Source organism: Yinghuangia seranimata, assembly GCF_029953285.1.
In the GTDB taxonomy this organism is placed as follows: Bacteria; Actinomycetota; Actinomycetes; order Streptomycetales; family Streptomycetaceae; genus Yinghuangia; species Yinghuangia seranimata.
In genome coordinates, this window is sequence record NZ_JASAOI010000031.1 from 115,343 (window position 1) to 155,813 (window position 40,471).

The 40,471-nt window shown below is 72.0% G+C and carries 34 protein-coding genes; 25 read left to right on the forward strand and 9 right to left on the reverse strand.

Features of this window, described 5'->3' with window-relative positions; all coding sequences use genetic code 11:
• Positions 1–244: 244 nt before the first annotated feature.
• Positions 245–1,285 (reverse strand): septation protein SepH, encoded by a 1,041-nt coding sequence (sepH, locus tag QI554_RS21375; protein ID WP_281471770.1) that lies wholly within the window; start codon positions 1,283–1,285, stop codon positions 245–247.
• A gap of 455 nt (positions 1,286–1,740) precedes the next feature.
• Here sepH and QI554_RS21380 point away from each other — a divergent pair, with 455 nt between their 5' ends.
• Entirely contained in the window at positions 1,741–2,604 is an 864-nt protein-coding gene (locus tag QI554_RS21380) for a hypothetical protein (RefSeq protein WP_281471771.1), read from the forward strand.
• Positions 2,605–2,634: 30 nt separating this feature from the next.
• Here QI554_RS21380 and QI554_RS21385 read toward each other — a convergent pair whose 3' ends face one another.
• A complete protein-coding gene (locus QI554_RS21385) occupies positions 2,635–3,945 on the reverse strand; it encodes a D-arabinono-1,4-lactone oxidase (protein ID WP_281471772.1) in 1,311 nt (436 codons plus the stop codon).
• A 150-nt stretch (positions 3,946–4,095) separates the two neighbouring features.
• On the opposite strand from QI554_RS21385, the gene QI554_RS21390 reads away from it, so the two are divergent.
• Together QI554_RS21390 and QI554_RS21395 are read left to right on the forward strand one after the other, a co-directional pair.
• Positions 4,096–5,220, forward strand: a complete 1,125-nt coding sequence (locus QI554_RS21390; RefSeq protein ID WP_281471773.1) for a ferrochelatase — start codon at positions 4,096–4,098, stop codon at positions 5,218–5,220.
• Positions 5,221–5,262: 42 nt separating this feature from the next.
• On the forward strand, positions 5,263–6,066 hold the full coding sequence (locus QI554_RS21395; RefSeq protein WP_281471774.1) for an inositol monophosphatase family protein: 804 nt from the start codon (positions 5,263–5,265) through the stop codon (positions 6,064–6,066).
• A gap of 188 nt (positions 6,067–6,254) precedes the next feature.
• On the opposite strand, the gene QI554_RS21400 is transcribed toward QI554_RS21395, so the two are convergent.
• Entirely contained in the window at positions 6,255–6,428 is a 174-nt protein-coding gene (locus QI554_RS21400) for a hypothetical protein (RefSeq protein WP_281471775.1), read from the reverse strand.
• Between the two features lie 305 nt (positions 6,429–6,733).
• Between QI554_RS21400 and QI554_RS21405 the strand changes: the two genes are divergently transcribed.
• The 3 genes from QI554_RS21405 (at position 6,734) to QI554_RS21415 (ending at position 9,975) form a co-directional block, all read left to right on the forward strand.
• Positions 6,734–7,399, forward strand: a complete 666-nt coding sequence (locus QI554_RS21405; protein WP_281471776.1) for a response regulator transcription factor — start codon at positions 6,734–6,736, stop codon at positions 7,397–7,399.
• A gap of 176 nt (positions 7,400–7,575) precedes the next feature.
• Complete coding sequence (locus QI554_RS21410; protein WP_281471777.1) at positions 7,576–8,763, forward strand: sensor histidine kinase; 1,188 nt, start codon at positions 7,576–7,578, stop codon at positions 8,761–8,763.
• A 261-nt stretch (positions 8,764–9,024) separates the two neighbouring features.
• Positions 9,025–9,975 carry an acyl-ACP desaturase gene (locus tag QI554_RS21415; RefSeq protein ID WP_281471778.1) on the forward strand — a complete coding sequence of 317 codons (951 nt, stop codon included), beginning with the start codon at positions 9,025–9,027 and terminating at the stop codon, positions 9,973–9,975.
• Positions 9,976–10,041: 66 nt separating this feature from the next.
• Here the strand turns inward: QI554_RS21415 and QI554_RS21420 are convergent, their stop codons facing one another.
• Both QI554_RS21420 and QI554_RS21425 read right to left on the reverse strand, forming a co-directional pair.
• Complete coding sequence (locus QI554_RS21420) at positions 10,042–11,265, reverse strand: ABC transporter permease (protein ID WP_281471779.1); 1,224 nt, start codon at positions 11,263–11,265, stop codon at positions 10,042–10,044.
• Positions 11,262–12,209: an ABC transporter ATP-binding protein gene (locus QI554_RS21425; RefSeq protein ID WP_281471780.1), complete on the reverse strand. Its 948-nt coding sequence runs from the start codon at positions 12,207–12,209 to the stop codon at positions 11,262–11,264. The genes QI554_RS21420 and QI554_RS21425 overlap by 4 nt, the downstream gene beginning before the upstream one ends.
• A 480-nt stretch (positions 12,210–12,689) precedes the next feature.
• Here QI554_RS21425 and QI554_RS21430 point away from each other — a divergent pair, with 480 nt between their 5' ends.
• The gene (locus tag QI554_RS21430) at positions 12,690–12,986 is read left to right on the forward strand and encodes a DUF4193 domain-containing protein (RefSeq protein ID WP_281471781.1); all 297 of its coding nucleotides are present in this window, start codon (positions 12,690–12,692) and stop codon (positions 12,984–12,986) included.
• Positions 12,987–13,314: 328 nt separating this feature from the next.
• On the opposite strand, the gene QI554_RS21435 is transcribed toward QI554_RS21430, so the two are convergent.
• Entirely contained in the window at positions 13,315–13,785 is a 471-nt protein-coding gene (locus tag QI554_RS21435) for a DUF3093 domain-containing protein (protein ID WP_281471782.1), read from the reverse strand.
• A 109-nt stretch (positions 13,786–13,894) separates the two neighbouring features.
• The gene (locus QI554_RS21440) at positions 13,895–14,785 is read right to left on the reverse strand and encodes an SDR family oxidoreductase (protein ID WP_281471783.1); all 891 of its coding nucleotides are present in this window, start codon (positions 14,783–14,785) and stop codon (positions 13,895–13,897) included.
• A 213-nt stretch (positions 14,786–14,998) separates the two neighbouring features.
• Between QI554_RS21440 and QI554_RS21445 the strand changes: the two genes are divergently transcribed.
• From QI554_RS21445 to QI554_RS21500, 12 genes are all read left to right on the forward strand, one after another.
• Positions 14,999–15,580 carry a PaaI family thioesterase gene (locus QI554_RS21445; protein ID WP_281471784.1) on the forward strand — a complete coding sequence of 194 codons (582 nt, stop codon included), beginning with the start codon at positions 14,999–15,001 and terminating at the stop codon, positions 15,578–15,580.
• Positions 15,577–16,101 (forward strand): dUTP diphosphatase, encoded by a 525-nt coding sequence (gene dut, locus QI554_RS21450; protein WP_281471785.1) that lies wholly within the window; start codon positions 15,577–15,579, stop codon positions 16,099–16,101. The genes QI554_RS21445 and dut overlap by 4 nt, the downstream gene beginning before the upstream one ends.
• Position 16,102: 1 nt before the next feature.
• A complete protein-coding gene (locus QI554_RS21455) occupies positions 16,103–16,894 on the forward strand; it encodes a DUF3710 domain-containing protein (protein ID WP_281471786.1) in 792 nt (263 codons plus the stop codon).
• 341 nt (positions 16,895–17,235) lie between these two features.
• The gene (gene kdpF / locus QI554_RS21460) at positions 17,236–17,325 is read left to right on the forward strand and encodes a K(+)-transporting ATPase subunit F (protein ID WP_281471787.1); all 90 of its coding nucleotides are present in this window, start codon (positions 17,236–17,238) and stop codon (positions 17,323–17,325) included.
• On the forward strand, positions 17,325–18,989 hold the full coding sequence (kdpA, locus tag QI554_RS21465; RefSeq protein WP_281471788.1) for a potassium-transporting ATPase subunit KdpA: 1,665 nt from the start codon (positions 17,325–17,327) through the stop codon (positions 18,987–18,989). Before kdpF ends, kdpA begins: the two co-directional genes overlap by 1 nt.
• Positions 18,990–18,991: 2 nt before the next feature.
• Positions 18,992–21,121, forward strand: a complete 2,130-nt coding sequence (gene kdpB, locus QI554_RS21470) for a potassium-transporting ATPase subunit KdpB (protein ID WP_281471789.1) — start codon at positions 18,992–18,994, stop codon at positions 21,119–21,121.
• A gap of 5 nt (positions 21,122–21,126) precedes the next feature.
• Positions 21,127–21,756 carry a potassium-transporting ATPase subunit KdpC gene (gene kdpC, locus QI554_RS21475; RefSeq protein ID WP_281471790.1) on the forward strand — a complete coding sequence of 210 codons (630 nt, stop codon included), beginning with the start codon at positions 21,127–21,129 and terminating at the stop codon, positions 21,754–21,756.
• 73 nt (positions 21,757–21,829) lie between these two features.
• Complete coding sequence (locus QI554_RS21480) at positions 21,830–24,370, forward strand: DUF4118 domain-containing protein (protein ID WP_281471791.1); 2,541 nt, start codon at positions 21,830–21,832, stop codon at positions 24,368–24,370.
• A gap of 73 nt (positions 24,371–24,443) precedes the next feature.
• Positions 24,444–25,118 (forward strand): response regulator, encoded by a 675-nt coding sequence (locus QI554_RS21485; RefSeq protein WP_281471792.1) that lies wholly within the window; start codon positions 24,444–24,446, stop codon positions 25,116–25,118.
• A 96-nt stretch (positions 25,119–25,214) separates the two neighbouring features.
• Positions 25,215–25,616 carry an OB-fold nucleic acid binding domain-containing protein gene (locus tag QI554_RS21490; protein ID WP_281471793.1) on the forward strand — a complete coding sequence of 134 codons (402 nt, stop codon included), beginning with the start codon at positions 25,215–25,217 and terminating at the stop codon, positions 25,614–25,616.
• Positions 25,617–25,618: 2 nt separating this feature from the next.
• Positions 25,619–26,416, forward strand: a complete 798-nt coding sequence (locus tag QI554_RS21495; protein ID WP_281471794.1) for a DUF3159 domain-containing protein — start codon at positions 25,619–25,621, stop codon at positions 26,414–26,416.
• 145 nt (positions 26,417–26,561) lie between these two features.
• Positions 26,562–27,935 carry an NsdA family TPR-like regulatory protein gene (locus tag QI554_RS21500; RefSeq protein WP_281471795.1) on the forward strand — a complete coding sequence of 458 codons (1,374 nt, stop codon included), beginning with the start codon at positions 26,562–26,564 and terminating at the stop codon, positions 27,933–27,935.
• A 139-nt stretch (positions 27,936–28,074) separates the two neighbouring features.
• On the opposite strand, the gene QI554_RS21505 is transcribed toward QI554_RS21500, so the two are convergent.
• Positions 28,075–28,731, reverse strand: coding sequence for a potassium channel family protein (locus QI554_RS21505; protein WP_281471796.1), 657 nt, complete (start codon positions 28,729–28,731; stop codon positions 28,075–28,077).
• Positions 28,731–29,393 carry a potassium channel family protein gene (locus QI554_RS21510; RefSeq protein WP_281471797.1) on the reverse strand — a complete coding sequence of 221 codons (663 nt, stop codon included), beginning with the start codon at positions 29,391–29,393 and terminating at the stop codon, positions 28,731–28,733. The genes QI554_RS21505 and QI554_RS21510 overlap by 1 nt, the downstream gene beginning before the upstream one ends.
• A 169-nt stretch (positions 29,394–29,562) precedes the next feature.
• Between QI554_RS21510 and QI554_RS21515 the strand changes: the two genes are divergently transcribed.
• From QI554_RS21515 to QI554_RS21540, 6 genes are all read left to right on the forward strand, one after another.
• Entirely contained in the window at positions 29,563–31,575 is a 2,013-nt protein-coding gene (locus QI554_RS21515) for an APC family permease (RefSeq protein ID WP_281471798.1), read from the forward strand.
• Between the two features lie 277 nt (positions 31,576–31,852).
• Complete coding sequence (locus QI554_RS21520; RefSeq protein WP_281471810.1) at positions 31,853–33,172, forward strand: class I SAM-dependent RNA methyltransferase; 1,320 nt, start codon at positions 31,853–31,855, stop codon at positions 33,170–33,172.
• 1,004 nt (positions 33,173–34,176) lie between these two features.
• Positions 34,177–34,815, forward strand: a complete 639-nt coding sequence (locus tag QI554_RS21525; RefSeq protein ID WP_281471799.1) for a hypothetical protein — start codon at positions 34,177–34,179, stop codon at positions 34,813–34,815.
• Between the two features lie 175 nt (positions 34,816–34,990).
• Complete coding sequence (locus QI554_RS21530) at positions 34,991–36,628, forward strand: 3' terminal RNA ribose 2'-O-methyltransferase Hen1 (protein WP_281471800.1); 1,638 nt, start codon at positions 34,991–34,993, stop codon at positions 36,626–36,628.
• Entirely contained in the window at positions 36,625–39,207 is a 2,583-nt protein-coding gene (locus QI554_RS21535; protein ID WP_281471801.1) for a polynucleotide kinase-phosphatase, read from the forward strand. The genes QI554_RS21530 and QI554_RS21535 overlap by 4 nt, the downstream gene beginning before the upstream one ends.
• Positions 39,208–39,579: 372 nt before the next feature.
• Positions 39,580–40,471 (forward strand): APC family permease (locus QI554_RS21540; RefSeq protein ID WP_281471802.1); only part of this gene is annotated, 892 nt, incomplete at its 3' end.

Genomic DNA, 40,471 nt, shown 5'->3' on the forward strand with positions numbered 1-40,471 from the left:
ATCGCCAGAGCGACACAGAGCACCGTTGCGGACACAGTAGGCCCCGCATGTTACGTGGGGAAGCGATCAGGGATTTTTGCGGCGTGCCCCCGGACGTCGGCTGACGGGCCGCGATAAATCCGGCGATGTCCGCCGATCAGGTCGGGACGGCAGTCCGCCTGACGCCCGGTCAGATCACCTCGGACCCCGGACACACGTGTGGGGTGGCGCACCGCGCCACCCCACCAGGTCTCACGGACAGCCGCTACTCGCGCTTCTTGCGGCGGCTGCCGAACACGATCTCGTCCCAGCTCGGCACCGTCGCGCGCCGGCCGGGGCGCACGCCGTCGGCCTCCGCCTGCCGGTCGGTGGCGCCGATCAGGCGGTCGCGGTGCGGGCCCACGACGCGCGGCACGAGCACGTTCTCGTACGCCGAACCCGCCGACGGGGCGGCACCGGCGGCGGCCGCCGCGGCGGGCGGGGCCTCCGGCTCGTCGTCGTCGTCCGGCACCGGGGCCGGACGGGGCCGCTCGCCGCCGATCGCCGGTACGTCGATGCGCATCGGCTCGCGCGGGCCGGCGCCGGCCGACTCGCCGCGCAGCCCGGGCACCGCGTCCAGCAGGCTGGTGATCGCGTCGTCCCCGGTGTTGCGGGGGAGCGAGGCCAGCCGCGGGCGGAACGGGAACGGGGTTTCGGGTGCGCCGGTGTGCTCGCCGACGAGCGAACGCGCCTCGTCGTCGTTCGTGGTGACGAGGCGGCGGGGCGGGTCGAAGCTCCAACTGGCCGAGTGCATCTCGCCTTCGGCGCGGTAGAGCAGCAGGATCTCCCAGCTGCCGTCGTCGCGCCGCCACGAGTCCCACTGCACCGAGTCGGACTCGGCGCCGCGCAGGTGAAGGCGCTCGGTGACGATCTCGCCGAGCAGCGGTCCGGCGGACTCGCCCTGGCGGCGGATGGGGGTCTTGCGGGCGCGCTCGGCCATGAAGGCGCGCTCGGCGAGCACGGGTCCTTCGAAGCGGCGGACACGGTCCACGGGGATGCCGGCCAGTTGCGCGACCTCTTCGGCTGTCGCGCCTGCCCTTATACGCGCCTGGATGTCACGCGGCCGGAGCTGGCTCTCGACCTCGATCTCGATCTGGCCGAGCCGGGCCCGGTCGCCGCGCACGGCGGCGCGCAGGCGCTCGTCGATGGCAAGGCTGAACTCGGTACCGTCGGCAGCCTTCAGCACCAGCCGTGTGCCGTCGTTGCTGACGGCCACGACACGCAGTTCGGGCATGGGGACCTCCCGGGTGGTGCCTGCCGACGTCACCTGCGTCGATGCTCCCGTTACGAGTGTGACTTGCCCAGTGGCGGCGTGCCACAACCTGACCGATTTGTCCCGGCGTGTCGGATATTCGTACCGATCACACCGTTATGTCGTGGTTGCTCCCTGAGTGGCGGTTCCAGAGGAATCAGCCGCTGGAGTGCGGTATCTGATTTGCGGGTGTCCGATCACGTACGATCGGTCGCTTCCCCCCTCCACGCAGGTCATTCCGGAACCTCGCGTGAACAGTACTCCATTTGGGGGCGCGGCCGGGCCGCACCGCGCCGTAACGACGCGTCCACATCCGGGCGAAATATTTCGGCCGCCCCCGGTGAGCTTCCTCACAAGATCGCCGGAAACGGAACCCGCGAGGTGGTGCCGGTGGTCTGAGACAGCAGAAGAGTCCTGGCAAGTCGTGATTCACCCCCTTTGCGCCGGGACCGGCGCGAACGAGGAGTGTGATGCACGACAGGCCCGACCAACCCGGCACCGCCGAACGGGAACGCCAGCGCAGGCGCGTCGATCTGAACGGTACTCAGGTGGCGGCCAGCGCGCTCGCGGCGGTCTCGTCGGCGTTCCTGCTGTCCACCCTCGGCGTCGCCGGCACGGTGATCGGCGCGGCCATCGCGAGCGTCGTGGCGACCGTCGGAAGTGCGGTGTACGTACACGTGTTCAGGCGCACGGGAGACCAACTCCGCGACGCGCGCGCCTACATCGCGACACCGTCGAACGCGGTGTCGAACGCGCCGCTGCCGCCCGACCTGGAGAAGACCCGTGTGCTGCCTGTGTTCGACCCGAACACCTATGGCACCCAAGCCCCGTCGGCGCCGACCGCCGAACCGGCCCGTGGCAGAACGTGGTTGGTCCGCTCGGCCGTCGCCGCGCTGGCCGTGTTCGCCATCGCCATGACCGCGATCACCGTCGTCGAGGTGGGCACCGGGCGGTCGTTCGCGAGCCTGTTCGGGAACGGCAACGACCGGCCGTCCATCACCCAGATCGGCGGAGGAGGCGGCTCCGGGCACCAGCAGCAGGACGACGGCACGCGCGAGAACAAGACGCCGCGGGAAGGCTCCACGCCCTCGCAGGGCGAGGACAAGCCGACGTCCAGCGGCACGCCAACGTCGCCGACCCGGGGCCCCGACCCCACGGGCAGCGCGAGCCCGCCGCCGCCCACCAGCGCGCCGCCGACGTCGGCGCCTCCGACGTCGCCGACCACCTCCCCGCCGACGAGCAGCGCGCCGCCGACGGGGCAGGCCGACTCCCCGTCCACCGGCGGCCGCCAGAGCGGACAGCCGGACGCGCCGGACGGGGCGCGGAACGGCTGAGACCACCGCCTGACGGCCGCCTCGCGGCCGTCAGGCGCCCAGCACCCGCCGCAGGTAGTCGTTGCCGAACCGGCGGTCCGGGTCGACCCGGTCGCGCAGCGCGGTGAACTCCTTGAAGTGCGGGTAGACCTCGGCGAAGTACTCGGCGTCGCGCGTGTGCAGCTTGCCCCAGTGCGGCCGCCCCTGATGCGCCGTCATGATCTTCTCGACGGCGGTGAAGTACCGCTCGTGCGGAGTGCCGCGGAACATGTGCACCGCGATGTACGCGCTGTCGCGCCCGCTCGCGGTCGACAGCCACATGTCGTCCGACGGCGCGATGCGCACCTCCACGGGGAACGACACCTTCTCGTCCCCGTTGTTGACCAGCTGGTGCACCTCGCGCAGCGCGGACGTGAGCGCCTCGCGCGGAAGCGCGTACTCCATCTCCACGAACCGCACCCGGCGCGGGCTGGTGAACACCTTGAACGACGTGTCGGTGTAGCTGCGCGCCGACAGCGCCTTGCTGGAGATCCGTGCGATGGTGGGAATCGCCTTGGGCGCGGCCTTGCCGACCTTGCAGGCGAGCCCGAACACGCCGTTCGACAGCAGCTCGTCGTCCAGCAGGAAGCGGGCACGGGACAGCGGCTTGGCGGGTCCCGCGCTGCGGTTGTTGCGCTTCACATTGCAGTTGTCGGTGTGCGGGAACCAGTAGAACTCGAAGTGCTCGTTGTCCGTGGACAGTTCGTCGAAGCGCGAGAGCACCTCGTCGAGGCCCATCGGCTCCTCGTGCGCCTCCAGCAGGAACGAGGGCTCCACCGCGAACGTGAGCGCGGTGACGATGCCCAGCGAGCCGAGGCCGACCCGCGCGCCGGCGAACAGCTCGGCGTTCTCGTCCGCGGAGCAGGTGACGATCTCGCCGTCCGCGAGCACGATCTCCATCCCGCGGATCTGGCCGGACAGCGCGCCCGACGCGCGGCCCGTCCCGTGCGTGCCGGTGCCGGTCGCGCCAGCGAGGCTCTGCACGGCGATGTCGCCCATGTTGGTGAGCGCGAGCCCGCGCTGCGCGAGCATCGTGTTGAAGTCTTCCAGGCGGGTCCCGGAGGCGACGGTCACGGTGCCGGCCTCGGCGTCCACCGCCTGTATGCCGGTCAGCCCCTCGGGCCGCACCAGCACACCGTCGGTGACCGCGACCGAGGTGAACGAGTGGCCGGCGCCTACGGCCTTCACCCGCAGCCCGTCCTCGGCCGCGCGGCGTACCAGCGCGGAAACCTCTTCGGCGGAACGGGGTGTGACCACACGCCGGGGCCGGGCGGACTGGTTGCCGGCCCAGTTCTTCCAGGACGTGGGGGTGGACGTGCTCACGAGGTCCTCCAAGGGGCGGAGGCGGACCGGTGCCGGGGGCCTCCTGCATGGGATGCCCGGACATTACCCGTCGGTCACCTGGCACGGGAAGACCCGTTCCGACCGAGTGGTGGGCGGATCTGCGGCGGGAGCAGTGGGAGGATCGGACCCATGCACGACGCGCACGCCACCTCCGCGGACCCGGCGCCCTTCGACGCGCTGCTCCTGCTGTCCTTCGGCGGCCCCGAGGGGCCCGACGAGGTCATCCCGTTCCTGGAGAACGTCACCCGCGGGCGCGGCGTCCCGCCCGAGCGGCTGGCGGAAGCGGGCGCGCACTACACGCTGTTCGGGGGCGTGAGCCCGATCAACGCGCAGAACCGCGAGCTGATCGCCGCGATCGAGAAGGAGTTCGCCGCGCACGGGCCGGCGCTGCCCGTGTACTGGGGCAACCGCAACTGGCGGCCCTACCTCGACGACACCCTTCGCCGGATGACCGAGGACGGGGTGCGCCGCGCGGCCGTCCTGGTGACCAGCGCATATGCGTCCTACTCCGGCTGCGGGCAGTACCACGAGAACCTGATCGCCGCGCGGGCGAAGGCCGGCCCGCAGGCGCCGCGGCTGGACAAGCTGCGCCACTACTTCAACCACCCCGGCTTCGTGGAGCCCCTGGTCGACCACACGCTTGAGGCGCTGGCGCGGCTGCCCGAGGCCGTGCGCGAGGGCGCGCGCCTGGTGATGACGACGCACTCGGTGCCCACGGTGACGGCCGCGACCTCCGGGCCCGGCGGGAACGCCTATGTGACGCAGCACCAGGAGACCGCCCGCCTGGTCGCCGAGGGCGTCGCCGAGGCGCTCGGCCGTGAGCATGCGTGGGACCTCGTCTTCCAGAGCCGCAGCGGCCCGCCCCAGGTGCCGTGGCTGGAGCCCGACGTCAACGACCACCTGGCGGCCTTGCACGCGGACGGTGTCCCGGCCGCGGTCCTGGTGCCGATCGGGTTCCTGTCCGACCACATGGAGGTCGTCTACGACCTCGACACCGAGGCCGCCCGCACCGCCGCCGACCTGGGCCTGCCCGTCACCCGCGCGGCGACCACCGGGGCCGACCCGCGGTTCGCCGCCGCCGTCCGCGAACTGCTGCTCGAGCGTGCCGCCGCGCTCCGCGGCGGGACGCCGGCCCGCTGCGCGCTCGGCGCCCTCGGCGCGAGCCACGACGTCTGCCCGGTCGGCTGCTGCCCCGATCCGCGCGGTACGGGCGACGGGCGCCGCGGCGAGGCGCTGCTGGACGCCCCTCGCTGACACGGCCGCGCGGGCCGCCCGGCCTGCTGACAGGATGGCCGGGTGACCACCAAGCACCTGGAAGCGGAAACCGCGGACCTGCTCGAGCTCGCGCTGTCGGCCGCCCGTGTCGCGGGCGGCATGCTGCTCGTCGACCGGCCCGCCGACCTGGGGGTCGCCGCGACCAAGAGCAGCCCCACCGACGTCGTCACCGAGATGGACACGGCCGCCGAGAAGCTCATCGTCGACTTCCTGCGCGCCCGCCGCCCGCACGACGGGTTCCTCGGCGAGGAGGGCGCGGGCGAGGCCGGGGAGAGCGGGATCCGCTGGGTCGTCGACCCGATCGACGGCACCGTGAACTACCTGTACGGGCTGCCGGCCTGGTGCGTGTCCATCGCCGCGGAGGACGCCGACGGCGCGATCGTCGGTGTCGTCGAAGTCCCCACGCAGCGCGAGACGTTCCACGCGGTGCGCGGCGGCGGGGCGTTCCGCAACGGGGTCGCGGTGCGCGCCAACACGGGCATCCCCATGGACCGCGCGCTGGTGGCCACCGGCTTCGGGTACACGGTGGAGCGCCGTACGCGGCAGGCGGAAGTGGTGCGGCAGCTGCTGCCGGCGGTGCGTGACATCCGCCGCTACGGCTCGGCCGCGATCGACCTGTGCGCGCTGGCGTGCGGCCGGGTGGACGCCTACTACGAGCGGGGCCTCAACCCGTGGGACGTGGCCGCGGGCGGGCTGATCGCCGCCGAGGCGGGTGCCTCGGTCGGCGTGCTGCGGGTCGAGGACGACGGGTCGAACCTCGTGGTCGGCGCGGCCTCGCCGCTGTACGAGGAGCTCGCCGCGACGCTCGAACAACTCGGCGCCTGACTGACCGCCGCGGCGGCCCCTCGTATCGCGGTGGCGGGGTGGTCCCGCAAACAACAACCCCCCGGCCGACGCCCGGTCGCGTCCGCCGGGGGAGCGGCACCCCCGTGGTCCTGCTGTCGGTTCCTGTGCGCATCCTGTGCGCGTGCGCGCAGCGGTGTGCGCGGGCTGTGCTTCGTGCCCGGGTCGGGTCAGGCGCTCTCGGGCAGCACCTGCACGCCGTGGTCCGAGGCCATCCGCACCAGGTCCTGAAGCTCCTCCTGCTGAACTTCGACCAGGAAGTCGTCGCCGTTGTCGAAGGCCTGTTTCAAGGCCTGTTCCGTCTCTCGTATCCGACGCAGCACATCGGCGGTGAACTCGTCCATGTGGGGCCCCAAGTGACTCGAATGGTCGCCGGTTTGGGTTGTCCTACCCCTGGTCCCACGCCCCGAAAACCGCCGGAGCGTGTGCAGGTGTGAGCCTCGTCGCACTCCGCTGCGGGGCGAATCCGAAGGGTGCGGCATATCGGGCGGCGGGTGCGCTTACCGACGCTTTACCGGGCCCCGGGGGAAGATGGAGGCACCGTCGGCGCCGCCCCTCGAGGCACGGCGAACGCCCGGCCGCGGGCGGCGGCCGACGGTCCAAACTCGGTAAAAAAGTCGAATCAGTAAAAAGTCGAAAGGGACACGCGGTGCGGGTTCTGGTGGTCGAGGACGAGCAGCTCCTTGCCGACGCGGTGGCGACCGGCCTGCGTCGTGAGGCCATGGCCGTCGACGTCGTGTACGACGGCGAGGCCGCGCTGGAGCGCGTCGCCGTCAACGACTACGACGTCGTGGTGCTCGACCGCGACCTGCCGCTCGTGCACGGGGACGACGTGTGCCGTGCGGTGATCGACACCGGCCTGCCGACCCGGATCCTGATGCTGACCGCGTCCGGCGACGTCAGCGACCGCGTCGAGGGCCTGGAGCTGGGCGCCGACGACTACCTGCCGAAGCCGTTCGCGTTCAGCGAGCTGACCGCCCGGGTCCGCGCGCTGGGCCGACGCGCCGTGACGGCGCTGCCGCCGGTCCTGGAGCGGGCCGGCATCAGGCTCGACCCGAACCGCCGCGAGGTGGTGCGCGACGGCCTGCCGATCCACCTCTCGCCGAAGGAGTTCGCGGTGCTCGAGGTGCTGATGCGCGCCGACGGCTCCGTCGTCTCGGCCGAACAAATGCTCGAAAAGGCGTGGGACGAGAACACCGACCCGTTCACGAACGTCGTCCGCGTCACCGTCATGACGCTGCGCCGCAAGCTCGGCGAGCCCGCGGTGATCATGACGGTGCCCGGCGCCGGGTACCGCATCGGCGACGCCGCGTGAACGACAAACCGCACGCAGCACCCCGGCCCTCCACCGGGTCCGCCCCCCAGCGCCCGCAGCACCCGCCCCGCCCCACCCGCCCGCCGCGACCCGGCGCGCCGCCCAAGCCCACCCGGGCCCCGTCGGCGCGTCGCCTGGTGCTGGGCGCCGACCCGGGCACGGGCTACTCGTCGCGGATGAGCTACGCGCCGGACTGGCTGCGCCCGTCGATCCGCATGCGGCTGACCGCGCTGTACGGCGGCATGTTCCTGATCGCCGGCGTGCTGCTGCTGGGCAGCGTGTACCTGCTGGTCGGCCGGCAGCTCGCCGACCAGCAGCCGCCGCGCATCGAGTTCAAGAGCGACGTGGTCATCCGCAACGCCGCCGGCGACCAGATCTCGCCGGACGCGTTCCAGCAGATGCTCCAGCAGCAGCAGGTCAGCAACCGCGACCTGGTGCTGCACTCGCTGCTGCAGCAATCGCTGCTCGCGCTCATGCTGCTGTCCGTCATCGCCTTCGGCTTCGGCTACCTGATGGCCGGGCGCGTGCTGAGCCCGCTCGGGCGCATCACGGCGGCCGCGCGTGCGGTCGCGGGCACCGGCGGCTCGGGGCTGCACCGGCGCATCGACCTGGACGGTCCGGACGACGAGCTGAAGGAACTCGCCGACACGTTCGACGAGATGCTGGAGCGCCTGGACCGCGCGTTCGATTCACAACGCAAGTTCGTCGCCAACGCGTCGCATGAGCTACGCACCCCGCTGGCGATCAACCGCACGCTCCTGGAGGTCGCGCTCGGCGACCCCCAAGTGTCACCGGACCTCCGCGAGCTCGGCGACAAGCTGCTGGCCACCAACGAGCGCAGCGAGCGGCTCATCGAGGGCCTGCTGCTGCTCGCCCGCAGCGAGAACGAACTGACCGACCGCAAGCCGGTCGACCTGGCCGAGGTCGCGGGGCGCACGATGGAGCAGCTGACCGGCGAGGCGGGCGAGCGCGGTGTCCAGCTGCGCGGCGACTTCGGTGACGCCACGGTGTCCGGCAACCTCGTGCTGCTGGAGCGGGTCACACTGAACCTCGCGCAGAACGCGGTGCGCTACAACGTGCCCGACGGCTGGGTGGAGATGTCGACGTCCACCGTGGACGGCACCGCGCTGCTCACCGTGGCCAACAGCGGCCCGGTGATCCCGCCGGACAACGTCGAGGCGTTGTTCGAGCCGTTCCGCAGGATGCGCGGGGACCGCACCGAGAGCGACAAGGGCGTCGGCCTGGGGTTGTCGATCGTGCGGTCGGTCGTGCGCGCGCACGGCGGCTGGATCGAGGCGGAGCCGCGCCCCGAGGGCGGCCTGATCGTGCGGATCGGCTTCACCGGCGAGACCGCGGCGGCCTGAGCCGGGCCGTACCCGTCCGACGGCCGGTGCGAAAAAATCATTGGCCACGTAATACGACGTACCTGTAGTGCACGGTTGCCCGCACCGCCCTCGACAACCTACGGTGTCGTAAGTTACGACATCGTAGGAACGCGTTGCGCCCCCATGCCGGACGGCGTGCGGCCGACGCAGCCCTGTGCCCGAGCACCCTGTGCCCGAGTTGTCGAAAGCCGCTGCGTCCCCTTGCTGCGCTTGTCGCCGTACCCACGCTTGGAGTCCCCCGTGACCTTGACCGCGCCCGAACCGACCGGGATCGCCCTGCTGCAGGAGCTCGAGCAGGTCGTCGCCGTCGAACTCGACCGGCACCTGGCCGTCGCCAAGGAGTGGTTCCCGCACGAGTACGTGCCGTGGTCCCGCGGCCGGGACTTCGACGGCGTGATGGGCGGCGAGGCGTGGCGCCCCGAGGAGTCCGGGCTCACGGACGTCGGCCGGATCTCGCTGACGCTGAACCTGCTCACCGAGGACAACCTGCCGAGCTACCACTTCGAGATCGCCAACATGTTCGGCCGGGACGGCGCGTGGGGCACCTGGGTGCACCGCTGGACCGCCGAGGAGGGCCGGCACGGCATCGCGATCCGCGACTACCTGATGGCCACGCGTGCGGTCGACCCGGTGGCGCTCGAGCGCTCGCGCATGGAGCACATGGAGGCGGGCTACCAGGGCGACCACATGGACAACCCGCTCCACGTCGTCGCCTATGTGACGTTCCAGGAGCTGGCCACCCGCGTCTCGCACCGGAACTCCGGCAAGGAGTGCGGCGACCCGCTGGCCGAGCAGCTGCTCGCCAAGATCGCGACCGATGAGAACCTGCACATGATCTTCTACCGCAACCTGCTGAAGGCGGCGTTCGAGCTGGCGCCCGACCAGGCGATGCGCGCGGTGACCGACATGGTGACGGGCTTCCGCATGCCGGGCCACGGCATGTCCGGCTTCGAGCGGGCGTCCCTGAAGATCGCCGTGGGCGGCGTCTACAACCTGCGCATCCACAACGACGACGTCCTGCAGCCGGTGCTCCGCAACCTCAAGGTGATGGAGCGCACCGACTTCGGCCCGGAGGGCGAGCAGGCCCGCGAGGAGCTCGCGGTGTTCCTGGAGCTGCTGGGCGAGAAGGCCGCGCAGTTCGACGAGCGGCTCGCGGCGCGCCAGGCCCGCGTGGCGGCGCGGCGCGGCTGACCCGCGACGACCCGGAGGGCCCCCTCCCGCCGTGCGGCGGGAGGGGGCCCTCCGGGTCGTCGCGGGTCAGGAGCGGGTGCCCCAGGCGTCCTTGAGGGACACCTTGCCGCCGGTACGGAGCACGGCACCCTCGTACATGCGCGCGGCGGCGCCCACGAGGCCGAACAGGGCCAGTACCGACAGGGCCGCGGCGAGCAGGTTCTGCCACACCGCCAGGTCCCCGCCGGCGGTCTGGATGGGCTGCAGCATGGCCGAGAACGGCGGGATGTAGGCCAGCACGCGCGCGAACGTGTTGTCGGACTGGCCGAGCGAGATCGCGATGAAGAAGGACGAGATCAGCACCGTCGTCATCGGCGTGATGACGTTCTGCAGGTCCTCCATGCGCGACACGCGTGAGGCGGCCGCCGCGAACATGCACGCGTAGATGGCGTAGCCCAGCACGAACCACGCGACGACCAGCACCGCCGGGTACACCATGGCGGCGGTCAGGTCGATCGTGCCGACCGCGCTGGCCGCGGTCAGGCCGACCGTGGCGGTCAGCGCCATCTGCAGCAGGCCCAGCAGCCCGATCCCGATGATCTTGCCGGTGAGCAGCGCGCGGGCCGGGACGGTCGCCATCAGGATCTCGACGATGCGGCTGGACTTCTCCTCCACGACGCCGTTGGCGACCCACATGCAGAAGAGCATGAGCATGCCGTAGAGCATGATCGTGCCGAGTACGGCGATGCCCTTGCGCGCCTCGCGTTCGTCGGCGTCCGGGTCCAGCGTCTGCTTGGCCAGCGGCTGGAACTCCAGCGCCTTGTCGACGGCGGCGACGTCGAAGCCCTGCGCGGCGAGCCGGTTGCCGCGCTCGACGCTCGCGTAGGCGCTCTGCAGCACAGCGGCGAGCTTGTCGGGCAGCTCGCGGTTGACGGTGATGCGGCCGTCGCCGACCAGCGCGTCCGCGTCGCCGTCCTTGACCGCCTTCCGCGCCGCGTCCGCGTCCGGGAACGTCGCCACGGTCAGGTCGACGTCCAGGAGCCGCGCCTGGGCCGTCGCGGCGTTCCCCAGCTGGGCCTGCTGCGGCCCGGAGAACGCCACCTTGTACTCGCCGTCCCCGCCGCGGCCGACGGCCGCGGGAATGGCGACGGCGGCCAGCAGGATGGCCAGCATCACGCCGACCGACATCAGGAACCCGCGGTCGCGGATCCGCTCGGTGAACTCGCGGCGCGCGACCAGCCGCACCGCGTGCCAGAAGCGCGCCCGCGACTCGGCGGCGGGGGCCGTCCGCGTGGTGGGTGCGGTGCTCACGCGTGGGCCTCCAGGTGCGCGTACGGCGAGTCCGCCGTGGGGGCGGGGGCGGTCGCGGTGACCGCCTCCCGGAACAGCTCGGCCAGGGACGGGTCCACGGGCGCGAACGCGCGCACCCGGCCGGCGGCGCGGGCCGCGTCCAGGAGCGTCTGTTCGCTGACGCCCGTGCCGAGCTCGACCAGCGTGCCGGCCGCGTCCCGGGACAGCACCGTGACGCCGGGCAGGGCCGCCGCCCAGTCCTCGTCCGCGGGGGCGTCGACCGCCACGCGGTACCGCACCGCGCGGTGGTCGCCGCGCAGCTCGCGCACCGTGCCGACGGCGTGCATGCCGCCGTCCTTGATGATCCCGACCGCGTCGCACAGGCGCTCGACCAGGTCGAGCTGGTGGCTGGAGAACACCACCGAGACGCCTTGCTCCACGCGGCTGCGCAGCGCCTGCGCCATCACGTCGACACCCACCGGGTCGAGGCCGGAGAACGGCTCGTCGAGCACCAGGAGCTCCGGGTCGTGCACCAGGGCCGCGGCCAGCTGGACGCGCTGCTGGTTGCCCAGCGAGAGCGTCTCCAGGCGGTCTCCGGGCGCGCCCGAGACCCCGAGGGTGCGCAGCCAGTGCGCGGCGGAGCGGCGGGCGTCGGAGCGCGCCATGCCGTGCAGCTCGGCGAAGTAGGCCAGCTGGTCCTGGATGCGCATTTTGGCGTACAGGCCGCGCTCCTCGGGCATGTAGCCCCAGCGCCGGCGCACGGCGGCGTCCGCGGGGCGGCCCTGCCAGCGCACCTCGCCGGAGTCGCTCGCAAGGACGCCGAGCGCGATGCGCATCGTGGTCGTCTTCCCGGCCCCGTTGGTGCCTACGAAGCCGAACATCTGCCCGGGCGCGACGGAGAACGACAGGTCGCGCAAAACGACCTTCTCCCCGAAGCGTTTCCCGAGCCCCACTAGGTCGAGCACCTTTGGCCTTCCCCTATTGCCGTCGAAACGGCGCCATTGTGCCCAGACCACAGGCGCCTCTGGTTCATCCCCAGGGCGGAGCTCCAGCTCATCCCCGAGGGAGCCGGTACGGCTCGTTCAGAGACGGTCGCGCATTGTTGTGACCAGTCACGCATGGACTTCCGGGACGCGGTCACCCCTGAAGGAGGTACGCTCCCGGACGGCATCGGGGCCCACAGTGGGTACTTGTTCACCAAGCGCGTAGACCGTCACGATTCCTCCTGGTTGCCTGCGTGCATGGAGAGTTACAGTGGGCCACCCATCCAACCAAGTCACCTCTTCGGGGGTTCGGTTGGGTGTCGATTGAGTAACAAGCCTTGCTATGAGGCAGAATCTGCGCCTCAGGTCGGGCACAACTCCGGCCCCTGATGCGTTACGTGCGCTGAAGGCAGCGTCCACGGGACGCATCGGCAACAGATCCACCCGGAGGGGGAGAGGTATATGGCGACTGACTACGACACTCCACGCAAGACTGACGACGACGTCAACGAAGACAGCATCGAGGAACTCAAGGCCCGGCGCGTCGACAAGTCCGCCAGCGCGGTCGACGTCGACGAGTTCGACCAGGCCGAGGGCCTGGAGCTGCCCGGCGCGGACCTCTCGAACGAAGAGCTGTCCGTTCGGGTGCTCCCGCGGCAGGCGGACGAGTTCACCTGCTCGCGCTGCTTCCTGGTGCACCACCGCAGCCAGCTGGTCTCCGAGAAGGACGGCCAGGCGATCTGCCGCGACTGCGCCTGACGGCGTCCGATCCCCGGGCCCCTGGCCGCTCCAGGCGGCCCGCCAGGATCGATCATCGGCAAGCGGAACCCTGCGCACGCGACCGGGTCCTGGCAGGAGCGGACCGCCCCTGCCGATGATCGAAACGGGCCTACAGAAGGCAAGGAACCACCGCACCACCCGGCACGGGCCTCGACGGCACCGCCGGGGAAAGAGCCTCCGGGCCGCAGACACGGAACGTCCGCCGCACCACCGGCGGGCGTTCTTCGCGTCCGTGCTCTTCACGCGCCGTCCGCGCGCGGCTCACGCGCCGCGCGCGCCGGCGAACGAGGGGCGACGGGCGGGCCGGTCAGCCTGCGTCGGGCTGCGCTGAACGGTGCTTCCGCACGGCGTCCAGCACCTCGACGAACCGCGCCGGGTTGCGGGTCGACAGGTACAGGTAGGGCGTCGGGTCCTCAGGATCGGTCACCTCGACCCGTGCCGCCGTCGGCACGTAGCTGCGCAGCAGCATGAACGCCCGCGGGTCGGCGCGCTCCATGCGCAGCGCACGCGCCTCCTCCTGGTCCAGCGCGGTCGCCTCGCCGAGCGCGGACAGCGGGACGCGGGCCTTGCCCGCCAGCAGCTCGTCGCCGGTCACCCGGATCCGCGGCGCGCCGTACGCGTTGACCCCGACCCCGATCAGGACCGCCGCGACCAGCACCGCGACACCCGCCGCCGCCGGGCCGACGGGCAGGAAGATGATCCCGCCGATGAGGCCGCCCAGCACGGCGAAACCCCACCACGCCGTCGGTGCCGAGAGCCGCTCGTTGTACGCCTGCATGGGACCACCCTGTCATCTCGGGGGGACGGCGCCGTACCAGGGGTACGGCGGCCCGGCCCGGTCAGCCGCCCGCGCGCGGCTGACCTGCGGCACCGTCCCGCCGGCGGGTTCAGCGGCCCTGGCGCCGGGTCGCCGCCTCCAGGAGGCGCATGACGCGGTCGGGCGGAGTGCGCAGGCCCGTCGCCACGCCCTTGACGTAGTCGGACACGACGCGCGGCGCCAGGGCGTCCAGGAGGGCGCCCGCGCGGGCGTCCGAGCCCACCAGGTAGCGCGGCCGCGGGCGGGGCGTCAGCAGCGCGTGGCGGACCGCCTGGGCGACCGGTGCGGGGTCGGGCAGGGACTCCGCGCGGCGCAGCATCTCGTCGGCGAGCTCGTAGGAGTCGGAGTAGGCGGAGTGCTTGCGCGGCGGCAGGTTGCCCACGCTGCGCTCCCAGATGTCGGTGCCGAAGCTGCCCGGCTCGATCAGCACCACCTTCACGCCGAACTGCGCGACCTCGATCCGCAGCGCGTCGGTGACCGCGCCGAGGCCCTGCTTGCTGGCGCAGTACCAGCCGAGGAAGGGCGACGAGACGCGCCCGGAGATCGAGGAGATGTTCACGATCCGGCCGCTGCGCCGCTGGCGCATCTGCGGCAGCACGAGGCGCGCGATGCGGGCGGGCGCGACGAGGTTGGTCTCCAGCTGGTGCCGGATCTGCTCGTCCTCGACGTCCTCGACCGCGCCGGGCTGGGCCACACCGGCGTTGTTGACGACGGCCCACGGGCCGCCGCCGGTCATCGTCGCGATCTCGGTGAACGCGCGCACCGTCGAGTTCTCGTCGCACACGTCCAGGAGCACCGTGCGGACGCCCAGGCCGTCGCGCTCCGCGGCCTCGCGCAGCAGCTGCGCCTTGTCCTCGGTGCGGGCGGTCCCGATGACGTCGAGGCCCGCCCGGGCGAGCTCCAGGGCGGTGGCGAGGCCGATTCCGCTCGTCGCGCCGGTCACGACCACGCTCTTGGTCATGTGCTTCCTTCCGTCCCGCCCATGCGTCCGCCCCCACAGCCCAGGACGACCGTAGTGCGCACGGGTGTGCGGCCACCAACCCCCACCGGCGGCCTTTCCCCGTGTGAAATGAGAGACAGCAGGCGCGAAGCGCCTTCGAATATGGGTGGTGGGGGGCGACGGGTGGGCAGCCCGCACACGGTCCCACCGCGAAAAGGCAGTAATCTCCCCCGGGTGAGTCGACCTTCTTCCCTGAGCCCGTCCCCGGGCACCAGCGTGCCGGGGCCGCACCCCAGCGCGCCGCCGCCCGGCACCGAGCTCGGCGAGCACTATGACGGCTGCTTCGGGTGCGGCGAGGAGCTGGAGAACGGCCTCAAGCTGCGCACCCGCGTGGGCGAGGGCGTCAGCGTGGACACCGAGTTCGTGGTCGGCACGGGCCACCAGGGCGCCCCGGGGCTGGCCCACGGCGGCCTGCTGTCGTGCGCGTTCGACGAGGCGCTCGGCGCACTGGGCTACCTGCTGCACACACCGGCGGTCACCGCCCGCCTGGAGACCGACTTCCGCATGCCGGTGCCGGTCGGCTCGACGCTGTACATCCACGCGTGGTGCACGGGCGTCGACGGCCGGAAGATCTACGCGAAGGCCGTCGGCCGGCTGGACGCGCCGGACGGGCCGGTCGCGGTCGAGGCCGCCTCGCTGTTCATCGCGGTCGGCTTCGAGCACTTCGTGTCCAACGGCCGCGCCGAGGACGTCGAGCGTGCGATGGCCAACCCGGACGTCATCAAGGCGGCGCGCGCCTTCGAGGTCAACCCGTGAGCGCCGCGGCGGAGCCGGTCGACATCCTGGTCCGCCGCCTGGACCCGGACCTGCCGCTTCCGGGGTACGCCCACCCGGGCGACGCGGGCGCCGACCTGGTGACCGCGGTCGACGCCGAGCTGGGCCCCGGCGAGCGCGTCGTGCTGCCCACCGGCGTTGCCATCGCGTTGCCGGACGGCTACGCGGCGTTCGTCCACCCGAGGTCCGGACTCGCGGCACGCTGCGGAGTGTCGCTCGTGAACGCCCCGGGCACGATCGATGCGGGATACCGTGGCGAGATCAGGGTCATCGTGGTCAACCACGATCCACGCGAGAGCGTCGCGTTTCGCCGCGGTGACCGCATCGCCCAGCTCGTTGTGCAACGAGTGGAACGGGCGAGGTTCCACGAGGTCGGCGTCCTGCCGGGATCGGACCGGGCCGAGGGCGGCTTCGGGTCGACCGGCGGCCACGCCGCCGTCGTGGCTGAGCCAACCGGTACCGACACAGTGAAAGACTCGGCTTCCGACAGGGAAGGACTCTGACGTGTTCCGACGTCGCCGACGCAACGAAGAAGCCGACCAGTCCGTCGAGGAGCTCGACGACCTCGCCGAGCTCGACGAGGACGAGCCGGCCGACGAGCTGGAAGACGACGAGGCGCTGCGCCGCCCACTGCCGCCCGCCCCGCGCCCTGACGGGCCGTGGGACGAGAGCGAGCTCGACGACCCCCACGAGGGCCGTATCGACCTGGGCGGTCTGCTGGTGCCCGCCACGGAGGGCATGGAGCTGCGGGTCGAGGTCGCCAACGACCTCATCATCGCGGCCACCGTGATCCTCGAGGACAGTGCCGTACAGGTGCAGGCGTTCGCGGCGCCGCGCTCCGAGGGCATCTGGCACGAGATCCGCGCGGAGATCGCGTCGGGCATCACCCAGCAGGGCGGTGTCGTCGACGAGCTCGACGGCGGGCTCGGCTGGGAGCTGCGGGCGCAGGTGCCCGTGCAGCTGCCGGACGGCACGCAGGGCGCGCAGCTGGTGCGCTTTGTGGGCTGCGACGGCCCGCGCTGGTTCCTGCGCGGCGTCATCTCCGGCCGGGCCGCGGTGGACCCGGACACCGGCGCGGAGCTGGAGCGGATCTTCCGCGACACCGTGGTAGTGCGCGGCGCGGAGCCGATGGCGCCGCGCGACCCGATCCTGCTGCGGCTGCCCGACAACGCCCAGATCGACCCGGCGAGCGGTGTCGCCCCCGGTGGGGACGACGCCGGCGAGCAGGGCAGGAACCAGTACGGCGGGGACCTGAACCCGTTCCAGCGGGGCCCGGAGATCACCGAGGTCCGCTGACCGCCGCATAGGGCTGTACGAGGGCCCGGATCCATCCGTCGCGATGGGTCCGGGCCCTTTCGCGTGCCCGGGGCTCCGGGGTCCGCCGGGGAGTCGCCGCGGGGCGGCGGTGTCAGGGGCGCGTCAAGAACGCGTGAGGCCGCGTCAACGCGGCGCTAGCACTTCGCTGAATGCCCTTTTTGGGGTGATTTGCAGGGTGTTGGGGCTGCTATCAATGAGCCGCACACCGTCCCCAAACACCCTGAACGAGGAGCGGCAGCGATGGCTGATCTGGCCTTCGTACTCACGACGATCGCGTTCTTCGCGCTGGTCGTCGCCATCGCCAAGGGGGTGGCGAAGCTGTGAACGCGGACAGCGTGGTCGGCCTCGTCGTCGCCGTCACCCTGCTGGGCTACCTGGTGCTCGCCCTCATATTCCCCGAGAGGTTCTAGTGAGTCCCACCGTCGCGGGGATCCTCCAGCTCTCCCTGCTGGTCGCCCTGCTCGCCGCGGTCCACCGGCCGTTCGGCGACTACATGGCCAAGGTCTACTCCTCGGAGAAGCACACGCGTCCCGAGCGCTGGATCTACAAGGCCGTCGGCGCCGACCCCGACTCCGGACAGCGCTGGGGCATCTACCTGCGCAGCGTGCTGGCCTTCTCGATGTTCTCGCTGCTCGGGCTGTACGCGCTGCTGCGCCTGCAGGACAAGCTGCCGTGGAGCCTCGGGTTCGCGCCGATGAAGGCCGACCAGGCGTTCAACACCGCGGCGTCGTTCACGGCGAACACCAACTGGCAGTCGTATTCCGGCGAGCAGGCCGTCGGGCACTTCGTGCAGATGGCCGGCCTGACCGTGCAGAACTTCGTGTCCGCGGCGGTCGGCATGGCCGTCGCCGTCGCGCTGGTCCGCGGCTTCGTCCGCGTCCGGTCGGGCGAGATCGGCAACTTCTGGGTCGACCTGGTCCGTGGTTGCGTCCGCATCCTGCTGCCCATCGCGGTCGTCGGCACCATCGTCCTGGTCGCGTCCGGCACCATCCAGAACCTCGCCGACCCACACACCGTGACCACGCTGAGCGGCGGGCACCAGACCGTCACCGGCGGCCCGGTGGCGTCGCAGGAGGTCGTCAAGGAGCTCGGCACCAACGGCGGCGGCTTCTACAACGCCAACTCCGCCCACCCGTTCGAGAACCCGAACGCCTTCACCAACCTGGTCGAGATCTTCCTGATCCTGGTCATCCCGTTCTCGCTGCCGCGCACCTTCGGCACGCTGGTCGGCTCGGCCAAGCAGGGCTACGCGATCCTCGCCGCGATGTTCACCATCTGGTTCGTCTTCGTGGTCCTGATGACCTGGACCGAGATGCACCACAACGGCACCGCGCTGGAGATCGCCGGCGGTGCGACGGAGGGCAAGGAGCAACGCATCGGCGTCCCGGGCTCGTCGCTCTTCGCGGTGTCCACCACGATGACGTCGACCGGCGCGGTCAACTCGTTCCACTCCTCGTTCACGGGCCTCGGCGGCGGCATCACGATGCTCGGGATGATGCTCGGCGAGATCACGCCCGGCGGGGTGGGCTCGGGCCTCTACGGCATGCTCGTCATGGCGATCCTCGCGGTGTTCGTCGCGGGCCTCATGGTTGGCCGCACGCCCGAGTACCTGGGCAAGAAGATCGGCGCCGGCGAGATGAAGCTCGTCGCGATGTACATCCTGGTCGTCCCCGCGACGATCCTGACGATGACCGGCGTCGCGCTCGCCCTTCCGGGCGAACGGGCGAGCATCCTCAACTCCGACTCGCCGCACGGCCTGTCCGAGGTGCTGTACGCGTACACCTCAGGCGCCAACAACAACGGCTCCGCGTTCGCCGGCCTGAGCGCCAACACGGAGTACTACAACGTCACCATCGGCCTGGCGATGCTGATCGGCCGCTTCGTGACCATCGCCCTCGTGCTCGCGCTCGCAGGCCGCCTGGCCGAACAGCGCCAGGTGCCCGAGACCGTCGGCACGCTCAAGACCCACAAGCCGCTGTTCGTCGGAACGCTGGTCGGCGTCGTCGTGATCGTCACCGGCCTCACCTTCTTCCCGGCGCTCGCGCTCGGCCCGCTCGCGGAGGGGCTCGCATAACCATGTCCACCACCGTTCAGACCCCTCAGACCACCGCACAGGCTCCCGAGCAGCCGCCCGCACCCGGCCGGGTCGCGGCGGGCCTGTTCGAGCCGCGCCAGCTGCTCAAATCCCTCCCGGACGCGCTCAGGAAGCTCGACCCGCGCGTGATGGCGAAGTCGCCGGTCATGTTCGTCGTCGAGATCGGCTCGGTCCTGACCACGATCATGGCGGTCAAGGACCCCAGCACGTTCGCGTGGATCACCACGGTCTGGCTGTGGCTGACCGTCATCTTCGCCAACCTGGCGGAAGCCGTCGCGGAGGGCCGCGGCAAGGCGCAGGCCGACACGCTGCGCAAGGCCAAGACCGACACCGTCGCGCGACGTCTCGTGGGCGGCACGTCGGGCCGCGAGGAGCGCGTGCCCGGTACCGACCTCAAGGTCGGCGACCTGGTCGTCTGCGAGGCCGGCGACATCATCCCCGGTGACGGCGACGTCGTCGAAGGCGTCGCGAGCGTCGACGAGTCGGCGATCACGGGCGAATCGGCGCCGGTCATCCGCGAGTCGGGCGGCGACCGCTCGGCGGTCACCGGCGGCACGAAGGTGCTGTCCGACCGGATCGTCGTGAAGATCACCACCAAGCCCGGCGAGACCTTCATCGACCGGATGATCGCGCTCGTCGAGGGCGCCGCGCGGCAGAAGACGCCGAACGAGATCGCGCTCAACATCCTGCTGGCGTCGCTGACGATCATCTTCCTGTTCGCGGTCGTGACGCTGCAGCCGCTGGCGATCTACTCGCACGCCGAGCAGTCGATCATCGTCCTGATCGCCCTGCTGGTCTGCCTCATCCCCACGACGATCGGCGCGCTTCTGTCGGCGATCGGCATCGCGGGCATGGACCGGCTGGTGCAGCGCAACGTGCTCGCCATGTCGGGCCGCGCGGTGGAGGCGGCGGGTGACGTGAGCACGCTGCTGCTGGACAAGACGGGCACCATCACGCTCGGCAACCGGCAGGCCGCCGAGTTCGTCGCCTTGGACGGCGTCACGCAGGCCGAACTGGCCGACGCGGCACAGCTGTCGTCGCTCGCGGACGAGACCCCCGAGGGCCGCTCCATCGTGGTGCTCGCGAAGACCGCGTACGGCCTGCGCGAGCGGGACGAGGGCGAGCTGGGACACGCCGAGTTCGTACCGTTTACCGCGCAGACCCGGATGTCCGGCGTCGACGTCACCAACGCCGGCGTCGTCCGCCGGGTCCGCAAGGGCGCCGCCTCTGCCGTCAACGCTTGGGTGGCCGAGCGGGGCGGCAGCGTCCCGCGGCGGTCCGGCGAGCTGGTCGACGGCATCTCGGCGGCGGGTGGCACCCCGCTGCTGGTCGCCGTCGAGGACGCCGCGGGCGCCCGCGTCCTGGGGGTCATCCACCTGAAGGACGTCGTCAAGGAGGGCATGCGGGAGCGGTTCGACGAGCTGCGCCGCATGGGCATCAAGACGGTCATGATCACCGGCGACAACCCGCTGACCGCCAAGGCGATCGCGGACGAGGCCGGCGTGGACGACTTCCTCGCGGAGGCCACTCCCGAGGACAAGATGGCCCTCATCAAGCGCGAGCAGGCCGGCGGCAAGCTCGTCGCGATGACCGGCGACGGCACCAACGACGCCCCCGCGCTCGCCCAGGCGGACGTGGGCGTGGCGATGAACACCGGCACTTCCGCCGCGAAGGAAGCCGGGAACATGGTCGACCTCGACTCGAACCCGACCAAGCTCATCGAGATCGTCGAGATCGGCAAGCAGCTGCTCATCACGCGCGGCGCGCTCACGACGTTCTCCATCGCCAACGACGTCGCGAAGTACTTCGCGATCATCCCCGCGATGTTCGCGGTGGCCGGCGGCCCGGCGGGCCTGGCCCCGCTGGACAAGCTGAACATCATGCACCTGGCGACGCCCGAGTCGGCGATCATCTCGGCGGTCGTGTTCAACGCCCTGATCATCGTCGCGCTCATCCCGCTCGCCCTGCGCGGTGTCCGCTACCGGCCGCTGTCCGCCGACAAGATGCTGGCGCGGAACCTGGGCATCTACGGTCTCGGCGGCCTGGTCGCGCCGTTCGTCGGGATCAAGCTCATCGACCTGCTCGTCTCGCTCATCCCCGGAATCGGTTGATCACCATGGCCACCAACGCAAGCACCCGAATCCGCGTGTTCCTCGCGGGCCTGCGCGCCCTGCTGGTGCTCACGGTCGTCCTGGGCGTCGCGTACCCGCTCGCCATGACCGGGATCGCCCAGGTCGCGTTCAGCGACCAGGCCAACGGCTCCAAGGTGAAAGTCGACGGCAAGGAGGTCGGCTCCAGCCTGCTGGGCCAGAGCTTCGACATCGTCGGCCCGGACGGCAAGAGCACCGGGCAGCCCGACCCCAAGTGGTTCCAGCCGCGGCCGTCGGCCGGCAACTACGACCCGCTCGCTTCTGGGGCGTCCAACTACGGCCCGGAGAACGCCGACTTCATCCAGCTGGTGAAGGACCGCAAGGCGCAGGTCGCGGCGTTCAACGGGGTGCCCGAGGACAAGGTGCCCGCCGACGCCGTCACCGCGTCCGGCTCCGGCCTGGACCCGCACATCTCCAAGGCGTACGCGCTCATCCAGGTGGACCGCGTCGCCAAGGAGCGCGGCCTCGACCCGGCCAAGGTGAAGAAGCTCGTCGAGGACCACGTCGACGGCCGCGTCATCGGGATCCTCGGCGACGAGCGCGTCAACGTCCTGGAGCTGAACATCGCCCTGCAGAAGCTCGCGGCGACGAAGTGACACCGGCCCGGGCCCACCCGCACGGGTGGGCCCGGGCGGACCGTTTGTGCTGATGGGGACCACAATGGACGGCATGGGACGCGGAAAGCTACGCATCTACCTGGGTGCCGCACCCGGCGTCGGCAAGACCTTCGCGATGCTGGGCGAGGGCCAGCGCCGCCGGTCGCGCGGCGCGGACGTGGTCGTGGGGCTCATCGAGTGCCACGGGCGCCCGCGCACCGAGGAGATGCTCGACGGCCTGGAGGTCGTCCCGCGCCAGTACGTCGAGCACCGCGGCTCGACGTTCACCGAGATGGACGTGGACGCCGTCATCGCGCGGCGCCCGAAGATCGCGCTGATCGACGAGCTCGCGCACACCAACGTGCCGGGCTCGCGCAACGCCAAGCGCTGGCAGGACATCGACGAGATCCTCGACGCAGGGATCGACGTCATCTCCACCGTCAACATCCAGCACCTCGAGTCGCTCAACGACGTCGTTGAGTCCATCACGGGCGTCCCGCAGCGCGAGACCGTGCCGGACGCGGTGGTGCGCCGCGCGTCGCAGATCGAGCTGGTCGACATGTCGCCGGAGGCGCTGCGCCGCCGCATGGCGCACGGCAACGTGTACGCGCCCGAGAAGGTCGACGCCGCGCTGTCGAACTACTTCCGGGTCGGCAACCTGACCGCGCTGCGCGAACTCGCCCTGCTGTGGGTCGCCGACCGCGTCGACGAGTACCTGCAGCTGTACCGCGCCGAGCACGACATCGACGCCACCTGGCCGGCGCGCGAGCGCATCGTGGTCGGCCTGACCGGCGGCCCGGAGGGCGGCACTCTCATCCGGCGCGCGGCGCGCATCGCGACGCGCGGCTCCGGCGGAGAGCTGCTCGCGGTGTACGTGTCCAAGAGCGACGGCCTCACCGGCGCGTCCCCGCAGGCGCTCGCCCAGCAGCGGGCACTCGTCGAGTCGCTGGGCGGCAGCTTCCACTCGGTCATCGGCGAGGACGTGCCGACGGCGCTGCTGGACTTCTCCCGCGGCGTCAACGCGACCCAGATCGTGCTGGGCGGCAGCCGCCGCAAGCCGTGGCAGTACATCCTCGGCCCCGGAGTCGGTGCGACCGTCGCCGCGCGTTCCGGCGACATAGACGTGCACATCGTGACGCACGAGCACGTGGGTGTCGGCCGCACCGTGAAGGTGCCGCGCTCCGGGCTCGGCCGGAAGCGCCTGATGGTCTCGTGGCTCGTCGCGCTGATCGGGCCGGTGCTGCTCACGGTGATCATGGTGGACAACCGCGAGCATCTGGCGCTGCCCACCGAGATGCTGCTCTATCTGCTGCTGACCGTCGGGTCGGCGCTGCTGGGCGGGTTGTGGGCGTCGACACTCACCGCGGTGGTGTCGTCGTTCATGCTGAACTACTACTTCACGCCACCGCTGCACACGCTGACCATCCGCGACCCGGAGAACATGTTCGCGCTGGTGGTGTTCGTGATCGTCGCGCTGTCGGTGGCCACGGTCGTCGACATCTCCGCGCGGCGCACGCACCAGGCGGCACGCAGCCAGTCCGAGTCGGAGACGCTCAGCTTCCTCGCCGGCAGCGTGCTGCGGGGCGAGCAGGCGCTGCCCGCGCTGCTGGAGCGGGTGCGTGAGGCGTTCGGCATGGAGTCGGTGGCCATGCTGCAGCGGGTCGAGCAGCACGGGCCGTGGGCGTGCGTCGGCAGTGTCGGGCCGCACCCGGTGCGCAGGCCGGAGGACGCGGACGTGGACGTCCCGGTGTCCGACACCATGGCGCTCGCCCTGTCGGGCCGCATGCTGCCCGCGGAGGACCGGCGGGTGCTGGGCGCGTTCGCCGCGCAGGCGGCCGTCGTGCTGGAGCGCCGCCAGCTGGTCGCGGAGGCCGCCGAGGCGCGGCGGCTCGCGGAGGGCAATCGGATCCGCACCGCCCTGCTCGCGGCCGTCTCGCACGACCTGCGCACCCCTCTGGCGGCCATCAAGGCGAGCGTGTCCTCGCTGCGCTCCGAGGACGTCAGCTGGTCGCCCGAGGACGAGGCCGAGCTGCTGGAGGCCATCGAGCAGGGTGCCGACCGGCTCGACGGGCTGATCGGGAACCTGCTCGACATGAGCCGCCTGCAGACCGGCACGGTGACGCCGCTGTTCCGCGACGTCGCGCTGGACGAGGTGGTGCCGGGCGCGGTCATCGGCGTCCCCGAGACGTCGGTGGTCCTGGACATCCCCGAGTCGCTGCCGACGGTGTGGGCGGACCCGGGCCTGCTGGAGCGGGTCCTGGCGAACGTCATAGAGAACGCGGTCAAGCACAACCCGAAGGACCGGCGCGTGCATGTGAAGGCCGACGCGCTGCGCGACCGTGTCGAACTGCGCGTGATCGACCGCGGGCGGGGTGTACCGGACGAGGCCAAGGAGCGGATCTTCGCGCCCTTCCAGCGCTACGGGGACGCCCCCGCGGGCAACGGCGTGGGCCTCGGGCTCGCGGTCGCGCGCGGCTTCGCGGAGGCGCTCGGCGGGTCCCTGGTGGCCGAGGACACCCCCGGCGGGGGGCTCACCATGACGCTGACGATGCGGATGTCGGGCGCGCGGTTCTCGCCCGACCACCCCGCGGCCGCGTCGCGGTCCTTCGATTGAGTGAACTCTTCGGCCATCGTGAACCCCACGAGGCCGGACCAGGCACGGCACTACCGAGTACGGAGGCAGTTCGATGACACGGGTGCTCGTCGTGGACGACGAGCCGCAGATCGTCAGGGCCCTGGCCATCAACCTCAAGGCCCGCGGCTACGAGGTCGACACCGCCGCCGACGGCACCGAGGCGCTCGCGGCGGCCGCCGACCACCACCCGGACGTGGTCCTGCTGGACCTCGGTCTGCCGGACATCGACGGCGTCGACGTCATCCGCGGCCTGCGCGGCTGGACCAAGATCCCGATCATCGTGCTGAGCGCCCGCCAGGCGTCGAACGAGAAGGTCGCCGCGCTGGACGCGGGCGCCGACGACTACGTCACCAAGCCCTTCGGCATGGACGAGCTGCTGGCCAGGCTGCGTGCCGCCGTGCGCCGCGCCGCCCCCGAGGACGAGGCCCCGGTCGTCTCCACGGAGGCGTTCACGGTCGACCTCGCCGCGAAGAAGGTGCACCGGGACGGCAAGGACGTGCGGCTCACCCCGACCGAGTGGCACCTGCTCGAGGTCCTGGTCCGCAACGCCGGCCGGCTGGTCAGCCAGCGGGCCCTCCTCCAGGAGGTGTGGGGGCCGCAGTACAGCACCGAGACCAACTACCTGCGGGTCTACATGGCGCAGCTGAGGCGCAAGCTGGAGCCCGATCCGTCGCACCCCAAGCACCTGCTGACCGAGCCGGGCATGGGGTACCGGTTCGAGGCGTGAGCCGGGTCCCGGGGCGGTCCGCCGGGCGCCCGCGATCGTCCACAGGGGACCTTCGGCGGATCCCGGTCGCGCGCTCGACCCGGTACCCTCGCGTTCATGAGTGGTACCACCGGGGTCGAGCGTCAGCCCGGCCGATTCCGTCGGATGTTCACCCGGCTCACCTCCACGCAGGAGGAGCTGGAGGCCGAGGAACTGCAGGTCGACTGCCGGCAGATGGGCTGTACGTCGATCGGCTCGGTCGCGGAGCGTGACCTGGTCACCGTCGGCGGCACGCTGCGTACCGTCACCTTCCGCCCACGCGCCGGAGTGCCGGCGCTGGAGGCGGAGCTGTACGACGGGTCGGGCGCGCTGTCGGTCGTGTGGCTCGGCCGCCGCAAGATCGCCGGGATAGAGCCGGGCCGCCAGCTCGTGGCGCGCGGCCGCGTGACCACGGCGCAGGGGCGTCCCGTCCTGTTCAACCCGAAGTACGAGCTTCGCCCGGTGGGCGGGGGAGGGTGACGTTGACTACCGAGGCCGATCCCGGGCACTCCGCGAGCACGCCGCGCGAGGGCGCGCCCGCGTCGGACGGCAAGCCCGCACCGACCGAGAGCGCGGCGTCGCTGATCGCCGCGTTCGGCGGGGTGCGCGGCATGATCGACATGACGGTCCCCGGCCTCGTCTTCGTCATCGCGTTCATCGTCAGCGACGAGACCACCACGTCCGCCTATGCGGCGGTGGGCGTCGCGGCCGTGCTGGCCGCCATCCGGCTCGCGCGCCGCGAGACGCTCATGCACGCGCTGGGCGGCTTCCTCGGCGTGGCCATCGCCGCCTTCGTCGCGGTGAAGTCGGGCAAGGCGGAGAACTTCTACCTGCTCGGCGTGCTGATGTCCGGCGGGTACGCGCTGGCCTACCTGGTGTCGATCCTCGTGCGGTGGCCGCTCATCGGCGTCGTGCTGGGGCCGATCCTGGGGGAGAACTTCACCTGGCGGAAGAATCCGGCCAGGGCGGCGGCGTACACCAAGGCGACCTGGGTGTGGGTCGCGCTGTTCGTGCTGCGCATCGTCATCCAGGTGCCGCTGTACCTCGCGGACCAGGTCACGTGGCTGGGTGTGGCCAAGGTGGCGCTGGGCGTGCCGCCGTGGCTGGTCGCGATCTACCTGACGTGGCTCATCATGTCGAAGGCGCCGCCGCCGGTGAAGGTCACGGACGAGGACGACGAGGACGACGGGGCGGGCGAATCCGGCGGGTCCGACGCCGACGCGCCGGCGGTCGCCGCGGCGGAGCCGTCGAGCAGGGGTTCGGACTCGGCCACCCGCTGATCACCAGTAGCACCTGAACGGCCGCTTGCGAAAGCGGCCGTTCAGCTTTTGCGGTCCACGCGCTATTTCCCGACTATTTCCCCGTTCGGCCGTATCCCGGCCTCTAGCGTCCTTGTTATGCCTCGTGTGAAAGGAGGCGGGGACGGTGGCCGGAAACGGTGACCTTCGCGCGCTGGTCGAAGAGGCCGGTCTGACGAGGCGTGAAATCGCCCGTTGGGTCAACGTGGTGGCCGAGCGCCGCGGGCAGCACCTGGGATGCACGCACACCTCGGTCGCCCGCTGGCTCGACGGTGCCCAACCGCGATGGCCCATTCCCGATCTGCTGGCCGAGGTCCTCGGCCGCCGACTCGGGTACGAACTGACGGTCAGCGACCTGGGCTTGAGGGACCGGCGTCCGCCCGCCGCCGATCCCTTCGACGGATTGAGTGTCGCTCGCACGGTGTCCGACATCCGCCGCGCCGTGGTCGAGCTGACGGGGAGAGACATGAACCGCCGCAATTTCCTGCTCGGGTCGACCTTCGGCGCCGCGGCCTTCTCGAGCCCGGCGCTGTTCTGGTCGACCGCGACCGGGGTGGAGCCCGAACCGATGGAGCACGGCGGTACCGGCCGGGTGCGCGAGGCGGATGTGGAGCGCATCCGCCAGACCGTCGTGATGTTCCGCAAGCTGGACCGCGCCCAGGGCGGCGGTGACCTGCGCGACACGGTGGTGAACCACCTCAACGGAGTGGCACGCACGAAGCTGTCCGGCACGTACGGCGACGACGTGGGCCGGGCACTGTTCCGCGCGGTCGCCGAACTGACGGAGCTGGCAGGGTGGTTGTCGTTCGACTCCGGACGGCACGCGCTCGCGCAGCGGTACCACATCCAGGCGCTGCGGCTCGCCCAGGCGGCCGACGACCGCGCGTACGGCGCCTATGTGATGGCGAACATGGCCTGCCAGGCGGTGTACCTCGGGCACGGCTGGGAGGCCGTGCAGCTGGCGCGTGCCGCGCAGCAGGGCGCCCGTGGCGCGCTGACGCACCGCGGCGCCGCGCTGGTGCTGGCGATGGAGGCGCGCGGGCACGCCGCGCTGAGCGACGAACGGGCGTGCGTGGAGGCGCTGTCCGCGGCCGAGCGGAGCCTGGACGCGGCGGACGGCGACGACGACCCCGCGTGGTGCCAGTACTTCGACAAGGGCGAGCTGATGCACGAGTTCGCGCACTGCCACCGCGACCTGAGGCTGCCGAAGGCCACCCAGGGGTTCGCGCGCGACGCCATAGGGCTGAGGACCGACGGCTACACACGCCGCTGCGCGCAGGACACCACGTTCATGGCGGCCGCGCACCTGGAGGAGCGCGAGCTGGACCAGGCGTGCGCCAAGGCGGGGGAGGCGCTCGACATCGCGAGCAAGCTGAACTCGTCGCAGTGCAACGACTTCCTGCGCGAGTTCCGGACGCGGTTGAAGCCGTACGCGCGTGAGCGCGTGGTGCGGGACTTCCACGAGCGCGCCGAGGAGCTGTACGCCGGGATGGCGGTGTAGCCGCACGAGGCGGGCGCGTCCGGCGCGCGGCGGTGAGCCGCGGTCCCGGACGCGCGAGGGCGCGGCCCGCGGCACCCGTGGTGGGTGCGCGGCCGCGCCCTGTCCGTCGTCCGGCGCCGTCGCACGTGCGCCGGGGCGGCTAGCGGGAGAGGAGCTCCTCGAGTTCCTCTTCGCGGTGCGGAGCCGCGACGAACAGCAGTTCGTCGCCGGCCTCGAGCGAGTCGTCCTTGCTGGGCACCAGCACGCGGCCCTCGCGGATGATCGTGACCAGCGCGGTGTCCTCGGGCCACGGCACGTCGCCGACGCGGGTGCCCACCGTCGAGGCGTCGCCCGGCAGCGTCAGCTCGACGAGGTTGGCGTCGCCCTGGCTGAAGCGCATGAGGCGGACCAGGTCGCCGACGCTGACCGCCTCCTCGACGAGCGCGGACATCAGGCGCGGCGTGGAGACCGCGACGTCGACGCCCCACGCCTCGTTGAAGAGCCACTCGTTCTTCGGGTTGTTGACGCGGGCCACGACGCGCGGCACGCCGTACTCGGTCTTGGCCAGCAGCGACACGACGAGGTTGACCTTGTCGTCGCCGGTGGCCGCGATCACGACGCTGCACAGCTGCAGCGAGGCCTCGTCGAGCGAGGAGATCTCGCAGGCGTCGGCCAGCAGCCACTCGGCCTGCGGGACGCTCTCGACCTTGATGGCGTCCGGGGTCTTGTCGATGAGCAGGACCTCGTGGCCGTTTTCCAGGAGCTCGCCCGCGATGGATCGGCCCACCGCGCCCGCTCCGGCGATCGCGACGCGCATCAGTGGTCCTCCGGAGCCTTCTCGAAGGCCGCCTCGACGGCGGCCACGTCGGCCTGCTGCATGATCACGTGCACCAGGTCGCCTTCCTGCAGCACGGTGTCCGCGCCGGGGAGCATGCCTTCGCCCAGGCGGGTGAGGAACCCGACGCGGGCGCCGGACGCCTGCTCGAGGTCGCTGACCCGGTGGCCGACCCACGCCGGGTTCACGTGCACCTCGGCGAGCTGCACGCTGCCGCTCGGGTCGCGCCACAGCGGTTCGGCGCCGCTCGGCAGGAGGCGGCGCAGCATCTGGTCGGCCGTCCAGCGGACGGTCGCCACGGTCGGGATGCCCAGCCGCTGGTAGACCTCGGCGCGGCGGGGGTCGTAGATGCGGGCGACGACGTTCTCGACGCCGAAGGTCTCGCGCGCCACCCGGGCCGCGATGATGTTCGAGTTGTCGCCGCTGCTGACCGCGGCGAACGCGCCGGCCTCTTCGATACCGGCGGCGCGCAGGGTGTCCTGGTCGAAGCCGACGCCCGTGACGCGGCGTCCGGAGAAGTGGGCGCCGAGCCGGCGGAACGACGTGGCGTCCCGGTCGATCACGGCGACTGAGTGTCCCAGTTCCTCCAGGGTCTGGGCGAGCGTGGAGCCCACGCGCCCGCACCCCATGATGACGATGTGCACGGCCGTCCTTCCGGCGTATGTCCGTAGTGCCTGATATCGGGATCTATGGCTTTTTCAGCCTTTTCGGTCCCTCACCCCCAGGGTGACAGACGTTCCGGCGACGTTACACGCGGGCGGTGTACGGCGGGCCCCCCGCGGTCCGTAATCGGCACAGCGTACGATCGCCCGCGTGTCAAGACTGACCGATCTCTCCAAACGAATCCTTGTCGGCCGGGCGCTCCGCAGCGACAAGCTGTCCGAGACCCTGCTGCCCAAGCGGCTCGCGCTGCCCGTCTTCGCGTCCGACGCGCTCTCCTCGGTGGCGTACGCCCCGGACGAGATCCTGCTGACGCTGTCCCTGGCGGGCCTGGCGACGTACCACTTCAGCTGGAAGATCGGTCTGGCGGTCGTCGTCGTGATGATGACGGTCGTCGCCTCTTACCGGCAGAACGTCCACGCCTACCCCAGCGGCGGCGGCGACTACGAGGTCGCCACGGTCAACCTCGGGCCGAACGCCGGCCTGACCGTCGGCAGCGCGCTGCTCGTCGACTACGTGCTCACCGTGGCGGTGTCGGTCTCCTCCGGTGTGGCGAACATCGCGTCCGCGGTGCCCTCGATAGGCGACCACAAGGTGCTGTACGCCGTGCTGCTCGTGCTCTTGCTCATGGGCATGAACCTGAGAGGTGTGCGCGAGTCCGGCACGGCCTTCGCCATCCCCACCTACCTGTTCATGTTCGCGATCATCGGCATGACCGCGTTCGGCCTCCTCCGCTACGCGACCGGCGCGGAGATGCACGCGGAGAGCTCCGGCTACGGCATCAAGGCAGAGGACTCGTTCACCGGGCTGGCGCTGGTGTTCCTGCTGCTGCGCACCTTCTCGTCCGGGTGTGCGGCGCTGACCGGTGTCGAGGCGATCAGCAACGGCGTCCCCGCGTTCCGCAAGCCGAAGAGCAAGAACGCCGCCACCACGCTGCTCCTGATGGGCACCGTCGCGGTCACGATGCTCATGGGCATGCTGGCGCTGGCGAACATCACCAAGGTGCACTTCGCGGAGAACCCCGCCGAGCAGCTGATCGGCGCGCCCGCAGGCTACGAGCAGAAGACGGTCGTGGCGCAGGTCGCCGACGCGGTCTTCGGCGGCACGTTCGCCTCGCCGATGTTCTACCTGGTGCTCGCGGTCACCGGCCTCATCCTGGTGCTGGCCGCCAACACGGCGTTCAACGGTTTCCCGGTGCTCGGCTCGATCCTGGCGCAGGACCGCTACCTGCCGCGCCAGCTGCACACGCGCGGCGACCGGCTGGCGTTCAGCAACGGCATCATGATGCTGTCCGGCTTCGCGATCATCCTGATCGTGGCGTTCAAGGCCGAGCCGACCAAGCTGATCCAGCTGTACGTCGTCGGCGTGTTCGTGTCGTTCACCATGAGCCAGGCGGGCATGATCCGGCACTGGACGCGGCACCTGAAGACCGAGCAGGACCCGGCCACGCGCCGGCACATGATGCGCAGCCGCGTCATCAACGCCTTCGGCCTCGTGATGACCGGCGTCGTGCTGGTGATCGTGCTCATCACCAAGTTCACCCAGGGCGCGTGGATCGCGATCCTGGCGATGTTCTTCCTGTTCATGCTGATGAAGGGGATCAGGCGGCACTACGACCGGGTGCGGGCGGAACTGGTCGCCGACACCGACGAGGACATGAAGCTGCCGTCCCGGGTGCAGGGCATCGTGCTCGTGTCCAAGCTGCACAAGCCGACGCTCCGGGCCCTCGCGTACGCCCGCGCCGCGCGGCCCAGCTCGCTGGAGGCGGTCACGGTCGCGTTCGACCCGGACGAGACCGAGGCGCTGCGGCAGGAGTGGGAGGAGCGGGGCATCGAGGTGCCGCTTAAGGTGCTCGACTCGCCGTACCGCGAGATCACCCGGCCGATCATCGAGTACGTCAAGAACGTGCGGCGCACCAGCCCACGCGACGTGGTGACCGTCTACATCCCCGAGTACGTGGTCGGGCACTGGTGGGAGCACATCCTGCACAACCAGAGCGCGCTGCGGCTCAAGGGCCGGCTGCTGTTCACCCCGGGCGTGGTCGTGGCGTCGGTGCCGTGGCAGCTGGCGTCCTCCGACCGGGTCAAGGTCGGGGCCGTGTACAACGCCCCGGGCGCGGTCCGGCGCGGCGAACCGACCGGCAAGGGCGACGAGCGCAAGCCGTAGCGCCCGGCGCCGCGACGGCCGGGGCGGGCCGAGCCCAGGGCGGCTCGCGGTCGGGGCGCGGGCCCCGGACGACGTAGGCTGGGGGGTCGCGCACCGATGTTGTGCGCGCCCTCCCTCCGCGCGCGGCCTGTCCGCCCGCGCGGGTTCCGCTGATTCCGCCGTGCCGTCGCCCGGCGCGGTGTCTGTGAGGAGTTCCGTGCCCCCGTCCCGCTCCCTCGGTGCCCGTCGTCCTTCCCGCCCGGCGCCCGCCGCCGCGCCCGCGGACGCCTCCGAATCGCTGGTGGGCACCCGGTACGAGGTCGAGATCGGGCCGGTCGCGCACGGCGGGCACTGCGTCGCGCGGCACGAAGGCCGCGTGCTGTTCGTGCGGCACGGGCTCCCGGGCGAGCGGGCCGTCGTCGAGGTGACCGACGGCACCGTCACGTCGCGGTTCCTGCGCGCCGACGTCGTCGAGGTGCTGGACGCCTCCGCCGACCGGGTGACGCCGCCGTGCCCGTACGCCGGCCCTGGGCGCTGCGGCGGCTGCGACTGGCAGCACGCCAAGCCGGCCGCTCAGCGCGCGCTGAAGGCCGCCGTCGTGCGCGAGCAGCTCGCTCGGCTGGCGGGCCTGGAGCTGCCGGTCGAGGTCGAGGCGGTGCCCGGGCCCGACGACGTCGCCGAGGGGCTGGGCTGGCGCACGCGCGTGCAGTTCACCGTCGACCCGGCGACCGGCAGGGCGGGGCTGCGCCGGCACCGCTCGCACGACGTCGAGGTGATCGAGTCCTGCGCGATCGCCTCGGCCGGCGTCGAGGAGCTCGGCATCGAGGAGCGCGACTGGCGGGGCGTCGAGACGGTCGAGGCGATCGCCTCGCCCGGGTCGTCCGACCGCGCCGTGATCGTCACGACCGCGGAGCAGGACGGCCGCATGCCGATCGTCGAACTCGACCGGCCCGTCGCGGTGTTCCGCACCGACGACAAGGGTCGCGCGCGGCGCGTGCACGGGCGTGCGGGCGTGCGGGAGGTCGCCGCCGGGCGCACCTGGCGGGTCTCGGGCGACGGCTTCTGGCAGATCCACCCGGCGGCCGCCGAGACGCTGGTGGCCGCGGTGCTGGACGGCCTGGCGCCCAGGCCGGGCGACGTGGCGCTCGACCTGTACTGCGGCGTCGGCCTGTTCGCGGGCGCGATCGCCGACCGGCTCGCCGACGGCGACCAGGTGATCGGCGTCGAGACGGGCCGCGACGCGATCGAGGACGCGAAGCACAACCTGCGCGACGTCCCGGGCCTCCGACTCGAGGCGGGCCGCGTCGAACGCGTCCTCACCCGCCCCGGGTTCCTGCGGCGCGCCGACATCGTGGTCCTCGACCCGCCGCGCGCCGGCGCGGGCAAGGTCGTCGTCGAACGGATCGCCCGCCTGACCCCCCGGCGCATCGCCTACGTCGCCTGCGACCCGGCGGCCCTCGCCCGCGACCTGAAGTACTTCGCCGACAACGGCTACCGCCTCCGCGGCATCCGGGCCTTCGACCTCTTCCCGAACACCCACCACGTCGAATGCGTGGCCATCCTCGAAGCCGCCCCGAAGCCCCCACGCACCGGCGCCCGCCCGCCGAAGTCCCGCTGACCGACCCTCGACCAGCCCCTGCGGAGGCCCCGGAGCCGGACTCCGGGCCTCCCCGCAGGGCTGCCGTCTCAGCGCGCCGGATGACGGCTGGGGAACGGGACGATCTCGGCTCCACACCGGCGTAGCGCACTGGACGCCGCGTGCCTGGAGCGGCGCCTCGCCACGCCCGCACCGTCGCAGAGCCGGGCCACCAGGTACGGCGTGCGAGCCTGAGTACCAGCCGCCCGGCCCCGACGGCTCTCCCGAACCCTGGCGTGGCAAGGGAGGGCCGCTGAGTCGACGCGCACGCACCACGCGGCGGGCTGCCCCGAAGAGACCGGAGCTGCCCTCGCGCCCTCCTGGGCCGCGGGCGCCGGCGTTTCCCCGTCCGGCCGTTCTCAGCCCGTCGGGTGGCGGCGGGGAGCGGGATGATCTCGGCCCCGTCCACCACCTCCCCCGGTGCTGACGGAGCGCGCTGGTCGCAGCGCGCCCGGGACGGCGCCTCGGCGGCTCTCCCGAACCCCGTGTCCGGCAACGGACGGCTGCTGGGCTGACGCGCACCGACGCGCGCTCCGGCGTTTCCCCGTGGGGCCGTTCTCGCCCCGGCGGCTCGCGCTCGCGGCAGGGCGCCTGGTGCGGCGCCTCGGCGGCGACGTGTGAGGCGTCTCCGAGGCTAGCGGCAGGGGGCGGCCGGGGGCGTGGAGAATCCGGGCGTCGGCACGGGTGACGGGGGCGGGTGCCGACTCCGGATGCGGGGGGCCGGACTCGGTTGTCGTTCGCGGTCGGCTGCTCGTAGGTACTCAGGGCCGGGCTGAGTATCGCGTCTGAGTAGGTCGGGTGACGTCGGCGGCGACTACTCATGTGGACAACTCGGGAAGGCCTTCACCCTCCCGACTGATCGTCGTGGAGTTGTCCCCAGAACTCACTCGTTCGGCGGCTCGGGGGCCAACTCGCCGGTCGCGGCGCGTGCATCGTTGACCGCACTCCGCCGCGTTCGTCAGCGCGGCCGACGAGGGGAGCGAACGATGATTCCGGCACGTGAGCACGGCACCTCCGCACTCGCCGAGCTCGACGACGACCTGGCCGTCGCGGCCACCGCAGGGCAGGGCCTGGTGGCCGTGTCGCGAGCGCTGCGGCTCGCGTTGCGGGCCGTCGAGTCGTGGCGGGCGGATCCGGCGCGCAGCGGCTGCCTGTGCCGGGCCGCCGAGGAGATCCGTGTCGCGCTCGCGCTCGTCGACGGCCTCACGCCGGCCCGCCTGCGCCGCGCCGCGACCTGGACCGGGCCGGTGGACGACCTGCTGCTCTACCCCGTCAGCGCGGTCGCCCGCCTGCTCGGCCGCGCCGCGCGCGTCCTGCAGTCGGTGGCCCGCGGCGGCCTCCCGCAGGACCGCCCCGGCCTGATCGGCGCGCTGCTGGACGACGAAGGTCGCGCCCAGTGCCGTACCGCCTGGGAGAACACCTTCCACGCGCTGATCCGCCTGCGCGCGGTGCAGGAGTCGGCGACCTGGTTCTCCGACTCGGCCGCCGACCCGTGGCTGCTGCTCGCCGCCGAAGCGCCGCCCCGGGCGCGGTGCGAGCAGTGCGTCCCGACGTCGCCGCGTGTGCCGGTCGGCGGCGCCAAGATCATCCCGTTCCCCCGACGCCCTCCGACCAGCACGGGCTGACCTCGTCGTCGGCCGGAGGCGGCGCTGCTCCGCCGGCACCGTCGCCCCCGGCCGCCGTCACGCCGGTGGTTCGGAGCGAAGCGGCAACCGGGGGTTCGGGGTTCGGGCGAGGACGGGGGTGGTGGGTGGGGAAATCTGTGGAGGCGGCGGGTCGGGGGCGTTCATACTCCATCGGGTGTTCCTGACGATAGCCACCACCCGACGACCGGCCACCGAGCTCGGATTCGTGCTGCACAAGCACCCTGACAAGTCGCAGCAGTTCAGCGCGTCCTACGGGACGGCGCACGTGTTCTACCCCGAGGCGGGGGAGGAGCGGTGCGAGGCGGCGCTGTTGCTCGACGTCGATCCGATCGCGCTCGTGCGCGGCACGAAGAAGGGCCTGACGCCCGACTTCGCGCTCGCGCAGTACGTCAACGACCGGCCCTACGCGGCCTCGTCGTTGTTGGCGGTGGCGCTCGGCGGGGTGTTCCGCACCGCGATGCAGGGGCGGTGCGTCGCGCGGCCCGAGCTCGTCGACGAGGTGTGGCCGCTCGAGGTGTCGGTGCCGGCCGTGCCGTCGCGGGGCGGGGCCGGGCTCGTGCGCGCGCTGTTCGAGCCGCTCGGATGGACGGTCGAGGCCGAGCCGCTGCCGCTCGACGAGCGGTTCCCCGAATGGGGCGACTCGCGCTACGTCCGCCTCACGCTCACCGGCTCGCTGCGGGTCTCGGACGCGCTGCGTCACCTCTACGTCCTGCTGCCGGTGCTCGACGACGCCAAGCACTACTGGGTCGCGCCCGACGAGGTCGACAAGCTGCTGCGTGCGGGCGACGGCTGGCTGGCCGCGCACCCGGAGCGCGCCCTCATCGCCCGCCGCTACCTGTCGCGGCGCCCGGGCCTGACGCGTACCGCGCTGGAACGGCTCGCCGAGATCGACGACGCGCGGGTGGAGGACCTCGACAACGCGATCCCGGAGGAGGCCGAGGACGGCGACGCGGAGGCCGGGGCGGTTGGTGAGAGCGGTGCGGCCGATGGTGCCGGCGCGGTGCCTGCCGACGAGCACGCCGTTCCCGCTGTGGGGCCTGCCGCCGATTCCACCGCCGAGCCCGCCGAGGCCAAGCCCCCCACGCTCGCGGCGCTGCGGCGCGACGCGATCCTCGGCGCCCTGCGCGCGGCCGGTTCCGCGCGCGTGCTCGACCTGGGCTGCGGCGACGCGAAGCTGATCGGCGCGCTGCTCCAGGACAGCCGTTTCACGGAGATCGTCGGTGTCGACGTCTCGGTGCGGGCGCTGACCGTCGCCGGCCGCCGCCTGCGGTTGGACCGCATGCACGAGCGGCAGCGTGCCCGCGTCAAGCTGATGCAGGGGGCGCTGACCTACACCGACGCGCGGCTGGTCGGCTACGACGCCGCCGTGCTGTGCGAGGTGATCGAGCACGTCGACGAACCCCGCCTGCCCGCGCTGGAGTTCGCGGTCTTCGGGGCGGCGAAGCCGGGCGTCGTCGTCGTGACCACGCCGAACGTCGAGTACAACGTGCGGTACGCGCCCGAGGAGGAGGGCGGCCACGGGCTCGCGCCGGGCGCGATGCGGCACGGCGACCACCGCTTCGAGTGGGACCGCGCGCGGTTCCGGTCCTGGGCCGCGGAGGTCGGGGAACGCTTCGGCTACGGCGTGGAGTTCGCCCCGGTCGGCGACGACGACCCCGAGGTCGGCCCGCCGACCCAGATGGCCGTCTTCCACGCCGGCGCCGCCGCGCCCCGGCCCGCAGGCCCCACCGCCGCCGACCACGCCACCGAGCACACGACCGAGCACACCACCGACAAGGACGTCCCGGCATGACCACCCGCGACCTCGCGATACCCGACCTGAGCCTCGTCGTCCTCGTGGGCACGACCGGCGCGGGCAAGTCGACGTTCGCGCGCACGCACTTCAAGCACACCCAGGTGCTGTCGTCGGACTTCTTCCGCGGCATGGTGGCGGACGACGAGAACGACCAGGCCGCGTCGAAGGACGCGTTCGACCTGCTGCACCACGTCGCGGGCAAGCGCCTCGCCGCGGGCCTGCTGACCGTCGTCGACGCGACGAACGTCCAGCAGAAGGCCCGCGAGCAGCTCGTGGCGATCGCCCGGCGGTACGACGTGCTGCCGGTGGCGATCGTCCTCGACGTGCCCGAGGACGTGTGCTTCGAGCGCAACGCGACCCGTCCCGACCGCGCACACCTGCCGCGCAACGTCATCACGCGCCAGCGGAAGGACATGACGCGCTCGCTGCGGCACCTCCAGCGCGAGGGGTTCCGCAAGGTGCACCACCTGCGCGGCTCGGACGAGATCGCCGAGGCACGCATAGCGCTGGAGAAGCGCTACAACGACCTGAGGCATCTGCCCGGCCCGTTCGACATCGTCGGCGACATCCACGGCTGCCGCGCCGAGCTCGTGACGCTGCTGGGCGAGCTGGGGTACGCGGTCGCGCACGACGCGGAGGGCCGTGCCGTCGACGCCGTGCACCCCGACGGCCGTACCGCCGTGTTCGTCGGCGACCTCGTCGACCGCGGCCCCGACACGCCAGGTGTGCTGCGCCTCGTGATGGGCATGGTCGCGGCCGGCAACGCCGTGTGCGTGCCCGGCAACCACGAGAACAAGCTGGTGCGCGCGCTCAACGGCCGCAAGGTCAGCGTCACCCACGGCCTCGCCGAGTCGCTCGCGCAACTCGAGGGCGAGAGCGAGGAGTTCCGCCGCCAGGTGGTGGAGTTCTGCGAGGGCCTGGTGAGCCACTACCTGCTCGACGGCGGCGCCCTCGTGGTCGCGCACGCGGGTCTGCCGGAGCGCTACCACGGCCGTACCTCGGGCCGGGTGCGCAGCTTCGCCATGTACGGCGACACGACCGGCGAGACGGACGAGTACGGCCTGCCGGTGCGCTACCCGTGGGCCGAGGAGTACCGCGGCCGCGCGACGGTCGTGTACGGGCACACGCCGATGCCGCGTGCCGAGTGGGTCAACAACACCATCTGCCTCGACACCGGCTGTGTGTTCGGCGGCGCGCTGACCGCGCTGCGCTACCCGGAGCGGGAGCTGGTCGCGGTGCCGGCCGAGAAGGTCTGGTACGAGCCGGTGCGCCCGCTGCGGTCGGACGCGCCGGGCGGCCGCGACGGCCGTCCGCTGGACCTGGCGGACGTGCTGGTGCCGGACGACCCGATGGGCCGCCGCGTCGTGGAGACCGCCACGGGCGGCCGGGTGATGGTGCGCGGCGAGAACGCCGCGGCCGCGCTCGAGGTGATGAGCCGGTTCGCGATCGACCCGCGCTGGCTGGTGTACCTGCCGCCGACGATGGCGCCGTGCGCGACCTCGCCGCTGCCGGGCCTGCTGGAGCATCCGGCGGAGGCGTTCGCGCAGTACCGCGAGGACGGTGTCGCGCAGGTCGTGTGCGAGGAGAAGCACATGGGCTCGCGCGCGGTCGCGCTGGTGTGCCGCGACGAGGCGGCGGCGCGGGACGCGTTCGGGGTGGCCGAGGGTGGGGGGACGGGCGCGTTGTGGACGCGTACCGGCCGCTCGTTCCTGCCGACGCCGGAGCTGACCGAGGGCTTCCTGGCCCGGCTGCGCGCGGCGGTGGACGCCGCCGGGCTGTGGGACGAGCTGGACACCGACTGGCTGCTGCTGGACGCAGAGCTGATGCCGTGGTCGGCGAAGGCCGTCGAGCTGCTGCGCCGCCAGTACGCCGCGGTCGGCGCGGCCGCGACGACGGCCCTGCCGGAGGCCGCGCGGGCGCTGGCCCGGGCGGCCGGGCGCGGTGTCGAGGTCGGCGGGCTGGCCGGCGCGGTCGGCCTCCGGGAGGCGAACGCGCGGGCGTTCACCGAGGCGTACGGCCGGTACTGCTGGCCGGTCGACGGCCTGGAGGGCCTGCGTTTCGCGCCGTTCCAGGTGCTGGCCGGGCGCGGCAAGGAGTTCACCGGCGAGGGGCACGACTGGCATCTGGCGCTGGCCGACCGGCTGGTGGCGGCGGACCCGACCGGACTCCTCGCCCCGACGGGGCGCTTGGTGGTGGACGTCACCGACCCGGAGCAGGTCGCCGCGGGTGTCGCGTGGTGGGAGGCGCTGACGGCCTCCGGCTGCGAGGGCATGGTGGTCAAGCCGTTGGCGGGGGAGGCCGCGCGTCCGGCGGGCTCGCGCGTCCAGCCGGGGGTGAAGGTCCGCGGGCCCGAGTACCTGCGGATCATCTACGGGCCCGACTACGACGTGCCGGAGCACCTGGCGCGGCTGAAGAACCGGCACCTCGGGCACAAGCGCTCGCTGGCGCTGCGTGAGCACGCGCTGGGCCTGGAGTCACTCGCCCGGCTCAGCCGCGGCGACGGGCTGTGGCGGGTCCACGAGGCGGTGTTCGCGGTGCTGGCGCTGGAGTCGGAGCCGGTCGACCCGCGGCTGTGACGGACCGCCGGGACCGGCGGGGGTACGGCCCCGATCCGCGTGCGGGTCGGGGCCGTTCCGCGCTGTCCGGGCAGGGGTTACCGGCGTACGGATTGGGTATCGATCGTCCCTGATGTCGGGTTTCCGGGGTATTGCTCTGGGCCGTACGGCCCGCCGGGGTCGGGCCGCCCGGCCATCGGATTGGAGTCGTCCGCCTCAGGAGTGAGTGGTGCGCGTCGCGACAAGATCGCAGATGAGGGGATTGCCGGTACTCTGTGCGAAAGCCAAGAAATCCGGACAAATCTCATCGCACAGGTCTCCAATGACGTGGGCCTCCGCAGCGCGCTCCTTGCGGTCGCGAAGGCTCTGCGTCGATTCCCCGGGAGGATCGAGATGAGCCACGCACCGGCTCCTTCGGACGCGACGACCACAAAGGTCGCGCCGACGGAACCAGGAGGAGCCGAAGCCGCCGGAACACTCGGCCTTCCCCAGGCCACCGCCCTGGTCGTCGGCGGTGTCATCGGAACCGGCATCTTCCTGCTGCCGGCCACCCTCGCCAAGTACGGCACGGTCTCGATCCTGGCCTTCGGGCTCGTGTCGGTCGGCGCGATCCTCATCGCGATGATCTTCGGGAAGCTCGGGGCCCGCATCCCGGCGTCCGGCGGCCCGTACGCGTATGCCCGCGACGCGTTCGGCGAGTTCCCCGGCTTCCTGACCGCGTGGTCCTTCTGGCTGACCGCCTGGATCGGCAACGCCGGCATCGCGGTCGCCTGGGTCGGCTACGTCAACTACTTCCTGCACTGGGACTCGACGATCGGCAAGATCGTCATCGCCCTGGTCGGCCTCGCGGTGCCCGCCCTGGTCAACCTCTCCGGCGTCAGGAACATGGGTGCCTTCCAGCTCGTGACCACCGTGCTGAAGTTCGCCCCGCTGCTGTTCGTCGCGATCGTCGGCCTGTTCTTCGTCAGCAGCGTCAACTTCGGCCCGTTCAACGCCGACGGCGGCAGCGTCATCGGCGCGCTGCAGACCTCCGCCGCGCTCGTCGTGTTCGCCTACTCCGGCATCGAGGCCGTCGCCGTCGCCGCGGAGAAGGTCCGCGACCCGGAGCGCAACGTCGGCCGCGCCTCCGTGTTCGGCTGCCTCGCCTGCGCCGGCGTGTACATGCTGTCGACCGTCGCCATCATGGGCAACGTCCCGCACGACCAGCTGGTCGACTCCACCGCGCCGTTCTCCGACGCGCTCAACAACATGTTCGGCGGCAGCGCGTGGGGCGGCGTGATGGCCG

Excerpts from the sequence above, each read along its gene's own strand:
- QI554_RS21400 (WP_281471775.1), bottom strand. The coding sequence starts at position 6,428 with ATGGACGAGTTCACCGCCGATGTGCTGCGTCGGATACGAGAGACGGAA.
- QI554_RS21485 (WP_281471792.1), top strand. The coding sequence starts at position 24,444 with ATGACACGGGTGCTCGTCGTGGACGACGAGCCGCAGATCGTCAGGGCC.
- kdpC (WP_281471790.1), top strand. The coding sequence starts at position 21,127 with ATGGCCACCAACGCAAGCACCCGAATCCGCGTGTTCCTCGCGGGCCTG.
- QI554_RS21410 (WP_281471777.1), top strand. The coding sequence starts at position 7,576 with ATGAGCTACGCGCCGGACTGGCTGCGCCCGTCGATCCGCATGCGGCTG.
- QI554_RS21490 (WP_281471793.1), top strand. The coding sequence starts at position 25,215 with ATGAGTGGTACCACCGGGGTCGAGCGTCAGCCCGGCCGATTCCGTCGG.
- QI554_RS21435 (WP_281471782.1), bottom strand. The coding sequence starts at position 13,785 with ATGCAGGCGTACAACGAGCGGCTCTCGGCACCGACGGCGTGGTGGGGT.
- QI554_RS21430 (WP_281471781.1), top strand. The coding sequence starts at position 12,690 with ATGGCGACTGACTACGACACTCCACGCAAGACTGACGACGACGTCAAC.
- kdpB (WP_281471789.1), top strand. The coding sequence starts at position 18,992 with ATGTCCACCACCGTTCAGACCCCTCAGACCACCGCACAGGCTCCCGAG.
- QI554_RS21380 (WP_281471771.1), top strand. The coding sequence starts at position 1,741 with ATGCACGACAGGCCCGACCAACCCGGCACCGCCGAACGGGAACGCCAG.
- QI554_RS21525 (WP_281471799.1), top strand. The coding sequence starts at position 34,177 with ATGATTCCGGCACGTGAGCACGGCACCTCCGCACTCGCCGAGCTCGAC.
- QI554_RS21440 (WP_281471783.1), bottom strand. The coding sequence starts at position 14,785 with ATGACCAAGAGCGTGGTCGTGACCGGCGCGACGAGCGGAATCGGCCTC.
- QI554_RS21390 (WP_281471773.1), top strand. The coding sequence starts at position 4,096 with ATGCACGACGCGCACGCCACCTCCGCGGACCCGGCGCCCTTCGACGCG.
- QI554_RS21480 (WP_281471791.1), top strand. The coding sequence starts at position 21,830 with ATGGGACGCGGAAAGCTACGCATCTACCTGGGTGCCGCACCCGGCGTC.
- QI554_RS21535 (WP_281471801.1), top strand. The coding sequence starts at position 36,625 with ATGACCACCCGCGACCTCGCGATACCCGACCTGAGCCTCGTCGTCCTC.
- QI554_RS21505 (WP_281471796.1), bottom strand. The coding sequence starts at position 28,731 with ATGCGCGTCGCGATCGCCGGAGCGGGCGCGGTGGGCCGATCCATCGCG.